Source organism: uncultured Bradyrhizobium sp. (assembly GCF_964252615.1).
Lineage (GTDB): Bacteria > Pseudomonadota > Alphaproteobacteria > Rhizobiales > Xanthobacteraceae > Bradyrhizobium.
Genome location: NZ_CAXUNQ010000002.1, coordinates 99,984 through 156,708 on the forward strand (window position 1 = coordinate 99,984; position 56,725 = coordinate 156,708).

Genomic DNA, 56,725 nt, shown 5'->3' on the forward strand with positions numbered 1-56,725 from the left:
ATCGACGATGAGTTGGTTCAGTCGATCCGCCTCGTCTTCACCCTCCTGGATCTTTTCATCTAAACTATTGATCCTTCGTATATTCTCTGACCTGATCTTCTGTGCATAATTACCCAGGCGCCTGACTTCCGTGTCGCGGTCAGCGATCGCGCGCTGTAGTCTATCTATTTCAAGATCACGGTCGCCGATGATGCGCTGAACCCTTTCAATTTCGCTTTGAGTCTTTATTGCGTATTCCTGAAGCCGCAGCACCTCAGTTCGGAACTGCTCGACATATTGCTCCAGTAATGCGATGCGCGCTTGATTGCGGATCTCATCCTGCGCCTGCAACTGGGTTTTCTCTTCAAGTTCCGTTTTATCGGCGCGCAGCAGATCTGTTGCGGCTGACTGGTGCGCCAGCGAAATCTCGACTCTCGACGCAAACGAAGCGGTGTCTCGATGTGAGGCACGTTCGCGTAATGTCGACCCAAAGTACTCGAACGCCGATCGCATCGCCGCCGCAGTGGCGCTACCGGCATCCTTGAAAGCAGGAGAAAGCTGCCGCGGGTATGCAGCCGCTGCGGCGGTCAGTTCGATATTCGGCTTGCCATTAAGGCTGAAGGAGGACCGTTTCCTGAAAACTTTCCGCCAAGAAGGCGCCAAATGCTCCGGATGCACGATAATGGCGAGGCCCCGCGGAGACAGCCTGGCAAGCCATTGCTGGGTCTCGATATCGGAAAGCTGCGATGTTTGTTGGCCGTCAATATGGAGTAAATCGATGGTTCGCGAGCCGAGAGCCTCGAGAATTTTTGCTGGCTCGTCGTGCAGATGCGAGATGCTCTCGAAATGTGCGGCATGATATGCGCCGGGTGAACTTACGTCGCTCTCTGAGTCGCGTTCGTCGAAAATGTCCACGACGCCCAAGCATTCAGCACCATAATTTAATTGTTCAACTGCCTGGCAAAAAGCCAGATAGTCGTCGGGCCTGCCGGAGGCCAGATCAACGATAAGGCGCGGACGAGTTGCATCTATAAGCCAAAAGTAAAATGGCAAATGCGCGGTCCGGGAGGCGAAATTCCACCGCGGTATCGAGAACGCCGACGGCAACAGCCAGCCGTATGGTTGCGGCGGGGATCCGGGACCGGCACTGGGAGAGCTTTGATCGTCAGACCAAATGGTAGCGCTCATGGCTTCCTTCACAGGAATACTCGACTTGAACTGACTTTTGGAGAACAGAAGACATTCCGCCCGGCCCCACAATGCGTCATCTCTTGCCTGATCTCAACCCGACCCAGCAACGTCATGACCTCGCCGGGGGGGCGCGGCTTTGGCAGGGCGTCGCAAACGGCGATCCGGGGCGTGCGTTAACAGAAATCTGCAAACCATCCCGATGCCCCGAGTACTCGCTGGTTGGCCCGGTGCCATCCGCGCGCTGCGGCGTGCCCAAGCATTCGACCTCAATTCCAGCCGGCAAATCAGGCCAGTGGCTTCGTGGCAGTTATGAGGTAGTCGAGATCCTGCCCTGATAGCTCGGAAGCCAGATTTCGGCCTACCCAAGCATGATAGCTGTTGACCCAGGCGACCTCCTGCTCCGTAAGCATCGCAAGGTCGATCAGCCGGCGCTCGTAAGGCGCGATCGTCAAGGTTTCGAATTCCAGCAAAGGCTGCTCGGCGAGGTCTGGCTGTTCGGCGGCTTCGCGCACTGCGACCAGGTTCTCGACGCGGATTCCGAACGCATCGCGCTTGTAATAACCGGGCTCGACCGACACCACCATGCCGGGCAACAGCGGGACGCCGGCTCCGCGCGCTGAAATCGACTGCGGTCCCTCATGGACCGACAGATAGAAGCCGACTCCGTGGCCGGTGCCGTGCTGGAAATCGACGCCATCCGCCCACAGAAATTGTCGTGCCAGCGGATCTAGCTGGGCGCCGGAGACGCCCTTTGGAAATCGGGCGCGGCTCAGTGCCACATGCCCCTTGAGCACTTGGGTATAGCGGCGGCGCATTTCCTCGGTCGGCGTGCCGATGACGGTGACCCGGGTTACATCGGTGGTACCGTCGAGAAACTGCGCACCGCTGTCCACCAGATAGATATCACCATCGGCAAACGGCCGGGCGTTGGTGTCGGTCAACTGGTAATGCGCCTCGGCCGCATTGCCCGCAGCAGCCGAGATGGTTGGAAAGCTCAAGCTACGAAAATTCGTGAGGCCGGCGCGCAGGTCGTAAAGTTTTTTCGCAGCCGTCCATTCGGTAAGTCCGCCCGGCGCTTCTCGCGCAAACCAGGCGAGGAACCGGGTCAGAGCAACGCCATCGCGGTGATGGGCGGCGCGTATCCCGGCGAGTTCCGTTGCCGATTTCTGAGCTTTCATCAGGACGATCGGGTCGATGCCGACATCAACCTTGGCGCCCGCCGCTCGCACCAGATCGGCGAGATAGACGCTGGCGGATGCATTATCGAGCCGCACAGTTCCGGGGGCAAACCCGGTGAGCACCTCGACCATCGCGCTCGGAGGCGCGATCGATACCGCGCCACCTTCGGTCAATGCTTCGGCAAGTTCACCGGTTATCTTGGCGGGATCCAGGAACAGGACCGCAGTGGCGTCCTGCCGCAGCAATGCGAAGCCGAATACGACAGGCGTCAGCATGAGGTCACTGCCGCGAATGTTGAACAGCCAGCTTAGACTGTCAGGCGCCGAAACGAGCAGCGCATCGACGCCCTCACGCGCGAGCTGTTCGGCCACGCGGTGCCGCTTCTCTGCAGCGGTTTCACCGGCAAAGCTTGCCGCGTGCAGGATTACCGCACCGGCCGGGGAGGCAGGACGGTCAAGCCAAATCGCGTCGATGGGATTATCGACGACCGGAGCGATCTTGATGCCGCGGGACTTGAAGGCCGCGCTGAGACGGTCGATCTCGTCGACGCGATGCAATCGCGGATCGTAACCGATGACGTCGCCTGCCGACAGGCGGGCCGATAGCCAGTCGATCGAGGGATTCTGCTCCGAGGGCAGCAGGCTCCAATGCGCGCCATCGATTTGTCGCTCCGCCTGCAACCGGTAGCGGCCGTCGGTGAACAGCGCCGCCTCACGCATGGTGATAGCGGCAAATCCAGCGGTGCCGGAAAAGCCGCTGATGAATCTCAGCCGCTCGTCGGAAGGGGCTACGTACTCATTCTGGTGAGCATCCGCGCGGGGAACGAGGAAAGCCTGGAAGCCGGCCTGCCTTAGTTTCGCGCGCAGTGCGGCCAGCCGGTCGGTGGGGGAGGGTGCTGTCATTGGCGGCTCGGAAAGTTGTGTCGGGATCAAGACTGAGGCGTCTCGAGGATGTACCGGATACCCTATCCGCGTTACCTGCGGCGTGCCAAGCATTTGACAAGGCCCAGCAGGGGATCCACCGGGCAAAGCGTATTCGTCGGCAGCCAAGCCGAACTAAGCGAACGGGCAATTGACGTTCCGCATGCTTCTACGCTCTATGCATCGAGCCGCTGCAGCATTCATTCACGCTCGGAATCGAAATCCGCCAGCGTCGGGGTCGGCATTTCGAAGCGGTCACGGATGGTCGCGCAGGTATTGCCCCCGAGCCGCGCGATGGTGTCCAGCCTGGCCGGATCGATGCGCATGCGCTCCACGTCGATGACGTCGTGGTGGTAATGCGCGAACACGATCTCGCCCAGTATGATCTGGCGCGATTTGCCTAATTCCAGGGTAAGGTGGCGGCGGCATTCGAACGATGCAGGTGCTTCCTTGATCCAGGGCGACGCCACCGCCGTGCCTGGCATTGCGGTTAGGCCGGCCGCCTGCAATTCGTCGCGCTCGGAAGAAAACGACACGGCGCAGATATGCATAGCCTCGGCGATGGCGTGTGAGACGATGTTGACGGTGAAGACCTCGGTCAGCCGGATGTTGAGCGCCGTATCCTTGAACGACATATCCGGGTGATTTTCGACGCCCAGCGCGAGAATTGGCGGATCCGCCGAGAGGCAGTTGAAGAAGCTGAAAGGCGCGGCGTTAATGCGGCCTTGCGGATCGACCGTGGTCACCAGCGCGATTGGCCGCGGCACCACGGTGCCGATCATCAGCCTGTAGCGGTCGCGTGCCGACAGGGTGCGGAAATCGAACGTCACATCCTCAGGTCCGTCCGGAATGGCGTCCATCATGTGGACGTGATCGAGGGTGCCTCGGCATGGGCCCGCAAGAATCGTCGATCGACCCGACGCGTGGGCCGCGCCAGCGATACCGGCGCCACGCCGCCGCCGAGGTCGATCAGCTCCGGCTGCAACCGCGAATTAAGAACCGCTTTGCTCATGCAAGGCCCATCTGCGTCATCCCGGCCAAATCCTGTATACAAGATCTGTGGCCCGATCACGACGTCCTCCGTCTTCCGCTTTATCGCAGCGCTCGACGACATGAGGGCCCACATAACGGCAATTATTCGCTGTTTTAAAGCCCGTTCGAAGCGCAAACTTTAGGCGTTGTGCTGCTCGTATTCGGGCGGACGGACCAAAATTGCCGCATCTTGTGTACGATATTCTGAATTATCGTATGCCGGAATTGGTCCGTTGAGAATAATTCCGGATGAACAAGAAATCCATCCGCGTCGATATTGCCTGCCGGGCGCTGCGTCAGGCGATCATCGAGCAGGCGTTGCCGCCCGGCACCAAGCTTCCGGAGGATGAGCTCGGCGCGCGCTTTTGTATGAGTCGCACGCTTGTTCGGGCAGCGCTGGCGCATCTGCAGGCGGAAGGCCTGGTCGATGCGCCCCCGCGGCGTACGGCAATCACCGCCAAGCCGACGCTGGACGAAGCGAAGGAAGTGTTCGAGGTCCGGCGCACGCTTGAGCGGCAGGTGGTTGGTCTGGTGGTCGAGCGCTGGCGGCCGGAATTCGGTGCCGAACTCGAAGGTCATGTTCGCGAGGAAGCAGCTGCCCGCCAAGCCGGCGACTCCCGGGTGTCAATCCGGCTCGCGGGCGAATTTCACACCCGACTCGGCGAAATGTCCGGCAATCGGTTGTTGCGGCGCTATCTCGGCGAAGTGGTGTCGCGCTGTTCGCTGATCCTCGCACTGTATGGACGGCCGCATTCGGCCGACTGCGCCATCAGCGAGCATCGCGAGATCGTCGCGGCATTGCGCGGGCGCAATGCCGATGCCGCCGTCGCGGTGATGGATCGCCATCTCGGCGCGGTCGAGCGCCGTGCACTGCTCGATCAAGGCCGCGACTCGCATTTCGATCTCGGCACCGTGTTGTCGCGCTACGCTACGGCTGCCGATAACGGTAACCCGTCGAAGATCGCACGGTTACCGAAGCGGAAACTGCGGGCGGCGAAATGATCGGGGCAATCCCATTGGTGTCTTGCTGCCGTGGTGCAGGCTCACTTGATGAAGCCGGTCGTGTTACACCGGCATGGCATGGCCCTTGCTTGAATTTCGTGAATCCATTCGTTTAACGGAGATCCGGTCATGGCTTTCGCGCATTTATCTTATAGAGTGATGCTCGCAGCGTCGCTCTTGCTCGCCGTCGCAGTGCCGGCGAAAGCTGAAGATACCGTCAAGCTCGGCCTTGTCGCTGCAATGTCAGGGCAGTCGGCGAAATCCGGCGAGGCTATTGTTCGAGGCCTGGCTTTGGCGATCGACGAAATCAATGCCAAAGGCGGATTGCTCGGCAAAAAGGTCGAACTGCTGGTGCGCGACGACGAGAGCAACCCCGCCAAGGGCGTAATCGCCGCGCGCGAACTGGTGCAGCGCGAGAAGGTCGCCGCCTTCTTCGGCGGGCTGGATACCCCTGTTTCTGTTGCGATCGTTCCATTCGCCAATCAGTCGAAAGTGCCATTCATCGGGGTGTGGGCGGCGGGCACCGCGATCACCCGCAACGGCGCGGCGGAAAACTACGTGTTCCGCGTCTCGGCGGTGGATGCCCTGGTCGACGTAGCGCTGGTCGATTACGCCGCGAGAAAATACGGTGCAAAAAAACCCGGAATGATCTTGATCAATAACCCTTGGGGTGAATCCAACGAAAAGGGCCTGAAGGCCGCGCTTGAAACCAGGAGCATGCCGTTTGCCGGTGTCGAGAAGTTCGAGACCGGCGACGTCGACGTGGTGCCGCAGTTGACGCGGCTCAAGGACGCGGGCGCCGATGCGCTGTTCATGGTCGCCAATGTGGCACCTTCGGCGCAGGTGGTGAAATCGCTCGACCGCATGGGTTGGAACGTCCCGGTCGTATCGCATTGGGGACCCTCGGGCGGACGCTTCACCGAACTAGCCGGCCCCAGCGCGGAAAAAGTTCATTTCATCCAGACCTTCAGCTTCTCGGGCAACAACAGCCCAAAGGCCGCCGGTGTGCTCGAAGCGCTGAAGAAGAAATATCCCGAAATCAAGTCGGCCGCCGACGTGACGCCGGCGGTAGGTATCGCCAATGCCTACGACGCCATGCACCTGACGGCGATGGCCATTGCAGGCGCCGGCTCGGCCGACGGTCCGGCAATCCGTGAAAGCTTTTACAAGATCGGCACGTACGATGGCCTGATCAAGGCGTATGACAAGCCGTTCTCGACCGAGAATCAGGACGCATTGTCGCCGTCGGATTATATCTTCACCTACTTCAAGGGTGACGAAATCCTGCCGCTGACGAACTAAGGAGCTACATTTGGTCGAAACCTCCCCGCCCGGACACAGCCGCTCCTCGCCCCGCGCTGCGCGGGGAGAGGGGGAGGACTCGTCGGTCCGGGAGTGTTGAAGATGAGTTGAGCGCAGTACCCCGTCCCTCACCCGACGCCTGCGCTGCGCGCATGCTTCGACCTGTCCCGCGCAAGACAGGGAGAGGTTTAATTTGCCTTTCCCTGAAGGTCATGCAGGAATCTCATGCTCGCTTCGGCCATCATCTCGGGCATCGGTCTTGGCAGCATGTACGGACTGATCGCGCTGGGCTTTCACATTACCTATGTCGTCTCCAACACCGTGAATTTTGCGCAGGGTTCGGCGATGATGCTGGGCGCGGTGCTTGGCTATACCTTCGGCGTAAAACTGGGCTGGCCGATGCCGCTTGCGGTCATTGCCGCGCTATCGGCCTGCGCGCTGTTCGGGCTTGCGGTCGAGCGCATTCTGGTGCGCCCGTTCGTGGCGCGAGGCTCGAATGCGTGGCTGATGGCGACCGTCGCCGCCGGCATCGTGCTCGACAATGCCGTGCTGTTCACCTTCGGCAAGGAGCCGCGCGGGTTTCCTTCCGCGCTGGCACGCGAGCCGATCCGGATGTTCGGCGCCGGCGTTTATCCGCTGCAGCTCGTGATTCCCGTTGTCGGGGTCGGCATCGCATTAGCGATGCATCTGGTGCTTCGTCGCACCCGCCGCGGCAAGACACTGCTCGCGGTCGTGCAGAACGCTGATGCGGCCCGGCTGATGGGCATCAACGTGCACCGCACCGTCGCGGTTTCCTTCATGGTCTCCACCGCGCTGGCCGGCCTTGCCGGACTGTTGATTGCGCCGCTGTTCAGCGTCAGCTCCGAGATGGGGACGCTGTTCGGCATCAAGGCGTTCGCCGTCGCCATTCTCGGCGGCATGGGCTCGGCGTGGGGAGTGGTGATCGCCGGTCTCGCCTACGGCCTCATCGAGGCGTTGGTTACGGCGTTTCTCGGATCGGTGTACACGCAAATCGTCGTCTTTTCCGTGGTGATCCTCGCGCTGACCCTGATGCCGAACGGACTGTTCGGGCGCGCCGCCATCAACAAGGTCTGATGGCGATGAATTCCAGATGGTGCGCGCTTGCGATGCCGACGGCGCTGCTTGTGTTGACCGGCGCCTCGGCGCTGTATGCTGCAAAAGCAGGGGGTTATGCGCCATTTGTGCTGGCGATGGTGGCGCTGACGGCCATTGTCGGTGTCGGGCTCAATATCCTGGTCGGATTGACCGGCCAGATTTCGCTCGGTCACGTCGGCTTCTACGCCATCGGTGCCTACAGCGTCGCGATTCTGACCCTGAAGGGCGTCAGCTTCTGGATCGCCTTGCCGCTGGCGGGTTTGATCGCGGGCGCTATCGGCCTGCTGTTGTCGCTCCCGGCGTTGCGTGTAAGCGGTCCCTATCTCGCAATGGTAACCATCGCGTTCGCGTTCATCGTTCAACATCTCAGCATCGAATGGCGGGATCTTACTGGGGGATCGAATGGTCTGATGAGCCTGCCGCCGCCGTCCATCGCCGGCGCGGTTTTCACCGAACGCGAGATCGCGCTGTTTGCAATCGCCGTAGCCGGGATATCGACGTTCTTGTTTTATCGGCTTGCCGGCTCGGCCTGGGGCAAGGCGATGGTTGCAGTGCGCGATGCGGAAGCAGCAGCCCGCTCGATCGGACTGAACCCCGTCAGCATCAAGGCCGCGGCGTTCATGCTGTCGGCGGTCTTTGCGGGAATAGCGGGCGGCATCTTTGCCGCATTGCTGGCGTTCGTCGCGCCGGACTCGTTTCCATTCTCGCAATCGATATTGTTTCTGCTCGCCTGCGTGGTGGGAGGCGCGGGGTGGGTGCTGGGGCCGGCGGTCGGCGCTGCCGTCACGGTGGTCCTGCCGGAGCTGTTGTCGAATCTGGCGGAATACCGCCTGCTGTTTTTCGGCATGCTGCTGCTGGTAGTGCTCTGGCTGGCGCCGGAAGGCATTCTCGGTGTCATCGCGCGGCTGTTCCGCCGCATCGATCGTCGCACCGCCAAACCCGAGGGATTCGACATCGCATCGTTTCTTGCTTCAGGCGCCGTCGGCGATGCCCTCGAGGTTCGCGAAATTGCCATCACCTTCGGTGGCATCAAGGCCGCGTCCAGCGTCAGCTTCACTGCATTGCCGGGCAAGGTCACCAGCGTGATCGGCCCGAACGGCGCCGGCAAGACCACGGTGCTCAACATGATCGGCGGCTTCTATCGGCCCGACGCCGGCAGCATCCGCTTGGGCAATGCGGAACTCGCCGGCGCGCCGGCCTGGAAGGTGGCACGAACCGGTATTGGACGCACTTACCAGACCACAAAACTGTTCGAGACCATGAGCGTGCTCGACAACATACTGATTGCAATACGCCGCGGATCGCTCGGTTCGATGCTGTCGTCCGCCGCTGACGGCGCCGATCATCGCGCCGCGGAAGGGCTGCTCGCCTTTGTCGGCTATCACGACACGGTAATGCGCATAGCCGGCGATCTGCCGCACGTCGATCGACGGCTGGTCGAGATCGCACGGGCATTGGCCATGCGACCACGCGTGCTTCTGCTCGATGAGCCGGCGGCCGGTCTGATGACGCCGGACAAGGATGCCCTGAGCGGGTTGCTGCGCCGGCTCGCCGATTCCGGAATTGCCGTAATCCTCGTTGAACACGATATGCGGCTGGTAATGGGAATTTCCGATCACGTCGTGGTGCTCGATGCCGGCAAGCCGATCGCTGCTGGCACGGCGAACGAGATCCGGCACGATGCAAAAGTTCTTGCGGCCTATCTTGGCGCCGCCGAAACCCGCGCCCGCGCTCGCCGCCGGCCCTGGAGCGGGCCGCAGGACGCGGTGCTGACGGCCATCAATCTTGCCGCGGGCTATGGTGGCGCGCCCGTTCTGCAGAAAGTGAACGTCGAAGTACGACCCGGAGAAATGGTGGCGCTGATCGGCGCCAATGGCGCCGGCAAATCGACGCTGATGCGCGCCATTGCTGGATTGTTGCGGCCGGTCGAAGGAGAAATCATTCTTAATGACCGGCGCATCGAACGCAGCGAAGCGCATCGCATCGCGGCGCGCGGTCTGGCCCTGGTGCCGGAAGGCCGCCAGGTATTTCCCGAACTGACGGTCCATGACAACCTTGAACTCGGCGCCAGCACCCGCGAGAATGTAAACTACCAGGCTGAGATCGGCGCCTTGCTGGCGCGCTTTCCCCGGCTGCGCGATCGCCTGAACAGCCGCGCCGGCCTGTTGTCCGGCGGCGAGCAACAGATGTTGGCGATTGCGCGCGGCATGATGGCGAAGCCCGGAATCTTGTTGCTCGACGAGCCGTCGCTGGGTCTGGCGCCTGCGATGGTCAACGAGCTGTTCGATGTGCTGGCCGATCTCCGCGACGAGGGCATCACGATTCTGCTGGTCGATCAGATGGCGGTGCTGGCGCTGGCGATAGCCGATCGCGGCTATGTGATCGATTCCGGCCGGATCGTACGCGAAGATACCGCGCTCGATCTGGCCGGCGATCCGGATGTCGAGGCCGCCTATCTCGGTCACGCCGGCGCGGCGCAATAGGTCAGGTATGCTGTTCGATACCGTGTTGCGTGATGGGCGCATCGCCGGGCGGGAGCACGAGCGGGTCGATATCGGCGTGCGCGACGGCCGCATCGCTGCGATCGGCCCGGCACTTGACGCGGGACCGTCGGGCGGCACCTGCGAGCTTGCGCTGGACGGACGCCTGTTGATTCCCGGCTTCGTCGAAACCCACATCCATCTCGACAAGTCGTGCATTTCCGATCGCTGCGTTTGCCGGACCGGCACGCTCAAGGAAGCAATTGAAAATGCCGCCGCAGCAAAGCTCGCCTTCACCGAGGACGATATCTATGCGCGCGGACGGCGCACGCTGGAGAAGGCGATCGTGCAGGGCACGACGCGGATGCGCACCCATGTCGAGGTGGACCCCCGCATCGGGTTGAAAGGCTTTCGCGCCGTCAGCGCCTTGAAGCGCGATTATGCCTGGGCCGTCGACATCGAGATTTGCGTATTTCCGCAGGAAGGTCTCAACAACGATCCCGGGACCTTTGAACTCCTGATAGAGGCTTGCGAAAACGGCGCCGATCTGGTGGGCGGCTGCCCTTATACCGACAGCGATCCGCAGCGCCAGATCACGCGCATCTTCGATCTGGCGCGGCGTTTCGATATCGACATCGATTTCCATCTCGATTTCGATCTCGATCCGTCCTGGATGCATCTTGACGAAGTCTGCCGCCAAACTGCAGAGCACGGCTGGGCCGGCCGCGTCGCCATCGGTCATGTCACCAAATTGTCGGCACTCGATCATGCTCAGCTTGAGGAAGCTGGACTGAAACTGGCCGGCGCCGGGGTTGCGGTGACGGTGTTGCCGGCGACGGATCTGTTCCTGATGGGGCGCGACGCCCCGCATTCGGCCCCGCGCGGCGTTGCGCCGGCACATCGTCTTCTCGGTCACGGCGTGACCTGTTCTTTGGCAACCAACAATGTGCTCAATCCGTTTACGCCGTTCGGCGATTGCTCGCTGCTGCGAATGGCCAATCTTTACGCCAATATCGCGCAACTAGGACGGCCCGAGGAAATGCAGGCGTGCCTGGAAATGGTCACGTCTCTGGCGGCGAAACTGATGAACCTCAAGGATTACGGGTTTGAAGTCGGTAACCCCGCAGATATCGTCGTACTGGATTGCACCGACCGCGCCGCCGCGGTGTCGGAACTGGCGCAGCCGCTGCTGGCGACGAAGCGAGGCCGCATAAGTTTTACGCGTCCCGGGACCACCATCAATCGGCCTGTTCTCTCGATTTAGCTACGCGCTTCTGTATGGGTCGACAGGCCGGACGCGAAGCGGACAAGCAGCCAAGCCATGCCCTTTGACATCCATGGCGTAATTGTATCTGGTCGCTTCAACGTAGGAGCAACGCATGCAGAACCCGCGCGACAAAGTCATCATCACCTGTGCCGTGACCGGCAATCAGACACTACCCAGCATGACGCCGCACCTTCCCATTACGCCTGAACAAATCGCTGAAGCCTGCCTTGGAGCAGCCGAGGCGGGTGCTGCGATTACCCACATTCACGTTCGCGATCCCGAGACCGGCATGCCGTCCATGGAGATCGAGTATTACCGGCAGGTCGTCGAACTCATTCGCGCCAGAAACAGCTCGCTGATTCTCAATATCACGACCGGTCCGGGTGGACGTTTCGCGCCCTCGGAGGAGGATCCGAAGATTGCCGGACCCGGCACGCTGTTCCTGACGCCGGCAAAGCGCACCGAGCATATCGCGATGCTGCGGCCGGATATTGCCACGCTTGACCTCAACACCATGACCTTCGGTGCGCAGGTCGTGATCAACACGCCGCCCAATATACGCAAAATGGCCCAGGTGATCTACGCCGCAGGCACCCGGCCCGAGATCGAACTGTTCGATTCCGGCGATATCCTGCTGATGCACGATCTCGTTCGCGACGGAACCCTGAAAGGACCGCATCTCGCGAGCCTGGTGCTCGGTGTCAAATACGGCTTTCGTCCGGCGCCCGAAACGGTTCTGTACGCCCGCGGGATGCTGCCTCCCGCCACGGAATTCACGGCCTTCGGCACCGGCCGCTCGGCATTTCCGATGGTGGCGCAAGCCTACCTTGCGGGGGGACACGTCCGGGTCGGACTGGAGGACGCGGTCTACCTGAAGCGCGGCGTGCTGGCGGAGACCAATGCGGCGATGGTCGAAAAGGCGCGGCATATCGTCGAGATGCTCGGCGGCGAGGCCATGTCGGCAGCCGAGGCGCGCGCGCATCTTGGACTTGCCGACAACGGACGAACGACGCGCAACGTCGCTTAAATTTCAGCAGACGAAGCGATCGTGTCCGACGACCGGCCCGCATCCAGCCAACGCTTTCTTACCGGCTTGATCGGGGCTCCGATCGCGCATTCGGCGTCGCCGGCGATGCACGAGCAGGCCGCCGATGCCTTGGGTGTACGATGCCACTATCACCTTATCGAAGTTGCAGGTGCCGGCCGCGACGAGTTGCGCGCGCTGCTCGACGGCGTAAGACGCCTTGGCTTCGCGGGCGTCAACGTGACGTTTCCGTATAAGGAAGCAGTGGTCAATCTGCTCGATCAATTGTCGCCCACCGCGGCGGCTACCGCTGCCGTCAATGCCGTGGTGATCCGCGATGGCAGGCTAGTGGGTTACAACACAGACACCACCGGTTTCGTGCGGGCTGCGGCCAATCTGGTCGCGGACTCCGGGCCGGGGACCATCGCGGTCGTTGGCGCAGGCGGCGTCGGCAAGGCCATCGCGTTTGCGCTGGCGTGCCTTGGGGTCGCCGAAATCAGAATATTCGATACGGACCGGAGCAAGGCCATTACGCTTGCGACACTTCTGCGCGCAACCGGTGCGATCGTCGTCGCTGACAGCGTGGAGGACGCGCTTCGGGGAGCGGTCGGTTTGGTTAATGCAACGCCGGTGGGAATGCTCCCCGGCAGCGGCACGCCGGTCCCGGACGTGCTGCTGCATGATGGGCTCTGGGTTGCCGACGCCGTCTATTCACCGCTCCGGACACCGCTGCTGATGGCTGCACAGGCCAAAGGCGCGCGCATCATGACCGGTCGCGAACTCGCAATCTATCAGGCGGCCGACGCGTTCGAACTGTTCACGGGACTTAAGCCGTCGACTAACGTCATGGCGGATGCGTTCGATGGCGTGATGGCCAAAGCGGCCGCGGCCTAACGCCGCCCGGAACAGATCGGACAAGGTTGCTTGCTCCGCCGTTTGAAGCGTGAAAAGCTCAGTCGGCAATGGGGATCTGACCATTGTAAATGGAGCAGGATGATGCAGCGGAAGACGTCGAAATGGTTCATGGCGGCCGCAGTCGCGACCGGCGCGCTTGGCTTGGTCAACGCGGCCCACGCGCAACAGACGATCCGGGTCGGCTGGACCATCCCCGCTGAAGAATCGAAGTACTGGATGATGCGGCGGCCGGCCGAATTCCCCGACCTGGGCAAGACCTATAAAATCGAGTGGACGCAATTCCAGGGCACCTCGCCGATGACCCAGGCGCTGGCGGCAGGCGCGCTGGATTGTGCGACGCAGGCACCGCTATCGCTGGCGAACGGCGTGGTCGGAGGAAATCTGAAGGCATATATCGTTGCACAGCACGTTTACGAGAAACCCGGCGGCTTTTCGGTCTATTGGGCGGTGATGGACGATTCGCCGATTCGGAACATCGCCGACCTCAAGGGCAAAACCGTCGGCATTTCCGTAATCGGCGGCGGCACCTTCGGTCCGTTTGCAATGCTGCTGAAGAAGAACGGTGTCGATCCCGACAAGGACATCAAGCTGGTCGAAACCGGATTTGCGATCTCTGAAGATGCGCTGCGTCAGGGACGTGTGGACGCGGTAAACATGAACCAGCCTTTTGCCGCACGCGCCGAAGCCAAAGGCGGCACTCGCAAACTGTTCTCGCTTTCCGAGGAAATGCCCAACATCGTCCACATCCTGGAAGCTTGCCGCGCCGACTTCGTCGACAGGAACCCGGATCTCGTGAAAGCCTATGTGCGCGACATCACGTCCGGCATGAAAAAAGCCCTCGCCAATCGCGACGAAACACTCAAGGTCGTGTCCGAAGTCCTGAAGGCTCCGGTGCCGGTGCTTGACACTTATCTTCTCAAGGACAACGACTTCGGCCGCGATCCGGGTGCGGCGCCGAACTTCGAAGCGATCCAGAAGATGCTCGATATCTACGCCGCGACGGGAATGTTGCCCAAAATGGACGTGGCGCAGTTCAAGCATCCGGCCATCGTCGCGCCGCTGCAGTAGTTCCGGCGTTCATCGGTACGACGATCATGAAAAAGTGGCGATCGCGCGTGACCACCGACGGCCTCGATCGCGCACCGCACCGGGCGTTCATGCGGGCGATGGGGCTCGACGACGCGGCCATCGCCAAGCCGATGGTCGGCGTGGTCAGCATGAAGGGCGAGCAGACCCCATGCAACATGACCCATGATTTTCAGGTCGAGGCCGCCAAGGCCGGAATCTCGGAGGCCGGGGGCACGCCGCGCGAATTCACAACCATTTCGGTGTCCGACGGCATCAGCATGAACCACGAGGGCATGAAATTTTCCCTGCTCTCGCGCGAGTTGATCGCCGACTCGATCGAAGCGGTCGTCCACGGCCTCGCCTACGACGCCCTGATCGGCTTTGGCGGTTGCGACAAGACGCTTCCCGGCGTGATAATGGGAATGGTCCGCTGCAACGTCCCGTCCATCTTCATCTATGGCGGAAGCGCGCTTCCTGGCCAGATCGAAGGGCGGACCCTTACCGTGCTGGATTCCTACGAGGCGGTCGGTGCGGTAATGACCGGCGAACTCGATAACGGGGCGTTCGAAGCCGTCGAGCGCGCCTGCCTGCCGACGATCGGCGCCTGCGCCGGACAGTTCACGGCCAACACCATGGCGATGGTTTCCGAGGCGATGGGACTGACCATTCCGAATGTGTCGATGGTTCCCGGCGTTTATGCCGAGCGCGCGCATGCTGCGCGTCAGGCCGGACATCTTGTGATGCAAATGCTGGAACGTCGCGGACCGCTGCCCCGCGAGTTGGTGACGCGGAGAGCGCTGGAGAACGGCGCGGCCATTGTTGCCGCCACCGGCGGCTCGACCAACGCCGCGCTGCATTTGCCCGCGATCGCCAACGAAGCCGGGATACCATTCACCCTCGACGACGTGGGCGCCGTGTTTGCCCGCACGCCCCTGATCGGCAATCTGCGCCCCGGGGGCAAGTACACCGCCAAGGACGTCTATGACATCGGCGGAACCGCTGTGGTGGTCCGCGCGCTGGTCGAAAGCGGCCATGTCGACGGCGGCTGCCTCACCATCACCGGCCGGACATTGCGGAGGAATACGGTCAGGCCAACCAGCCCGACGGCGAGGTTATTCATCATACCGGCACGCCGATCATGGCTGACGGAGGGGTGGCGGTGCTCAAGGGCAACCTTTGTCCGGATGGCGCCGTCATCAAGGTCGCAGGCCTGAAAAAGCTGGTGTTCGAAGGCATCGCCCGCGTATTCGAAAATGAAGAGGCGTGTGTCGATGCGGTGCGCAACCGCAATTACCATGAAGGCGAGGTTCTCATTATCCGCAACGAGGGGCCGGTGGGTGGTCCCGGCATGCGGGAGATGCTGGGTGTCACCGCTTTGATCTACGGTCAGGGAATGGGCGAGAAGGTCGCTCTCGTCACCGACGGCCGTTTTTCGGGCGCGACGCGCGGTATATGCATCGGCTATGTGTCGCCCGAGTCGTTTGTCGGCGGTCCGCTCGCGCTGGTGCGCGATGGAGATCGAATTCGCGTCGATGCGGCGGCACGGCGGATGGATATGCTGGTGAATGAGGCGGAACTGGTGGGACGTCGGATGGCGTGGACGCCGCCGCCGCCACGCCATCGGGCGGGCGCGCTTTCGAAATATGCAAGGCTGGTCGGCCAGGCTCCCGGCGGCGCCGTCACGCATCCAGGATCAGCCGATTGGCCGTGGTTCGATTAAAGGCGCGATTGATTGCTGCAGACGTTACCGCTCGTCGGCGACGCCGACCCTATGCCGATTTCCAGCCTTCCAGCGTGCAATCCACAGCGCGACGCCGCGCCGTTGATCGATGCGATCTGGACGCTCGACAGGAATCCGGATGTTTCAAATTGGCCGCTGAGACGGTGCTGCGGATGGACCGCCGGTAACCTTCGCATCGATTCATGCATTGGAGAATTGAGGCGCTCCGATATAAAGTATTTGCCGGAATCTTTCGTGAAGGAGCGGGAATGGTTGGCGTCAGCGAGGATGAACTTCGTCGTCGAATCGAAGCGCTTTCCGTTTCGGAGCAGGCGCTGAGGGATCGCGAGAATGAACTCGCCGGCATCCAGCAAATCGCCAGGGTGGCTGGAGTCAATGTTGATCTCCGTCATGGGTTTCGGAACGAGCGCCGGTCTCCGGAGTACCGGGCGATTCATGGATTGGCGGCGGACGCGAATGACACGCACGAGGATTGGATCCAGCGGCTGCATCCGGATGATCGCGCCCGTACCGTGCAGCACTTCCTCGACGCCGTAAACGGGACCAAAGAGCAGTTTTCGTCGGAATACCGCATTATCAGACCGAACGATGGACAGGTGCGATGGATCGCGACGGAAGCTCGCATCGAGCGGGGCCCGGACGGCGAGCCGCTACGGCTGGTGGGGGCCCACATCGACATCACCGACCGCGCCGTTGCAAAGGAGACGCTGCGCGAAAGTGAGGAGCGGTTCCGATTGATTGCCAACAGCGCCCCTGTTCCTATGTGGGTGAGCAGGCTGGACGGCAAGCGCGCGTTTGCCAATCAGGCGTACCTGGATTTTCTAGGCGTTGGTTACGACGAAGCGCTTGTGTTCGATTGGCGCACCATCCTGCATCCGGACGATCTGCCGCGAATTCTGCAGGAGCAGATCGCCGGAGAGTCGTCGCTCAAGCCGTTTGCGCTCGAAGCGCGCTATCGTCGTGCCGATGGCCCGTGGCGGTGGATGCGATCCGAATCCCAGCCGCGCTGGGATCCGGCCGGAAAGCACATCGGCTTTATCGGAGTAGCTCACGATGTAACCGTGGCCAAGGAGGCCGAAAGCGAACTCCGGCGTCTCAACGAAACACTGGAGCAGCGCATCAAAGAGCGCACCGCCCAGCTTCAATCGAACGAGGCGCAGATGCGCGCCATTTTCGAAACCAGCAACCAGTACCAGGGGCTTCTGGATCTCGGCGGCAACGTCTTGTACGCCAACACTACCGCGCTGGCCGGCATTCGCGCCAGCACATCGGATGTGGTCGGCAAACCGTTTTGGGATACCCCATGGTTCGCCGGCACCGATGGCATGCGTGACGTCGTTCTCAATGCTTTTGGTGCGGTCGCGAACGGCGAAAGCGTGCGGATGGAAATGCTTCTTCATCTGCCGGCCGGCGACCGGTTTTTTGATTTCGCGATGCGGCCGGTCTTCGATCAGCACGGCGCCGTTTCCGGCGTGCTGATCGAAGCGGTGGATATCAGCGAGCGGCGCCAGGCCGAAGACGCCCTCAGGCAGTCGCAAAAAATGGACGCGGTCGGCCAGCTCACCGGGGGCGTGGCTCACGATTTCAATAACCTGCTCACGATCATACGTTCAGCGACCGATTTCCTGCGTCGCCGCGAGCTGACCGAGGACCGGCGTCGCCGTTACATCGATGCAATTTCAGACACCGTTGACCGCGCGTCAAAATTGACCGGCCAGCTTCTGGCGTTCGCGCGGCGACAGCCGCTCACGCCGCAGGTGTTCGATGTCGGCTTGCAAGTGGAGAGCATTTCCCAGCTGATCCGCCCGCTCGTCGGCGGTAGAATCCAGATCAACCTCGATCTCCATCCGCGCTGTTTTGCGATGGCCGACATCGCACAATTCGAGACGGCGCTGGTCAACCTCGCGGTGAATGGCCGGGATGCGATGGCGGGCGAGGGTTGCCTGTCAATCAGGGTGAAAACCGTCGATGCCATTCCGGCCCTCCGTGCTCATGCCAGCCGCAGCGGCGAGTTCATCGCAGTCTCGGTCACGGATATCGGATCGGGTATTGCGGCCGACCAGCTCGAAGCCATCTTCGAACCGTTCTTCACCACGAAGGAAGTCGGCAAGGGTACCGGTCTCGGGCTCAGCCAGGCAGTTGGATTTGCCAAGCAGTCGGGCGGCGAAATTGAAGTAATCAGCACGCTGGGCGAAGGTTCGACATTCACCATCTACTTGCCTCAGGCCGAAAGTCCGGCTGGCGGCGCGGAAGTCGCTACGGTCAGCGCAGAGGCGGCGGCGAGCGGCCGCGGGCATCGTGTGCTGGTGGTGGAGGACAACGAAGATGTCGGGCGATTTTCCACCGAATTGCTGCAGGATCTGGGTTATACGATCAGATGGACGGCTAATGCGAGGGAGGCGCTTGCGGCTCTTGCCGAGGACGAGTTTGCCTTCGACCTGGTGTTTTCCGATGTCATCATGCCCGGAATGAACGGTGTCGAGCTTGCCGCCATCATCCGCGAACGCTATCCCGGCCTGCCGGTGGTATTGACCAGCGGCTACAGCAGCGTTCTGGCCGACAATGCCCATCGCGGTTTCGAACTGATCCAAAAGCCCTATTCGGTCGAAGCGCTGTCCCGGACGTTGCGAAAAGCGATCTCCGAAGGGCGGACGGTTTGGTGAAGGCCGGGAATTTCTCCCGCTGATGCAGGGATATTTTTCCATCGCCGCCTCCCGTGATACATTTTCGATCGGCTTGCGCCGTCTACCACGTTGACTTCCCCGTCCGAGGTGATCGCCTTGGGCGGGGCTTTTTGTTTGAACGATCGTTTGCCGGCTTCGGCGGGTCGGGAATTTTTCCCGAAATGGGCGACAAACATTCCCGCTTGGCGGATTGTTTTTTGTTTGCCAAACGTGTGCCGCTCCAGCAGTCTTCGAGCAATTGCCGAATTTCGTCGGGGACGACGACGAAATCGTCAGGAAGGGTGGGCGCTCATGGTTTGCAGTCGAAAGCCTGCTGAAAAAAACTGTTCTTCGCGTACCGGGCGTCCATCCGGGGTCGTATCCTTGTTGGCTACCCTCGGTATCGCAGCTCTTCCCGCCGCTGCTTTCGCGCAGGAACAGGCGCTTCCTGAAATTCAGGTCATAGCCAATACGCCGCTGCAGGGATCCGGCGTTGACCGCGAGAAGATTCCGTCCACGACCTATTCGGTCGACACAGCGGATTTCCAGCGCACCTATTCGCCTAATGTCACGGACACGCTATTTCAGCGTATTCCCGGCGTCACGCTCGCCGATCCCAACGGCAACAGCGCCCAGCAGGAGATCCGTTACCGCGGCTTCGCCGCTTCGCCAACGCAGGGGACGCCGCAAGGCCTTGCCGTCTATATGAACGGTGTTCGCATCAACGAGTCGTTCGGCGATACCGTCAACTGGGATTTGATCCCGACCAATGCGATTCAACGCGCCGATGTATTGACGGGCAATCCGGTCTTCGGCCTGAACGCGCTCGGCGGCGCGATCAGCCTGCAAATGAAGAACGGGTTTACCTGGCAGGGTTTTGAGCAGGAACTGCAGGGCGGAAGCTACGGGCGCGTTCAAGGCGCCATGCAATATGGCGTACAGTCGGGAAACTGGAGCACCTATATCGCGGCGCAGGCCATCCACGACGATGGCTGGCGGAAAGCGTCGCCGGCCAATCTGGGCCGCTTCTATGGCGACGTCGGCTGGCGCGACGACAAAACCGAATTCCATATCTTCAGTTCGGTGGCATCGACGACCTTCGGCGTCGCCGCGGCAACTCCGATCCAATTACTTAATCAAAGCTGGAGTTCGATCTATACGACGCCGCAGACAACCAGAAACGAGCTGGCGATGGTCGGCGTCAACGGCAAATACGCCCTGACCGACACCTGGTCGCTGCAGGGCAATCTGTACACGCGGCTGTTTCACCAGACCCATGTCGATGGTAACGACGCCGACATTGAGCGTTGCAGCGCCGCTTCCTCCTTCGCGAACAGCTTGTGTCTGGAAGACGACGGATTTACCCGTCCGGTGCCCTTTATCGGCGCGGCCGCACTGGCGTTTCGCAACCAATTTGCGATCCTCGACGCCAATAACAAACCGATTCCTTGCCCGTCCGGTACGGGAAACACCTGTGCGCCGGTGCCCTACGGCACCATCGACCGGACCGATACGCAATCGAAGACCTTCGGCGGATCGTTGCAGGCCACCAACGACGACAAGATATTCGGCCACGGCAATCATTTCGTCTTCGGCGGCAGCATCGACAACGGCAACTCGGCTTTCAACGCCAACAGCACGCTGGGTTTCATCTCGCCGGACCTGAATATAGGCATCAATCCGGCGATTCCCGGCAACGGCTCGATCATCCATACGGTCGGCAATGTCGGCTACACGCCGGTCGGCATCAATACCAAGAACACATATTATGGCATCTACACAACCGACACATTCGATATCACCGAGAAGCTCTCGGCCACCGCCGGTGGGCGCTACAATCTCGCCAAGATCTCGGTGCTGGACGTCATGGGCTCGAGCCCGGACCTCAACAGCGACTCGACCTTCTCGCGTTTCAATCCGGTGATCGGCGCGACCTATAAGATCGCGCCGTGGATCACGGCCTATGGCAGCTATTCGGAGTCCAACCGCGCGCCGACGCCGCTGGAGCTCGGCTGCTCCAACCCCACCAAGCCGTGTCTGCTCGAAAGCTTCCTGGTATCCGATCCGCCGCTGCAGCAGGTGGTTGGCCACACCTATGAAGCGGGTCTGCGCGGCACGGCGCCGTTGTGGAGCGGGTCGCTGCAGTGGAAAGCCGGGCTATACCGCACCGACAGCAATAATGACATCGTCAACCTGGCGAGCTTCATCCAGGGACGCGGGTTCTTTCAGAACGTTCCAGAGACGCGGCGGCAGGGCGTCGAGCTTTCCACCGAATACAAATCGGATCAATGGCTGGTGTACGCCGGCTACAGCTTCATCGACGCGACCTACCGCTTCACGGCAGATATCGCCTCGCCGAATAATCCGATGGCCGACGCCAATGGAAACATCCACGTGAATTTCGGTGACCGCATTCCCGGGATTCCGCAACATCAGTTTAAGGCGGGCGCGGAATATCTGGTCACGCCGGAGTGGAAAGTCGGCGCCGACCTGGTCGCCGTCGGGCCGCAATTCTTCGTCGGCGACGACGCCAATCAGAACCCGAAGCTGCCTGGTTATGTGGTGGTAAACCTTCACACCTCCTATCAGGCGACCGCGAATGTCACGCTGTTCGCCGTAGTGAACAATCTGTTCAACAACAAATACGCGTTGTTTGGGACCTATTTCGAGCCCCAGGGAACGGTGAAAGCGGGCTTGCCGATTGTGCTGACCGATCAACGCACGGAGGTTCCGGGCCAGCCCTTCTCGATCTATGCAGGCATCCGGGTGAAGCTGTAGCTATCCGGCCTGTACCGGCCTTCAAGACAACCCGGCTTATCCCATCGGAATGTGAGGGCAGTTGCTCGATCGCGGCCGCGACCCCTGTTTATCCAAAGGCACCTTGCAGTTGTCGATCCGCTGCTCATCCTTCCATTTTTCACCCAGCCGCTCCTTGCCGGTCAGGCTACCCGGCGCGCTCGAGGGAGCAGGTGCCGGGGCCGACGTTGCGGATGGACTTTCCGTCGCCGGCCGCTCTTGCGCGATGCTCGGCACCGCGCTGCAGATCGCGAATGCAAACAAGAAGGCGGGAAGCAAACGGTTCACGGCGGGCCTTTCTTTTCAATTGCGGGGCACGGCAATCGGGACTTCTGCATTCCTGTCCGACAATCGCGCCCGTCCTTGCGGAACACTTGACCGGCGGATTGTTTATCTAAGGTGAGGGTGCGCGGAAGACCACCCGAAAACTGCAAAACCAAGGAGCGGCAGATGAAGGCGAAACAGCTTATTATAACCGGTTGCGCCGTAATGGCTTTGAGTATTGGCGCCGCGCAGGCGGGTCCATGCAACGGTCCCGGCAAGTCTGCAAGCATGCCCGATGCGGGTGCCGGACCTACGCCGGGAAGTACCGGTCAAACCACGGGCACCGGTACCAAGACAGGTACCAACGAGCATGCTGCAACCAGCACAATGAACCGTGCAACCGGCGACGTCGCGGCGTCTTCGCAGGATGCGCAACGACAGATGCAGGCTCAACCGACCGCGGCACAGCAAGCCGAGGGCGCCAAGCCCGCAGCTCAGACGGCTGATTCAGGCTGCTGAACGCACACACCAAGTACCGGCGGCTCGGACGCGCAACCTGTTACGGCTTCGAATCGACGTGCCACCGTGCGGGCCACGTTTCGAAGTCTTCTGGTTTGCGCGGTTCCGGTCCTGGCACGTTGATCTGAATGCTATGCCCGTCTTGAAGGGCGCGGGCTCCGGTGGTCGCCGCGGCTTCCAGCGCAGCTTCGCTCGAGACATACCCGCCGATGCGTTCGCGGTCGCAGAACAGCGACCACCCAATCGGGGCCTTGACGACGTTGTAAACGTGACTTCCCACCGGTCACCCTAACTTCGTGATCGCACTCTAATCAGAGCCCAGGCCGATCCTTGCATTGACACGGTCACAGCCAACGATAACTATAACGTGATGCAGCGGCGATGGCGATAGCCAGCAGACCGTGCGCTTGCACGTGATCGTCGAACCGGAGGTCGCCAATGATATCGCGCCGTTCGATTGTGCTGACGCTGGGTGCCGCGGCATCGTCCGCGGTGAGCTTGCCGGTTCTTGCGGCGTCGCGCCGTAATCCGATCCGAATGTTCGATACGGATAATGACGGAACGCTTGATCTCGCGGAAGTCAAGCGGGCAGCTTCCGCCCTGTTCGACCGCCTGGACCCCGATCACGATGGCACGCTCGACAAGCGCGAACTGGCAGGACGGCTGACGACCAGGGAGTTGGCTGCTGCAGATCCCGACCGCGACGGCACGCTGAACAGAGACGAATACCTCGCTGTGGTGGAGCAGCGTTTCAACGCAGCCAATCCCGACAAGGACGGCACTTTGGACCCCCGGGAACTGAGCTCCAATGCCGGAAAGGCGCTGTTGCGGCTGTTGCGCTAAAGTCCCTGCTACGAAGTGAGTGTGCACCGCACTATGTAAGTTATGCTTGCGCAGCGGCCGTGGTCGTCCTAATTTCTCACCTGCGCGAGGTTCGCGCCACAATAAGCGAGGAGACCCCTGATGGCCTGGAAAACTCCGAAGATCGTTGAAGTGCCGGTCGGCATGGAAATCAACATGTACGCCTGCGCGGCGCGCAAATAGCAAATAGATTGCAATCTCGACGACGCGGCCCCCGGCGATCGGTGCTTTTCACCGCGCCGCGGGTCTGCGCCCGTTTGCCGGTCAAACTTCCTTAGTGTCGAAGAAATAGAGGTCCACCCCGCCATCGGCGAAGTTGCCGAGGTCGCGCGCGGTCGCCTGGCCTTCGGCCGAACCCAAGGCAGCCTTGATCGCATCGAGGGAGTCGAAATACAGCGTCGCGACCAGATGAATTCCGCTCGCCCCGGCGGGAGACACAACCCCGCCCGTGCTGACGTCATATTTTTTCAAACCGGGGAGCTTTTTTGCCAGCGGCACGTGGGTCGCGAAATAATACGCGTCGAAAACGTTGATGTCCTTGGGTTTCTTGTAAAGCACGAGCAGTTTAGCCATGGCATTCCTCTTCGTCGGCTGCGAGCACCACCATAAGCGCGCCGCGCTTTCAATCAACCCCGGCAATCCCGCGAATTCCTTATCGCACTGTTGCGCATAGGCCAGCGCCTTTGTGATAGGGTGTTTCGGGTCGGCAGAGTCGTCGCTTTTCGTTCATCGGAATGTGAATGTCGGTTCGCGCGAGAATCCTGGGCTTTGTCTGCATTGCGGCGCTGCTCCCGGCCGGGGCGCGCGCGGAAGGCATCGACACCGAGCATTTGTTCGCTTTCATGATCGGCAGCGACGTCGGCAACGTCGGCGAGAAGGAATTCCAGAGCCAGGCAACCGCTCGGTTTTCCAAGGCTGCCGGCAATTATCGCGCGATGGCCCAGGAATTCGAGCTTGAATTCGTGCCGGTCCGAAATGTCAGGATCGAAGTGGGAAGCACATTCGCGTCGCATGACATTGCCGGCGTACCCGGCTTTGCCGATCGGTTTCAATTCGGCTTTCAAGGAATCCTGCTCGACTTGCGCTATCGGTTCCTCGACCGAGAAACCGGTCCCTTCGGCCTGATTTTGGCGGCGGAAACGCATGCCGACCGCCTCGACGAAACTACCGCCGCGCCGGTGCGAAAGTACGGAACCGAGGTTACCCTGGCGGTCGACCGTGAGCTCATTCCAGACGTCAGCGTCGCGGCGGTCAATCTGATCTATCAGCCGGAATGGACCCGTTTTTCCGGCGCCGGACAAACCGAGCGGGAAGCCACCATCGGCGCCGCAATGGCGGTGATGGCGCAAATTCGTCCCGGCTTCTTTCTCGGCGGCGAGGCGCGCTATTTGAGGAAATACGATGGAATCGGTCTTGACGATTTCGAGGGTCATGCGCTGTTTATCGGCCCCACCGTCTTCGTCAAATTGTCCGACCGCTCCAGGCTGACCGCAAACTGGAGTTTTCAGGCGTGGGGACGTCCAGCCGGATCGACCGCCGCCCTCGATCTCCTTAATTTCGAGCGCCACCAGGCGCGGCTGGTGCTCGGCGTCAACTTCTAGGTCGGTGCAGTGGGCGAATCGGAGAATCCGGAGAGTGATTTCACGCCTAGTTGAAACCCCCGCTGCATGCGTTTCGTTTCTGTTGTGCTATTAACGCTGCGACGCAAGGATACACGGCATGAATCCCATAGACCTGATCGTGACGGTGTGCGCTGTGCTGTCGCCGACCACCTGCGAGGAGACGCATCTGGTATTTTCGTCAAGCGTTTCATTGCAACAATGCGTGATGGCCGCGCCGCCCTATATCGCGCAATGGGTGGGCGAGCATCCGAAATGGAATGCGGTACGTTGGCGCTGCGAATATCCGCACAGCAATGACAAGGCGTAATCGCGCCCAGTAAGGTCCGCGGGCTGAACGATATCCTGGGAGTCGCCCCCCAAGGGCGGGACCAGAACCCCGGGCGTCGCCTGTCTGACGCGACCGCTATACAAGGAAGATTGATATCTTCCAAAACATCGATGACACATCGTATGGTCCCGCCTTCCAGGGGACGACGTGAATGATCGCGCCGTCGTGCTATTTACTGCAGTCTTTCAAATCCTTGTCGGCGACGGAGAACACGGCGTCGGCCTTGATGTCGATGTCCCGCACAACGCATTGCCGCGAGTCCCGGTAGCCGACCTTGGCGTCATAACGTCCAGGCTCGATGCCGGTGATGCGCAGGCGCTCGTCGTGGTCCACCTCCTTGTCCCTGTCGTTCAGGGTCTGGTTCGGTCCCCAACTGTCCTTACCCGCCGGAGAAAGTTGAAAATTGGACATGGTTGCAGTGGTCAGGTTCCAGAGCCGGATGCCCTTGCCTTGGGCTTTCAACTGGGTGGACGTTGCCAGCAGAATGAGGGCAATGATGATCGGTGCGCGCGGCATAATAGTTTTCCATCCCTTGTTTGTGTACTAGCATAGTTTCGACCGCATGAGCAGGAGGACCGCAATGACACGTGCCGGATCGATGCGACCTCGTGTCTGCGCGCTCATCGTACTGGGAGCGGTCCTTGAGCCCGGAGCAACAGCTCTCGCCGCGCGCGCAGACGAGGTCAACGATTATCCCACGGCGGCGCGGTCCGAATATGTATTCGGCTGTCTGAAGGCCAATGGTGAAACGCGGCAGGCGATCGATCAATGCTCGTGCTCGATCGATGTTATCGCCTCGCTGCTGCCTTACGATCGTTACGTTACCGCGGAAACCGTACTGAGCATGGCTCAGGTTCGCGGCAACCTTGGCGGCCAATTCCGTTCCTCCGAGCAGGCCAACAGCGCGCTGAACGACTTGAGACGCGCCCAGGCCGAAGCCGAAGTGAGATGTTTTTGACGCGCTGCCGATCTAAATCCCCGAACCGTCGGTCTTCCACTCGTTCTGGAAAACGTGACCCTCGGTGTCCTTGGCTTCGACGCGAAAACGTCTTGCGCCATTCGGAACATAGGTGAACCGAATATTGGGATCTTCGGAAATCGAAATCCCGCCCTCCATCGCCAGCACCAGGCTGTCGTCCTGCCACAAGCGCAATTCATTGACGAAGAAGGCCGGAATATAGAGCTGGGTGACCTGATCCATCTGCAGGCCGGAATTGTTCGGATGGCCAATCATGACTTGGGCCTCGCGGGCGCCGCTGGCCGGACCATCGCCGGCCCGGGCGAATTGCCTGAAACGCATCTGGCCGAGCTTGGCTTGTGCGTCATCGGCATTCTTGGATGCCGGAGCGGAGCAGCCGCCGGAGGCCTTCACATAGGTTTTCGCGACGTAGAGTTTGCCGTCGCTCAGTTCGGCGACCGCGTGGACGTCGGTGTAATTGTTGACGCGTACCCGCGTGGAAATCTCCGACACCGCGGAGTCCTGTCCCAGTTCGAACCGTGCCGCCATCGGCGCCGGATTCTGGTCGATCACCAGCGTGACCGCCAGCACCCGCCTGCTGTCGCCGGGTGGGAGCATGGCACGCAGGGTGACGGGAACGATCGCCGCATCCTCGGCGCGGTATGGCATCTCGATGCCGATTACGCCGGCGCCGTCGTTCATCGCGCGATTGTTGAAGATGTCCTGTACCAGGCCGGGCCACGGATCATACGGCTCGGGCGTCGCAGCCGGTGCGAGGCCCGCGCCGCACAGCATTGCGGCCAGCAAACCAGCGACGCAGAGCCGGTGGGAATGGCGTCCCAGCATAGTCGCGTTCCTCTCGAGGATCTAAGCACCGGCGCGGAGCATACTCCATCAAGCGGCCTATTCCCATTCAATTTCCGAAAATGCGGCGGTCGCATTGCGCGCGTTGTAGTCGTCGAACAACTCCCATCGGGATCGCTCCGAGGCTGCCGCAGTATCGGCCGCCGCCGTGATCGGTTTGCCTTGCGCGATCAGCGCCCGAACATCCGACGCCAGCTTTTCCAGGTACCGGCGCTCGTCCGCAAGCGCCGCGGGCCAATCGTGCACCTGACCGTGGCCTGGCACCACACGTTGCGCGGACATGGCGCTGAGTTGATCGAGGACCGTTAGCCAGCCGCGAATACTGCCGTCAAGGACGGGTAGGTGGGCGCGGAACACCAGATCACCCGAGAACAGGGTGCCGGTCGGTTGGTCGAGGACGGTGAGGTCGCTGTCGCTGTGGGCCGTGGCCCATGTTCTCAAGGTGAGGTTCCGGTCCCCGAGATCGAGCTGGAGCGTGCCGTCCACCAGCAGCGTGGGCGGTAAGATGCTCACCTCGCCAATCAATTCGTCTCCCATGATCCGGCCAAACGCATCGATATAAAATCGTCCGCGCGCGGCCATTGCGCGCGGCAGGTTCTTATGACCGACGAAGCTTGTCCCCTCGCTCAGGAATGCTGCATTTCCAAAGACATGATCCGGATGGCCGTGGGTATTTATGACGTATCGTATCGGCTTTTCGGTACGGGCGCGAACAGCCGCGAGCAACCGCCCTCCCTCGCGCGCGCTGCCGCCGCTATCGATTACTGCAACCGCATCGCGGCCGACGATGAACCCGACATTGGCAATGGCCCCCTCATTGTCACGTGTCATCAATTCTGTCACGCCAACGTGAACGAAAACGCCAGGTGCGATTTCGCTGACTGCCAGCGCGCTGTGCTGCGCCTGCATGACCGTTGGTGAAGCCAGCAGCGCAAAGGCGGCGAAAATGCCGACGCGATAAATCACACGCCGTCCTGAAATCGTTTGCATTGCAGCACGCCTGAAAAGATTTTTCTGTTGCACGCTCCAATTGACGGGCATAGCATTTGATTTGTTTCCGGTTTCGACTGAACTTCGGTGCACTGGGTTTGCCGACGTTTTTTGGAAGCTGAGCGGGCGCAGAGATTGGAAGTGTAACCGCTTCCGGACATGCATTCGATAGCAAGGGTTGGCGCTGGGTGCATGCCCACCGCATAAACAAAATAAAACTTGAAACAACGTGGGAGGTTTCGTTATGCGCAAGGTGCTACTCGCAGCCTGTCTTGGCGCAATGCCGGCGTTCATCGCCGGCGCCGCCAATGCCAACGATGCGCTGAACAAGATGTCGCAGGACCCGAAGGGTTGGGTCATGCCGGCCGGCGACTATGCCAATACGCGCTACTCGAAGCTCAATCAGATCACGGCGGCCAATGTCGCCAAGCTGCAGGTGGCATGGACGTTTTCGACCGGCGTGCTGCGCGGCCACGAGGGCGGACCGCTCATCGTCGGCAACATGATGTACGTCCACACGCCATTTCCGAACAAGGTCTATGCCTTGGATCTCAACGACGAGAACAAGATCGTCTGGAAATACGAGCCCAAGCAGGATCCGAACGTCATTCCAGTGATGTGCTGCGACACGGTGAACCGCGGCGTGGCCTATGGCGACGGCATGATCTTCCTGCATCAGGCCGACACCACGCTGGTGGCACTCGATGCCAAGACCGGCAAGGTGGCTTGGACGGTGAAGAACGGAGATCCCAGCAAGGGTTCGACCGGGACTTCGGCGCCGCTGGTGATCAAGGACAAGGTCCTGATCGGCATTTCCGGCGGCGAATTCGGCGTGCAGTGCCACGTTACCGCCTACGACATGAAGAGCGGCAAACAGGTCTGGCGTGCTTTTTCCGAAGGGCCGGACGATCAGATCATGCTTGACGCCGAGAAAACCATGTCGCTCGGCAAGCCGGTCGGCAAGGATTCCAGCCTGAAAACATGGCAGGGCGATCAATGGAAGATCGGCGGCGGCTGCACATGGGGCTGGATGTCCTACGATCCGGCTTTGAACATGGTGTATTACGGTTCGGGAAATCCCTCGACCTGGAATCCGAAGCAGCGTCCGGGCGACAACAAATGGTCGATGACCATCTTCGCGCGCGACGCCGATACCGGGATGGCCAAGTGGGTCTACCAGATGACGCCCCACGACGAATGGGACTATGACGGCGTCAATGAAATGATCCTCAGCGATCAGCAGATCGGCGGCGCCGATCGTAAGCTGCTGACCCACTTTGATCGCAACGGGCTCGGCTACACGCTCGACCGCGTCAGCGGCGAATTGCTGGTGGCCGAGAAGTTCGATCCGAAGGTGAACTGGACCTCCGGCGTCGACATGAACAAGAGCTCGCCGACCTACGGCCGTCCGGCGGTTCTCGATCAATACTCGACCGACAAGCAGGGCGAAGACCATAACAACAAGGGAATCTGCCCCGCCGCGCTTGGCACCAAGGACGAACAACCTGCAGCCTATTCGCCGGATACGCAGTTGTTCTACGTTCCGACCAACCATGTCTGCATGGATTATGAGCCCTTCAAGGTGAGCTACACCGCGGGCCAGCCCTATGTAGGGGCGACGCTTTCGATGTATCCGCCTCCCGGCGAGACCCATATGGGCAACTTCATCGCCTGGGACGGCAAGACCGGCAAGATCGTCTGGTCCAACAAGGAACAGTTCTCGGTGTGGTCCGGGGCGCTCGCCACCGCCGGCGGCGTGGTGTTCTACGGAACGCTGGAAGGCTACCTCAAGGCGGTCGATGCCAAGACAGGTAAGGAGCTCTATAAGTTCAAGACCCCGTCTGGCATTATCGGCAACGTCACGACGTATGAGAACGGCGGGAGGCAGTACATCGCCATCCTGTCGGGCGTAGGCGGATGGGCGGGCATCGGCCTTGCGGCCGGCCTGACCGATCCGACCGCCGGTCTCGGCGCCGTGGGTGGCTACGCCGCGCTGAGCAACTACACCGCGCTCGGCGGGACACTTACGGTGTTCGCGCTGCCGCAGTAGGCTGACGAAAAATAGCGCCGGCGCGTGGAAACCTCCACGCGCCGGTTCGTCTGTCATCGAATGTCGAGGAAATGCTCTTGCGCAGAATTTGGGTGGTGATTGCCACGATGGCCCTCGTGGCATCCGGCGGAATCGCTTTTGCCGACGGTCCCGGCGATCCGGCGGCCGTCAAATCCGAAGACGGTAAATATCTGGATAAGGACGGCGACCCAACCTTCAAGGTGGCGGCCGACGGTACCGTCGACTGGTATACTTATTCAGGGTATCGCCGTTATCATTCCGATTGTCACGTTTGCCATGGCCCCGACGGCGAGGGCTCGACCTATGCGCCGGCGCTGAAGAATTCGGTCAAGACCATGAATTATGGCGACTTCCTTGGCGTCGTTGCCAGTGGCCGCAAGAATGTCGGCCCCGCGCAGGACAATGTGATGCCGGCGTTCGGCGACAACCCGAACGTGGCCTGCTACATGGACGACCTCTACATCTATCTTCGCGCCCGAAGCGCGGACGCGGTTGGACGCGTGCGGCCGGCCAAGCATGAAGACAAACCTCCGGCCGCGCAGCAGGCAGAGGATTCCTGCATGGGCAAGCGCTGACGAACAGGATCGCTCGGATGCCCGGCGGTATATCCCATAGCCCGCGGGCGGACCCGATCGACAAGGAGAAGACGGCGATGACGAATGCCGCATTGCGCCGCCCGATGCTGCTCCCGCTTCTCGCGATCGCGGCAATGCTGACGGGCCTGGATATCTCTCGCGCGCAGACTGCCACCGATGGTCCCGATCTATCGATCGAATTGGTCGATCCCAAAGTGTTGCGAGTCTGCGCCGACCCGCGGAACCTGCCGTTCTCCAACGAAAAAGGCGAAGGGTTCGAGAACAAGCTGGCCGAACTGTTTGCCGAGAAGCTTCAAAAGCGGCTCGATTACATGTACTTTCCGCAGGCGACCGGCTTCGTCAAGATGACGCTGGGCGCGCATCGTTGCGACGTTATCATGGGTTTCCCGCAGGGCGACGATCTGGTCCAGGGCACCAATCCGTATTACCGCACGGCTTACGCGCTGGTCACCAAATCGGGCAACGGCCTCGACGACGTCGCCACGCTTGAAGACGAGCGCCTCAAGAGCAAGCACATCGGCATCGTCGCCGGCACGCCGCCTGCCACCAACATGGCGGTTGCCGGCCTGATGATGAATGCCAGGCCCTATCCGCTGATGATCGATACCCGCTTCGATTCGTCGGCGGCGGCCATGATCAAGGATCTGATGTCGGGCGAGATCGACGCCGGCATATTGTGGGGGCCGATGGCGGGCTACTATGCCATGCAGGTCAGCCCGCCGCTCCATATCATGCCGCTGGTGAAGGAAACCACCGGGCCGAAACTTGCCTACCGCATCGGCATGGGGGTTCGGCCTGCCGACCAGAACTGGAAACGGCTGCTCAATCGCCTGATCCAGGAGAACCAGCCTGCCATCAACAAGATTCTGCTGGAGTTTGGCGTACCATTGCTCGACGAGAATGACATGCCGATCACTGCGGAGAACGCAGCGAAGCGGCCCTGATGTGGAGGCCTGCGTGCCTGCTCGTCGCCATGGTCGTTTTGACGGTTTCGGGGCATGCGCAAGAGAGCGCTCCTGAACCGGAGGGATACCGCACGGACAACTACCGCGCGCCCGTTCCGGCAACCCTTGCCGGCGCCCGCGTTGTTTCGACCGAACAGGCCGAAGCCATCTGGCGCGCCGGCACGGGCGTTTTTATCGACGTGCTGCCGCACCCGCCAAAACCGCAAAATCTTCCTGTAGGCACGATCTGGCGCGACAAGCCGCGCCTCAACATTCCCGGCAGCGTCTGGCTGCCCGACACCGGCTATGGGATGCTCGCGCCGGCGACCGAAGACTATCTGCGGCGCGGGCTTGCCAACGCGTCCGGCGGCGACACCACAAAGCTGCTGGTGGTCTATTGCCAGGCCGATTGCTGGATGTCGTGGAACGCGGCCAAGCGGGTGCTTTCCTACGGCTACGCCAATGTGGCTTGGTATCCCGAAGGAACAGATGGCTGGCAGCGCGTCGATTTGCCGGTCGCGGAAGCGCAGCCGCCGCCGCGGTAGCTGCTTCCGCGGCCGATGGAGACCTCGTGTCCCAGACGCGGTGCAGCGTCCTTCTGCCGCGCAGAACCGGGACCATCACGAGTACCGATATTCCTGACGGTCCCGGCTTAGCAGCGCATCACGCCGCGAGCGCGGGCGGCGCCATGGCGCGTGCAGACGCGTATGGGCGCTTATGGCACAGACATCCGAAAAACGCTTCGCACTACTCCATCCCCTGCTGGATTACCCGTCCGAGCGCGAACAGCCGCTGATCGATTGCGATCGGCACCTCGCACACGAATTTGATCACGCGGCGGCGGTCTTCAAAAATCCGCGTTTCCCAGACCAGCTGGTTGCCGAGTTCTTCGACTTTGGCCTGATCGGGCGCGGGCACATCCTGCAATGCTTGCAGTGCCAACGTATGGTCGCGAATCTTCTCCGCCGCCTCGCGCTGCTTGCGGGTGACGCGCTCCAGCCCGTTCATGACGGACGAGCGCTGGGCATTGAGGGTGTCGAACAGGCCCGCAAACAGCAGCTTCCCCGCCTCGGTTTTCTTCGCGCTCAGATCCGACATAAACTCGGTGATCATTTTTTCCGCCTCATCGAGCGGCGTACGCCGAGCCGCGAGCCGCGGGATCAATGCGCTGACCTTGGTGTCATTCTTCCACTGGTCGGCGACATCATCCAGCGCCGGACCGTCCCATACCGCCGCAAGCGAGACGTCCGGCACCTTGGCCTGGGCGCAGGGCCAGTCCGGGTAGCGGGGATCGGCTGCAAAGCAGGAATCCGCCAATCCGCCGATCGCCAATGCCGCGCAGAGCATGACCGGCCACCTCATGATTCGCCCCCCGCTGGTCCGCGGCGGTTCATGCCGCGCGAGGGATCATAGGCGATGATGGCGCCGACCATGAATGCTGCCATGCAGCCGCCGACCACGGCAAAAGCAATCCAGTTCATCCGGCCATACAGCGCGAAACGGAGAAGCTCGACCACATGAGTGAATGGATTGAAAAGGCAGACGTAGTAAAGCATCGGACTTCCCTCTTGGACCCGCCACAACGGATAGAGCGCGGAGGAAGCAAAAAACATCGGAAAAATCACGAAATTCATCACGCCCGCAAAATTCTCCAGTTGCCGGATGCCGGATGAGATCAGCATGCCGAGTGAGCCGAGCATCAGCCCGGACAGCATCAGCGCGGGCAGTACCGTAAGATAACCGATCGGCGGCGGCTCAATGTCCCAGAACCACGCGATCGCAAGGAAGGCATAGACCTGAAGCACCGAAACCGCGGTTCCCGCGAGAAGCTTGCAGAACAGCAGGTACCAGCGCGGCAGCGGGCTTACCAGCAGGGTGCGCATGTTGCCCATCTCGCGGTCATAAACCATCGAGAGCGATGACTGCATGCCGTTGAACAGCTGGATCATCGCCATCAATCCCGGCGTGATGTACACCTCATAGAGGATATAGGTTTCGTATGGCGGGATGATGGAAATTCCAAGCACCTGACGGAAGCCGGCGGCGAAAATAAACAGCCACACCAGCGGCCGCACCAGCGCCGAGATGAAGCGCTCACGCTGGTGTACGAAGCGCAGCCCTTCGCGCCAGACAATGCCGTGCAGGCAGGTGAGATATTGCGCGAACGAAAATCCTCCCCGCTGGTCCTTCGCGATTGCCAAACTCATGGTGCGGCACCGGCGGATCCCGCGGCCGTTTCGGTCAGCCGCGCGAAAGCGGAATGCAGGTCACGGGCCTCCGCGTCCGCCACAATGCGCGAGACCTGGCCGCATGCGAGAATCCGCCCCTGATGCAGAACCACGACATCGTCGCTGCAAACGATCTCATCGAATAAATGGGTGGCCCAGAGCGCGCCGATACCTTGTTCGGAGACCAGTTGCCGGACGTGACCGAGAATGTCAGCGCGGGCCTTGACATCGAGGCCGACGGTCGCTTCGTCAAGCAGCAGCAGGCGCGGCCGGTGCAACAGGGCGCGCGCGATCTCCAGCCGCCGCATCTGGCCGCCGGAAAGATCCCGGACCTTGCTACCCGAGCGATCGGCAAGTCCGATGCGCGACAGCACTTCGCCCGCGCGCAACCGGGCCTCGTGCCGGTCGATGCCCTGCAGCGCGGCGTGGTACAGAAGGTTTTGCGCAACCGAGAGATCAAGGTCCAGCGTGCGCGGCTGGAACACCACGCCCATGCGCCGCAGCGCCTCGCCCGGCGCGCGCCCGATGTCATGACCGAAGATGCCGATTCGCCCGGTCTGCACGCGGAACAGCCGCGTGATCAGGGAAAACAACGTGCTCTTGCCGGCGCCATTGAGACCAAGCAGGGCGGTGAAGCTCGCCGGTGCAACGGTAAAACTGACATTGTCGAGCGCCCTGCGCGCGCCATAGCAATGGCTGACGCCCCCGATCGACAGAGCAGTGCCGGCAGAGGCGGGTTTTTCCGCGGGATTTGGCAGGGTATTGTCCGCGATCGGCATTTCCAGTTTCGTCATTTCTTCGCAATCGTGATGCCCCAGGGCAATTCGCCGACCTGGATGGTTTTGATCACCTTGAGCGCGGCAACGTCGATAACCGAAACGTCGTTCGATACGCCGTTGGTCACCAGCAGGTATTTCTCGTCGGGCGTAAATGCCATATGCCAGACGCGCTGCCCGACCAGCAGGTATTTGGTGACCTGATGGCTCGCGGCGTCGACAACGGCGACACGGTTGGCAGGACCAAGCGCGATGAACGCGGTCTTGGCGTCGGCGGTAATGCTGATCCCGACCGGCTGGATTGCTTCCTTGCGCATCCCTGGAATGGCAAATTCAATTTTCGCCGTGACCACATGTTTGGTCGGGTCGATCACGGAAACCGTTCCGCCGATTTCCGAAGACACCCACAGTTCGGAACTGTCACGCTTGAATTCGGCAAAGCGCGGACGCGCATCGACCAGAACATTGGCAACGATCTGACGCGCCGCGGTGTCGATGAAGTGCGCCATGTTGGTGGTTTCCGATGTATTGATCAGAATCCTTCCGTCCGGGCTGATCGCCATGCCTTCGGGCTCGACGCCGACCTGGACGTCTCCGACGCGAGCGCGCCGCTCGATATCGATGATGGTCACGGTGTTGTCGTTCTCATTGGCGACGTAGAGGATCCTGCCGGCCGCGTCCTGCACGAACAGTTCGGGATCCGGCCCCGAGGGCAGGGTATCCACCACTTCGAGGGTTGAGGTATCGATCATCTGAATGGTGTCGTCGTCGCCGACCGCGACCAGAACGAACTTGCCGTTTCTGGTGAACTCGATGCCGCGCGGCCGCTGGCCGACCTTGATGGTTTTTGTTACCACCCATTTCTCGGTATCGATCACCGAAACCGTGTTGCTCTTTTCGTTCGACACATAGGCAATGAAAGCGCCGGCAGGCGCCGTAGCGGCAAGCCAGACGATCACCGCCGCACCTAGACAACGACGCATGTGCCAGGTTTCCTTCTTGCTCACGGCAGTTTGCACTTGGTTTCGGGCCGGTCCATGCCGAGCGTATCGAGTTCCGAGACTTGATGCAGGAAACCTTCCTGCGGCGACACCGAAACCACCATACGGCCGTCCGCCAGCAGGATCGGCTGGCGAAGCTGCAGGTTCCAGTCCCGCAATGTAAGCCGCTGGCCCTTGAATGCCGCGATGGAAAAATCCCCGCTTTTGAGGAAATCGAGCACCAGTTTGCGGTCGCCGGAATTCACCCGCGAGGTTGCTTCGCCGATCATACGCGCCGCAGTCCATGCCTGCATGTCCAGCGCCGTCATGCGCCGAGAATTCAGCTTCAGAAAGCGGTTTTGCATCTGAATCGCACCCCATTGATCGTGAGCGGCGTCCCAGCTTTTGGGAACCAGTCCCGCGGATCCCGCAACCGGCCGTGGGTCCCACGTTCGATAGGGCAGATAGGGCGCAAACACCTCGCTCTCATCCGCGGCGATGAGAACGTCGTAGGCGGGTGCCGCCTGGGTAAACACCGGCATCTGTCGCTGGATCAGGGTCACGCCGCTGTCGGTGCGGCGTGCGCCGCCGGTATCCTGAAACACACGTTCCTGAACGATTTTTGCACCGAAGCGCGCGGCGGCGCGCCGCAACGCCTCGGCAAACAACCTGTCGTCGTCATGCGATCCGACCACCAGCACCCAGCGCTTCCACTGCTTCCACACCAGGTACTGGGCGAGGCCGTCCGCGAGCATCGAACGCGTCGGCGCGCTGTGGATCAAATTGGCCCGGCAATCCTGCTCGCGCAGGCGGTCGTCGATCGAGCCCGCGTTGAACAACACGGTTCCGCGATCACGAACCGCATCCGCTGCCATCAGCAGCGCGTCCGCGGGAAGATCGGCAATGATGAAGCCAATATTGCGGTCGGCAAGCGCAGCCGCCGCCTTCGCCGCGTCATCGCCTTCCTTCAGGCGAACTTCCTCCAGAATAAAATGCTGATTCAGGAACCTGCCGGTAGTGTTGTTGTCCTCGACCGCAAGGCGGGCGCCCGCGACGCCGTCATTCTCGGCGGGCTGCTCAACCAGCGACAGCGTCGGTTTCGTACCGGCACGGCTGAGATAGCCTACTCCGATCTCTACCTGATCGGCTGCAAGCACGCTGGTGATTGCCAGCGTACTCAAGCCGATCGCGCAGGCGAGCAAGCGGATCATGACTTTTCCTGTATCCTTTTCGACGAACGGCGATAGGGCGACTTCAAGCTTGAAACATGGCCGAATTGTCTTACGTTGCAACCGACATCTTGTCGCCGCGCCGTCGTGGATTCACGGGTCACGATCATGAGACCTCTCCCCTTCCTTGTTGCGTTGATACTGACGGCTTCAGCGCCGGCATGGGCAGGCCCGCCCAAAATCGCCGTGTTCGACTTCGAACTGGTCGATACCAGCCTGCAGGGTGATGTGGACGGACCGCGGACGGACGAGCAGGGCCGGCTCATGCGCACGGGCGATCAGTTTCGCAAGGCGCTGAGCGAATCCGGCCAGTTCGCCGTGCTTGATATCGCGCCGGTCAGCGCTGCGGCGCATGGCAGCAATCTGCAGGCCTGCGGCGGCTGCGACGTGCAGCTTGCGCAGCAGCTCGGCGCCGATCTCGCCGTCACCGGCGTGGTTCAGAAGGTTTCCAACCTCATTCTCAATATGAATATCTACTTGCGCGACACCCATACCGGGCAGCTCGTAAAGTCGATGAGCGCCGACTTTCGCGGCAACACCGATGAATCATGGTCGCGCGCGGCGAGCTATCTGTTGCGAAATCGGCTGCTCGCGCCCAATTACGGCGACCAACGATAAGTCTTGCGCCGTCTCACGCCTTCAACCGCGCCGCGTGCCAGCGCAGGTGATCTTCCATAAAGGTGGAAACGAAGTAATAACTGTGGTCGTAGCCGGATTGCAGGCGAAGCGTGAGCGGGATGCCGGCTTTCGTACACGCAGCTACCAGCAATTGCGGACGAAGCTGTTCTTTCAGGAATGAATCTGCATCGCCGACATCGACCAGAAAATCCGAAAATCGCGCGCCGTCTTCGATCAGTGCGACCGTATCGTGCTTGCGCCACGCCGCCTTGTCTTCACCAAGATAACCGCCGAGCGCCTTGATGCCCCAAGGCACCAGTGAGGGCGCGGCGATCGGCGAAAAGGCGCTGGCGGCGCGATAGCGACGCGGGTACGACAGCGCGATGGTCATGGCGCCATGACCACCCATCGAATGACCGAGGATCGAACGCCGGTCCGGATCGGCGGGAAAATGCCGGACGATGAGTTCCGGCAATTCTTCCGTTACATAACTCCACATCCGGTAGTTGCCTGCGAACGGCGCCTGCGTGGCGTCGACATAAAAGCCTGCGCCAAGTCCGAAATCGTAGGAACCCGCGGGATCGCCGGGTACGCCTTCGCCGCGCGGACTGGTGTCCGGCGCGACAAAGATCAGCCCCAGTTCGGCGCAGATCCTGCGAAATTCGCCCTTTTCGGTGACGTTGGCCTGGGTGCAGGTCAGACCTGACAGATACCAGACCACCGGCAGCCTGGCGCCATCTTGGTGGGGCGGGACATAGACCGAAAAGGTCATGGCCGTTTTGGTTTCACGGCTGGCGTGCTTGTAAACACCCTGCACCCCGCCATGCGATCGGTTTCGTGAAACGGTTTCGATCGTCATGAATTTACCGCTCCGGCGCCGCGGGCGACGCGAAAATTGCGACAGGTCGGAGGTGATGGCGATGCCGCTGGCGGCCATGCCACCAGCGGAAAGTTGCGCGGAGCCAGGTCAAGCGGCTTTGGATTTCGCCACGTGGGTGGCGATGGCATCCATCAGCGGCGGTGACAGGCAATCATAGGGCTCAAGCCCGAGTTCCTTGAGACGTGACCTGATGCCGCCCATCTCCTCGGGCTTGACGCCGGACTCTATCACCGAGGACACGAATGCGGCGAATCCCGGTGCCGCCCAACCGCCGCCCTCCTGGAACAGTTCGGGATGGATGAAGTCGAGACCGTGGAATGGATGCGCCTTGTTTTCGATGCGGCCATACATATGCGTCCCGCAGACCTTGCAGGCGTAGCGCTGGATCGCCGCGGACGAGTCGACGACCTGCAGCTTGTCGCCGTTTTCCAGCACCTTCACGTTATCGCGCGGCACCACCGCCACCACTGAAAAGGCCGCGCCTTCCGGCTTCCAGCACTTGGTGCAGCCGCAGGCGTGATTATGAGCAACATCGCCGGTGATGGCGACTTTGACCGGTTTGTCCGTGCATTTGCAGACCAGCGTTCCGCCGGCGAAGCTGCCCGAACCCTTCTTCACGCCGCTGTCAACCGATGGGTGGATATGAACAGTCATGGGCCATCCTCCTTGTGTTTGACGTTTGATTAGAACACGACGACCGAACGGATCGACTTGCCCTCATGCATCAGATCGAAGCCCTTGTTGATCTCCTCGAGCTTGAGGACGTGGGTGATCATCGGGTCGATCTCGATCTTTCCATTCATGTACCAGTCGACGATTTTCGGCACGTCGGTACGGCCGCGGGCGCCGCCGAACGCAGTGCCCTTCCAGACCCTCCCGGTCACGAGCTGGAACGGCCGGGTGGCGATTTCCTTGCCGGCTTCCGCAACGCCGATGACCACCGACACGCCCCAGCCGCGATGGCACGCCTCCAGCGCCTGGCGCATCACGGTGGTGTTGCCGGTACAGTCGAAGGTGAAGTCGGCGCCGCCGTCGGTCAATGCGACCAGGTGCTGGACGATATCGCCCTCGACTTTCTTCGGATTGACGAAATGCGTCATGCCGAAGCGGCGGCCCCATTCGTCCTTGGAATCGTTGACGTCGACCCCGATGATCTTGTCGGCGCCCACCATCCGCGCGCCCTGAATCACGTTGAGCCCGATGCCGCCGAGTCCGAATACCACCACATTCGAGCCCGGTGTAACTTTGGCGGTGTTGACCACCGCGCCGACGCCGGTCGTCACGCCGCAGCCAATGTAGCAGCTTTTGTCGAACGGCGCGTCCTCGCGGATCTTTGCCACCGCGATCTCGGGCAGCACGGTAAAATTCGAAAATGTCGAGCAGCCCATGTAGTGGAAGATCGTCTTGCCCTTGTGGCTGAAACGCGAGGTGCCGTCCGGCATCAGACCCTTGCCCTGGGTGGCGCGGATCGCGGTGCAAAGATTGGTTTTCTGGCTCAGGCAGCTTTTGCACTGGCGGCATTCGGGGGTGTAGAGCGGGATCACATGGTCGCCGGGCTTCACCGATGTCACGCCGGGACCTACTTCCCGAACGATGCCGGCGCCCTCATGGCCGAGAATCGCGGGAAATATACCCTCGCTGTCGAAACCGTCGAGCGTGTAGGCGTCGGTGTGGCAGATGCCGGTCGCCTTTATTTCGACCAGCACCTCGCCCGCCTTCGGGCCTTCGAGGTCGAGTTCGACGATTTCCAGTGGTTTTTTTGCTTCGAACGCGACAGCGGCGCGTGTCTTCATGTGTTTGTCTCCCCAAACATCTTGTTGAGCCGGCGTCGCAAAGGACACGTTCCCATGAAACCGGGAACATCTGCCGTTGCGGAAGCATTGCATGCTTACGCTGCACGTCAAGCCCCGCCGATTCCGCCTCGTTGAATTTTTGTCGAGGGACTGAAAGTAAATGATGCGCAGTGCAAGAAGATGTGTGCTGCGTTGCAGCGTAACTGCTTTCGATCAGGCTAGGCTGCTGGCGATCGCCAGCCGCACCAGTTCGGCGGATGTGCGCACGCCGAGCTTTTGACGCATAATGGACGATGTGTTGGCGATGGTCTTGTAGGAAACGTGGATCTGCCATGCTATCTCGGATAGACTTTTGCCCGCGCTGAGCAAACGCAATATCTCTATCTCACGCGATGTCAGTTTCGCCAGGGGGTTCTGCGCCATAGAAGGGCCGGCGAATGCGATACTTCGTGCCACTCCAGTAGACAGATATGTGCCGCCTTGGCTCACTTCGCGGATGGCTTCGACGAGATCCTGGGGGTCGCCGGACTTGGAAACATAACCCTTCGCGCCCGCTTCGATGGCGCGCGCGGCGAAAATCGGATCGTCGTTCATGCTGAACATGATGATGCGTGCCGACCCATCGCGCGCGAGAATCCGCCGCGCCAGCTCAAATCCGGATACGCTGGGCAGGTTGATGTCGAGAACGCAGACGTCGGGACGCTCGGCGACGAATGCATGCTCGCCGCTTTCCGCATCGCACGCTTCCAGGATGACGATCCCGCTATCGCCGGTCAGCAGCGCCCGGCAGCCGGAAGCTACGATCGGATGATCATCGACGATCAGCACGCGCATCGGCCTTGATCCTTAACTCCGCCGTCGTTTTCGCACCGCGTGGGAAGTTATGCGCATGGGTCCAAATATGCGGTAGGCTTCAATTAGATAATTGCGATCCCGTCTGTCAACGCTGCTCTGGCCGGGTGGGAGGCGACGGGCCAGGGGAACCGGCGATGTGGCAGAAACTATCCTTGCGCACGCGGCTCAACACGCTCCTGGCGCTTGTTCTCTTGCTCGGTCTGGTCGTCAATGTCGCGCGGCTGCTGCTGGAGGCGGCACCTCGCGTGCAGGCCGAAGACCAGAGCGTCGTGCGATTGGCGCGGGAATTCATCGAAACATTGGTGATTGGCCTCAACGACAGCCCGGATCCCGACGCCCGGCTGAACCGGATCGTGGAGGACCTCAATCGACTGCGCCATGTCAGCATAACGCGGGAGAACCACGCCGCCGAAAACAACGTCGCGCCGGCCGACCGCTCTGACGCCGATGACAAGCTGCGCGCGCCGCCGCCGTGGTTCATAGCGCTGGTGCATCCGGAACGATTGGCCGTCAGCGTCCCGGTGACCGTCGACGGAAAACAGGAATGGCTGGTGATCACCTCGCATCCAAATGACGAGATGAATGAAATCTGGGACGGGATTGTCACCCAGGTTCAGGTCGGCTCCGCAATCGCTGCCGCTCTTCTTCTCATCACGATGACGGTGGTCAGCCGTGCGCTGGCGCCGATCGGGACGCTGACCGATGCCATGGCCAAAATCGAATCCGGCAGCTACGACACGCGCGTCAAACCGTATGGCCCGCCCGAACTGGCTGCGATCTGCGAAAAGTTGAACCACCTCGCGGCTGTGTTAGGAGACGCAATCGAGGACAAGAGGCGCTTGGCCGAACGCGTCGTCTCCTTGCAGGATGTCGAACGCAAGGAGATCGCGCGGGAACTGCACGATGAGTTCGGACCGTATCTTTTCGCATTACGCGCACATATCAGTTCGCTGATGAGAATTGCAGAAAGCCGCGAACCGAACACGGATGCCTTGCGGAAACATCGTAGCGCCATCTGGGAGCAGATAAATGCCCTGCAGCATTTCAACCGGCGCGTGCTGGAAAAGCTGCGCCCGGTCGGTTTGGCGGAACTCGGACTGCGCGAGGCGCTTGGTGCGCTGATGCGCCTCTGGCGGGAGGCGCATCCCGAGATCGTCATCGAGATGGCGATCTCACCGTCTCTGGGCGAGGCCGGAGAAACCGCGGACCTGACGGTTTACCGTATTGTCCAGGAAGCCCTGACTAACGTTTTCCGCCACGCCGACGCGACCCGCATCGATGTGACCATCGAGCCGGCACGACAGCTTGCAGGAATGGCGCGCGGCTTTCGCCGCTCGGTCCTGGTGCGCGTCTGCGACAATGGCAGCGGCCTGCTGCGCGATCACAAGCTTGGCCTTGGCCTCGTCGGAATGCGCGAGCGGGTCATGGCATTGGGCGGTGCGGTGACCGTGGCGTCGGCGGACAATGGCGTCACCGTGGAGGCCGTCGTGCCCTGCGACGAGCGTGCTTCGTCAGATCCAGCGGATCAACGCGATCCAGCTCAACGCAGCAGCGCCTGAGATCCACAGCGCGACGATGGCGATCGCCGCGGCCTTGCCGCCCGGCCGGTGCACCGCTGCGCTGGCGATGGCGCGACACTCGTTCATGACATCGCCCGGAATCAGCGCAATCACCAGCCAGATGCCGAACGGCACGATGACCAGATCGTCGAGATAGCCCAGTACCGGGATGAAGTCCGGTATGAGGTCGATCGGCGAAAACGCGTAAGCAGCGACGGCCAATGCGAGAAGCTTGACGGCCCACGGCACCCTCGGATCGCGGGACGCCAAAAAGATCGCATGCGCGTCGCGCCGGAGTGTCCGCGCCCAAGTTTTTATCCGTGAAATCAGTTGCTTGGCTCGACCTACCGTCGGCCGGCCTGGCCCGCCGCGGTGACCTGGAGTGGTTTCATTCATGCGCGTTGCCGCGCTGCAGCATTTTCGGCACGAAGATTGCTCTGCTGTGCCTGCCGGACTAAACGCGGGAGCGCATGAATGAAACACATCCTCCTTTGTCTCGCCATTTCCGGTTGCTTCATTGGTAGCATAAAGGCGCATGATCTCGGACAATGGGAAGCCGTCGATCCGGCAATCCGGCAATGGTACCAGGCCTTGATGCAGCCGGACGTTCCAAATGCGTCCTGCTGCGGCGAAGCCGACGCCTACTGGGCGGACGAAATTCATGTCAGGAACGGCAAAACCTACGCCATTGTAACCGACGATCGCCCCGACGAACCACGCGGCCGGCCGCACGTCGAGATCGGCACCGAAGTTGAAATTCCGAACAATAAACTCAAGTGGGACAACGCCAATCCAACCGGGCACGGCATCGTATTCTTAAGTCGCGGCGGATTCGTGTTCTGCTTCGTTCAGCCCGGAGGCGTTTGAGGGCTCAGACATGCACCGCGCTGCGGACGCGGCCCGCGTTGCCGAACACGCGCAGATAGCGCTCAACTTCGGACGGACTGCCCGTCGCCTTTTCCGGATTGTCGGAAAGTTTGACCGCGGGGCGGCCGTTGACGGCGGTCACCTTGCATACGAGTGAGATCGGATCGAGATCGGCGGATCCGTCCGGCGCGCATGCCATGAAGTCATTGGTGAGGTTGGTGCCCCAGCCGAAACTGATCCGCACCCGGCCGGCGAAATGACGATAGGTTTCCTCGATCGATCCCACGTCCATGCCGTCGGAAAAAACCAGCAGCTTCTCCCTGGGATCGCGGCCCCTTTGCTTCCACCATTTGATGATCTCTTCGCCTGCCGCGATCGGCGGGGCGCTGTCGGGACGAAAGCCGGTCCAGTCCGCCACCCATTCCGGCGCGTCGCGTAAAAATGCCTTGGTGCCGAACGCGTCCGGGAGGGCGACCAGCAGATTTCCGCCATAGGTATGGCGCCATTGGTCGAGAATACGATAGGGAGCCCAACGTAATTCGGTGTCGTCGCTGGCCAGTGCGGCTGCGACCATTGGCAGTTCATGCGCGTTGGTACCGATGGCTTCGAGGTCTGAATCCATCGCCAGCAGCACATTGGATGTTCCAGTGAAAGCGGGGCCCAGTCCTTCCTTTACGGCCTCGACGCACCACCGCTGCCACAGGAAACCGTGCCGACGGCGCGTCCCGAAATCGGAAAGGCGGAGGCCTTCAAGCTTACGCAGACGTTCGACCTTGCTCCACAGCTTGGCTTTGGCGCGGGCATAGAGAACATCGAGCGCAAAGCGACCCTTGCCTTTGGTGACCTGGCGCGAGCGCAACTCATTGAGAATGGCGAGCGCCGGAATCTCCCACATGGTGGTGTGGGTCCACGGACCATGGAAATGCAATTCGTACTGGCCATCTACCTTGCGCAATTCATATTCGGGAAGGCGGAAGGTTGCGAGCCAGTTGATGAAGTCCGGCGAAAACATCTGGGTCTTGCCGTAGAACGTATTACCGGCAAGCCAGATCAGTTCCTTCTTGGCGAAGCGGATCGAGCGGGCATGATCGAGCTGGGCACGAAGCTCACCCTCGTCGATGACTTCGGCGAGACGGACGTGCCGGCTGCGGTTGATGACGGAGAAAGTCACGTGCTCGTCCGGATAAAATTCCCGGATCATCTGCAGCATCAGCAGCTTGTAAAAGTCGGTATCCAACAGGCTGCGCACGATCGGATCGAGCCGCCAGCCGTGATTGTAGGTCCGCGTTGCGATGTCTGTGATTGCCATGGCTGGAACCTTATCGCGTTGCCAAGCCGGCAACCAGTGCCCGGTGCGGCAGTTCTGGGCTGCAATTCAGCGCCCGCTCGCCCGTCTGGCCCGCATGATCGCTGCGTCCACGTCGGTCCAGGGCCGCTTGCCTGGAGCGAATTGCTGCCTGAGGTAGGACACCAGCTCTGCGATCTGCCGATCGTTAAAACTGTCCTTGAAGCCTGGCATGTAGCCGAGATCGCTGGACACCGGCGCGGCGATGCCGTGCAGGATGACCTGAATGAGGTTGTCCGGCATGGCGCTGTGCAGATTGCTGTTCAGCGCCAATGACGGCCTTGAGCCGAACAGCGGCGCGCCGCCGACCCGATGGCACACCGCGCAGGCGCCTTCATAGAGGCGGGCGCCCGCTGCCGATGCGAACGTCGCTCGCGTGCCGGTCGATGCCTCCAGCGTGGCGGCGGAAGTCTCCTGCGCCGTTTTACTGATTGCGGTCCGGTTGAATGAGCCGAGATAGACTGCCATGGCACGGATGTCGCCGTCGGACAGAGCAGCGAGTTCTTTCACCACCGGTGCCATCGGGCCCGCGGCAACCCCGTGAAAGCGGGATTGCCCGGTGCGCAGATAGGCGAACAGCTCGTCCTCGCTCCAGGGAATCGGCGCATGCGAGAGCGACGTCAGCGCCGGCGCTTCCCAACCCTCCGCAAAACCGCCGGCCAGATAGGCATTGGCCTTCTCGGCCCCGAGCGCGTTGCGCGGCGAATGGCAGGCGCCGCAATGGCCGAGGCCCTCGACCAGATAGGCGCCCCGATTCCATGCCGCCGATCGCGCAGCTTCGGGCGCAAAGGCCGCGCTGCTGTGAAACAGCGCATTCCATCCCGCCATCAACGGCCGCAGGTTGAATGGAAAGGCCAGCGCGGTTTCAGGATTGACGGCGCGTACCGCCGGCTGCGCCATCAGATAGGCGTAGAGCGCCTGCAGGTCGGCATCGGTGGTCTTTGCAAAGTGATTATACGGAAACGCCGGGTAAAGATGCTTTCCGTCACGGTGGATACCCTCGCGCATGGCTCGTTCGAAGGCGGGATAGGACCAGGCGCCGATGCCGGTTTCGACGTCAGGCGTGATGTTGGTCGAATAGACGATGCCGAACGGCGTCTCGATGGCGCGGCCGCCCGCGTTGACGAGGCCATTCGGCTGGGTGTGGCACACCGCACAGTCACCGAGCGCGGCAAGCTGCTGTCCGCGCGCGATAGTCGCCGCCGAATAGGCCGAGAAATCCGGCCGCGCGATCGGCGCAATCGACCGCCACGGCAACGTAATCGCGGCGAGGCCAATCATCGCGGCTACCATGGCGGCGGCACTGGCAAATACGCCGTGCCGTCCGGCAAACGGATTCCGATGGTTGTACGCCACCGACTCCGGCGCCTTCGGCGCGCCGCTTGGCAATGCGTTTTGCGCCGCAGGCTGCGCGCCGCGCAGTCCCGCCAGGATCCGCTCCGGCGTGAACGGCGGTTCGCGGAACCGCACGCCGGTGGCGTCGAAGATGGCGTTGGCAATGGCCGCGGCGCTCGGTACGGATGCCGATTCACCGACGCCGAGCGGCGGCTGGTCGGACCTTGGCAGCATCAGCACGTCGATCTTCGGAATGTCCGGAAATTTGATGATCGGGTAGGCGCCCCATTCGCGGCTCACCACCGCGGCGCTGTCAAACGATACTTCTTCCATCAGCGCGCGGCTGGTCGACTGGATGACGTTGCCGTGGATCTGGTGGCGCACTCCGTCCGGATTGATCATCAGCCCGGAATCCTGCCCCGCCACAACACGCGTCACGCTGACATCGCCGGTGGATTTATTGACTGCGACGTCGGCAATCCACGCCGACCACGCCGCCCCATAACCGGGAAATTTGCTATGGACATAAAGCGCGTAGGCAAAGCCGCGTCCGTGTACGATGTCGCCTTCAGCCTCCGGCTGCTTCCAGACCGCGCGAGGCGTCCAGTTCGCACGCTTGGCCACCGCCTTGACCAGATCCACCGCGCGCCGATCTTTCAGGTAACGCAGGCGGTATTCGATCGGATCGACTTCGGCTTCCGTGGCGAGTTCATCGATGTAGGACTCATGCGCAAAGGTATTCGGCAGCGCCGAGACGCCGCGCAGCCACGACGCCCGCACGATCGGCGGCATGTCGTGGGCGACCACGCGCATGTTGTCGTAATCGTAGGGTGGAATCGCGGTGCGGTCGCCCATCTCGAATACCGCGGGCGTTGGCGCAATCGTCCCGGTCAGCAGCAGCGCCAGCGTCGGCGCGCCATTGGACGGATATCGCGTCGCGAAATCATAGCCTGCGACGCCGCCGTCGGCGTCAAGACCGCCGTTGACGTCCATCAATTGCGCCGCGCCCTTCGGCTCCCAGGCGTGCTCCTGTTCGCGCGTGAGCTGCACGCGAACCGGACGGCCGACCGCCCGAGACAGCAGCACCGCGTCGGCCGAAACGTCGTCGGCGCAGTTGCGGCCGTAGCAGCCGGCGGCCTCCATCCGCACCACGTCGATTTCGGCGTCGGGCCGCGCCAGCAGCAGCGCGAGATCGGCGCGCAGCATGTGGGGATTTTGCGTGCCGGACCAGACCCGAACAGAGTGGTCCTGAACCTCGGCGACCGCGCAGGACGGGCCGATCGAGCCGTGCATCTGGTACGGCCAGACATAAGTCCGTTGTACCGGCTTGGCGGCGGCGGCAAGTGCTGCATCGACGTCGCCCTTGTCGATCAGCACACGCGGCGCTGACGGATTGGCGCGCAACGCCGTTGCGGCGTCATGCAGGTCCGGCAGTGTCGGCGTCGGTTTCCAAGCGACTTTGAGCTGGGCGGCGGCCTTGACCGCGTTTTCCTCGCGTTCGGCGACCACGCCGACAAAATCGCCGATCCGCACCACCGCTACTAATCCGGCGATGTCGCGGACCGAGGCTTCGTCGACCGCGATCAGGCTGGTTCCGATGAAACCGCCGGCATCGACGCCGGCATAGGGCGGGCGCACCACGCGGCCGTGCAGCATGCCGGGGATGCGCACGTCATGGACATAAACCAGTTCGCCGGTGGCCTTGGCCGGAATGTCGACCCGCGGCACGGACTGTCCGACGATGCGGTAGGCGTCGACCGCTTTGACCGGAACGTCGTCGGCGAGTTCCAAGAGGAAGGTTTCGCCGGCGATCAACTCGCCATAGCTGACGCTGCGGTTGTCGCGGCCGCGGATCAGGCCATCGTCGATCGATAACTCGCTCCCCTGAAGCTCGAACCTCTTCGCGGCGCGCGCCAACAGAAAATGCCGCGCCTGTGCGGCAGCGCAGCGCAGCGGCACCGCGGTGATCTGGATGGTTTCACTGGCGATCGTGGCGCCCTGGTTGGGAACGCGCGAGGTGTCGCCGAGCACCACGACCACGCGCGCAAAAGACACGTCGAGTTCTTCGGCGACGATCTGCCCGAGCGCGGTACGGATGCCGGTGCCGAGATCGACATGGCCATTGAAGGCAGTCACCATGCCGTCGGCGGTGATTTTGATGAAGGTTTCGAGTGTGCCCTCGCCCGATGCCGCTGGGCGGACGACGGACAATGATCCAGGCAAAAGTTCGGCCATCAGTCGTAAGCCCCGGCAACACGGCCCGCGGCCCGCATCGCCGCGCGCATGATTTCAACATGCGCGCCGCATCGGCATAGATTGTATCGCAGCGCTTCGAGAACCTCGGTTTCCGAAGGATGAGGGGCACGCATCAGCAGCGCCTTGATGCTCATGATCATGCCGTTAAGGCAGTAGCCGCATTGCGCCGCCTGCTCCGCGATAAAGGCCTGCTGCACCGGATCGGGCCGCTCGCGCGAGCCGAGACCTTCAAGTGTCACGATGTCGCGGCCGACGCAGCCGTCGAGCGGAATCACGCAGGAACGCGCCGCGGTGCCGTCGATCAGCACCGTGCAGGTCCCACATTCGCCGAGGCCGCAGCCGTATTTCGGGCCGTTCAATGCAAGATCGTTGCGCAACACGTAAAGCAGCGCGGTGTCCGGCGCGGCATCGATGTCGTGCGCCCTGCCGTTGACGTGAAGGCGGATCATGATTGAAAGATACCGTCTGCGCACAAACGTGCAAGCGCGGCATTGCTTTACGCCTCATCCGGGGCGCGCGTCTTTGCGCGAACCCGGAATCCGGAAACCCCGCCGAGCGTCTGGATTTCCGGCCGGACCGGATAAGCTTTGAACACGCGCGGTGCAACCTGCGTTTTTTATCGGCAACGGCGTTTTTCGGACGCAACGCCGCTTGACAGCTTTCGGGTCCGCGCGCAGGATCGTTCGTATACGAACAAGATGCCCGGGATTGCCGATCGCTTGCGAGCTTGTTCATGCCGACTGACGCGACCGCTGCTGCCGCCGACAAGATCCGCTGCGATGCCTGTCCGGTGATGTGCTATATCAAGCCGGGGGCCGCCGGCGCGTGCGACCGCTATGCCAATCACGACGGTGAACTCGTGCGGGTCGATCCGCATGTGGTGCTGGAGCGGACGGTATCCCATGGCGGCCGGCTGGTGCCGTTTCAGGCCGGCGGCGACTGGGACGGCAAGATTGTGCATGAATCCGGCGTGTTTGTCACCGCCATCGGTGCCGGCACCACCTATCCCGACTACAAGCCCGCGCCGTTCATCGTCGCCTCCGAAATCGACGGGGTCGACATGGTCACCGTAGTGACCGAAGGCATTTTCAGCTATTGCGGCGTCAAGGTGAAGATCGACACCGACCGTTATCTCGGTCCAGAGGCCGCAACGGTGCGCGTGCAGGGCGAGGCAGTTGGCCACGTCACCACAGGTGAATACGGATCGCAGATGCTGTCGCTCGGCGGCGTGCATCATCTGACCGGCGGCTCCAAGAAGGAAGGCCGCATCACCTGCGACGCGCTGATGGACTTGTCCAATTGCAAGCCGGTCGAACTCGCCATCGATGGCGGTGCGACCGTGGTGGTGCAGGCCGGACATCCGCCCATTGTCAACGGCGTGCCCGAGGAGCGCATGCGGGTCGGTTGCGGCTCGGCAACGATCGGGATGTTCGCCAAGCAGTGGCACGGCAAGGTCGACGAGGTCGTGGTGGTGGACGATCACATCACTGGCGTGCTCTCCGAGCACCAGGCCGGAAAGCTGCTCGATATTCCCGACACCGGGATCAAGATGAAAGGCCGCCGCTCGACGCCCGGAAGGTATTTCCAGGTCGCCGAGCCGGGTACCGGCTGGGGCGGCACCATGATCTCCGATCCGCTGTCGGTGCTGGGTCCGTTCGATCCAAAGGAAGCGCGGCCGGGGATGACCTTGCTGATGGTCAGCACCACCGGCGAGCATGCCGCCTATTTCGAACTCGATGCGGCGCTGAAGCCGATCGAGAAGGATATGCCTGCCGACCTGAAATTCTCGGTCGAGCGCATCAAGGAGAATTGCGAACCGGCGCTGTGCACCGTGCTGTTTATGGGCGGCGCCGGCGGCTCGCTGCGATCCGGCGTTACGGAAAATCCGGTGCGGCTGACGCGCTCGGTGAAGGACGCGTTGACGCGCGTGACCTCCGGCGGGGCGCCGGTCTATGTCTGGCCCGGCGGCGGCATCACCTTCATGGTAGACGTCACGCGGTTGCCGGCGGGCGCCTTCGGCTACGTGCCGACGCCGGCTTTGGTGGCTCCGATCGAGTTTACGCTGAAATTGTCCGACTATGCGGCGTTGGGCGGCCATATGGATCACGTGCGACCGTTGGCGTCATTGAAGGACAAGGCGGAAATCCGTCAAATGCCGCCGCAGCCGATACCGGAATCGCATCCATGACAAGACGCCCGCAGATCGGGTTCCTGGCGGACGGCAAACGGCTGCATCTGCAGGACGGCCCGATTGACCTGATCGTTGAAGCGTGCGGCAGCGAGGCAAACCTGCGCGCGGCCTACGATGCGGCGGCGCGGCGCTTCACCGGACTGCTCGATGAACTCTGCGGCGAGTTGCCGGAGTTGCGTAAAGCGGCCGAACCTGCGGGATGCGGGCTGCAGGGCAAGGTCGCGCGCCGCATGCACGCCGCGGTCGCGCCATATGCAGCGGAGCATTTCATCACGCCGATGGCGGCGGTGGCGGGCGCCGTGGCCGAGGAAGTCCTGGGTGCAATGGTGGAGGGGGCGGACCTCGGGCGCGCCTATGTCAACAACGGCGGCGATATCGCGCTGCATCTGAGCCGAGGCAGGCACTTTACGATAGGGCTGGTGGATCGGCCGGACCGGCCGGGCCTGATGCGAACGACCGTCGTCGATGCAGACGATTCGGCGCGCGGCATCGCCACCAGCGGGCGGCACGGACGCAGCTTTTCGCTCGGCATTGCCGACGCCGTGACGGTGCTGGCGCGAACCGCGGCGCAGGCCGATGCTGCCGCCACCATTATCGCCAATGCGGTCGATCTGCCCGGGCATACCGCAATCGTCCGCTGCCCGGCGCATGATCTGCAGCCCGACAGCGATCTCGCCGCGCGTCCTGTCACGCGCGAAGTCGGCGCGTTGCGGGCGTTCGAGATCGCATCGGCGCTGGACGCCGGCGCTGACAAGGCGCGCACGTTGCTCGCGCGGGGATTGATCGAAAGCGCGGCATTGCGATTGCATGGCGAAACACGGATCGTCGCGCCTGATGTCGTCGGTGCACGGGCACCTTCGGCGCGGGTACACCGCCCGGTGAAAGAAAGTTTGATGCAATGAGCGTAATTATTCGCAAGCTGGTCACCGTGGTCGAAGAAACGTTGCTGGAAATGGGACAGACCGTTACGCCTCCCACCCGCCGCGCCGCGGCCATCGCGGTAATCGAAAATCCGTTTGCCGGAAAATATGTCGAGGACCTCGCACCGCTGATTGCGATCGGCGAGGAACTCGGCGAATTGCTCTCAAAAAAAGCAGTGGCCGCGCTTGGCATCGACGGCGCAAAGGCGCAAAGTTACGGCAAGGCGGCGGCGGTCGGCGAAAACGGCGAATTGGAGCATGCCGCCGCGATTCTCCATCCCAAGATGGGAGCGCCGGTGCGCAAGGTGTTGGGCAAGGGTGCCGCGCTGATTCCATCGTCGAAGAAGCGCAGCGGGCCGGGCACGACGCTCGATATTCCGCTCGGCCACAAGGACGCGGCGTTCGTGCGCAGCCATTTTGACGGCATGGAAGTGCAGATCAGCGACGCGCCGCGCGCCAACGAAATCATGGTCGCGGTTGCGGTTACCGACAGCGGCAGGCCGCTGCCGCGGGTCGGCGGCCTGACCGTCGCAGAAATCAAAGGCGAGGACGGCTTGAAATAATCTATCTTCAACAGTGGAGGTTAGGATGCAACGAAGCAAACGTTTCCTGGGTGCGGGTCTGGCGATCGTGCTCGGCGGTCTGGCACAGTCCGCGTTCGCCCAGAGCGAGATAAAAATCGGGGAAATCAACAGCTACTCGGTACTGCCCGCGTTCACCGAGCCTTATCGCAAGGGCTGGCAGCTCGCGGTGGAGGAGGTCAATGCCGCTGGCGGCGTCAACGGCAAGAAGCTCGTCGTCATCTCCAAGGACGACGGCGGCAAGCCAGCGGACGCCCAGACCGCCGCCAACGAACTGGTATCGAGCGAAAACGTGGCGATGCTGACCGGCACGTATCTGTCCAATATCGGCCTTGCGGTGAGTGATTTTGCCAATCAGAAGAAAGTATTCTTCCTCGCCTCCGAGCCGTTGACCGACTCCATCACCTGGTCCAAGGGCAACCGCTATACCTTCCGCTTGCGTCCTTCCAACTACATGCAGGCGGCGATGCTGGTGGAAGAGGCGGCGAAGCTGCCGGCCAAGCGCTGGGCGACCATCGCGCCGAATTATGAGTACGGCCAGTCCGCGGTCGGGGTTTTCAAGAAACTGATGTCGGAAAAGCGCCCCGACATCCAGTGGGTCGACGAACAGTGGCCGCCGCAGGGCAAGATCGACGCCGGTCCGGTGGTGCAGGCGGTGGCCGCGGCCAATCCCGACGCCATCTTCAATGTCACCTTCGGCGCCGACCTCGTGAAGCTGGTTCGCGAAGGCAATACTCGCGGCCTGTTCAAGGACCGCACGGTGGTAAGCTTGCTGACCGGCGAGCCCGAATATCTCGATCCGCTGAAGGACGAGACGCCCAATGGCTGGATCGTCACCGGTTATAACTGGAACAGCATCAAGACCCCGGAGCACGACGCGTTCCTGAAAGCCTTCCAGGCCAAATACAACGACTATCCGCGCCTCGGTTCGGTCGTGGGCTACCAGACCATCAAGGCCGCCGCCTTGATCCTTGCAAAGGCCAACTCGACCGATCCGGAAAAGCTGATCGCCGTCACCGAGGGCCTGTCGATGCCGTCGCCTTTCGGCGAGATGAGCTTCCGCAAGATCGATCATCAGTCGACAATGGGCGCCTTCGTCGGCAAGACCGCGCTGAAGGACGGCAAGGGCGTCATGGTGGACCAGGCCTATCGCAAAGGCGCCGATTATCTTCCAAGCGATACCGAAGTCGAGAAGCTGCGGCCCAGGGATTGAGAGTCGATGGACGCGCGACATCCTGACGTCGTCATTCGGGGGCGCGACGAAGTCGCGACCCCGGAACCCATGACCATCATCGTGGGTATGGGTAGCGGGCCTGCGCCAAGTGGCGCATCCCGGAATGACGGCGTTTTTCGGCGTGCGGACCGCTGATGGCCTTCTACTTCGTTCAATTCCTGACCGGCCTTGCCAGCGCGGCGTCGCTGTTCCTGGTCGCATCGGGCCTGTCGATCATCTTCGGCGTGACGCGTATCGTGAATTTCGCCCACGGCGCGTTCTACATGCTCGGCGCCTATGTCGCGTTCACGCTGACGGAAAGATTTTCCGGCGCGCTTGGGTTTTGGGGCGGCATCGTCGCCGCAGCCTTGATCGTCGCGGCGGTGGGTGTGCTGGTCGAGATGATCCTGCTGCGGCGGATTTATCATTCGCCGGAATTGTTTCAATTGCTGGCGACCTTCGGGCTCACCCTGATGGTCGAGGATCTCGTGGTGCTGATCTGGGGACCGAGCGATCTGGTCGGCCGCCGTGCGCCGGGGTTTAAAGGCGCGGTCGATTTCTTCGGCCAGAATATTCCGACCTACGACCTGTTTTTGATTGCCTTTAGCCCGATCGTGCTCGCAATCCTGTGGCTGCTGTTCCAGCGCACGCGCTGGGGCGTGCTGGTCCGCGCCGCGACCCAGGACCGCGACATGGTGGCCGCACTCGGGGTCAATCAGAAATGGCTGTTCACCAGCGTATTCGCGGTCGGCGTATTCCTCGCGGCGCTTGGCGGCGCGCTGCAGATTCCGCGTGATGCCGTGCATCACGCCATGGATTTGCGCATCATCGTCGACGTGTTCGTGGTGGTGGTGATCGGAGGCCTTGGCAGCATCGTCGGCGCCTTTGTCGCCGCCGTGCTGGTGTCGGAACTGAACGCCTTCGGCATCCTGATCTTTCCAAAAATTTCCATCATCCTGGTATTTCTGGTGATGGCTGCGGTGCTGATCGTGCGGCCATGGGGCCTGTTCGGGAAACCGGAGGCTCCCGCACGCCGCACTCCGGGGCTGACCGTCAATCCATGGCGGCCGCTGACGTCGAACGAGCGCCTTGCCGCGCTGGCCGCGCTGGTGCTGGCGGCGGCACTACCGCTGATCGGCGGCAACTACGCGCTCACCGTGAGTTCCGAGATCGCGATCTTCGTGATCTTTGCCGCCAGCCTGCATTTTTTGATGGCGGTCGGCGGGCTGGCCTCGTTCGGCCATGCCGCCTATTTCGGGCTCGGGGCCTACGGGGTCGCGTTCCTTGCCAAGGCCGCCGGGCTGCCGATGATTCTGTGTCTGCTGCTTGGCCCATTGCTTGGACTTTTCGGCGCGGCGGTATTCGGCTTCTTCGCGGTGCAGCTTTCCGGGGTTTACTTCGCGATGCTGACACTGGCGTTCGCGCAGATCGTCTGGTCGATTGCGTTCCAATGGGTCGGGGTAACCGGCGGCGACAACGGTATTTTGGGCCTATGGCCGGAGCGCTGGGCGGCAAGCCCATCGCACTTCTACTGGCTTTCGCTTGGCCTTGCCGCGCTTGCGGTCGCAGCTCTTCGCCGCATCGTGTTCTCCCCATTCGGCTATGCGCTGCGGGCGACGCGCGATTCGGGGCTGCGCAGCGAGGCGATCGGCATCGACGGCAAACGGATGCAGTGGACGGCCTTCGTGATCGCCGGCACTGCCGCGGGGTTTGCCGGTGCGCTGTTCGCCTATGTCAAGGGCGGCGTATTTCCCGACAGCCTCGGTATCTCGCTCTCGGTCGATGCGCTGGTGATGGTGTTACTCGGCGGCGTCGAGACGGTGTCGGGCGCGGTGGTCGGCGCCATCGTTTACAAAGCGCTCAACATCTGGCTGGTGAGCAAGACCGACCTGTCCAAGCTGGTGCTCGGCGGCGTCATCGTGCTGATCGTGGTGGCGTTTCCGAAGGGGATCGTCGGCATGCTGGAAACGATGCGAAACCGCCGCCGGCCGCGATCGCCCGAACTCCTGTCATCCCGCGTCGAGACCGCCGAATGAGCATGGCGCCCGCATTGTTGTCGGTTGAGGCCCTGACCAAATCCTATGGCGGCGTCCATGCTGTGCGCGGCGTATCGTTTTCGCTGCGTGCCGGCGAAATCCTGGCGCTGATCGGCCCCAATGGCGCCGGCAAGAGCACCTGCTTTGACATGCTCAACGGCCAAAACGTGCCGGACAGCGGTCGCGTCCGCCTGCTCGGCGACATCGTCACCGGCCAAAAGCCGCGCGTGATCTGGCGCCTGGGGGTCGGGCGCACCTTCCAGATCACCGCGACCTTCCCCACCATGACGGTGCGCGAAAACATCCAGGTCGCGCTGGTGTCGCATCGCCGCGCGCTGTTCGACATGTGGCATTCGACGCCGAAATTCGCGCGCGACGAAGCTGGCCGGCTGCTCGAACTGGTCGGCATGAGCGGCTATGCGGAGCGGCCGTGCGGTGAACTCGCCTATGGCGATCTCAAGCGGCTTGAACTCGCGGTCGCGCTCGCCAATCAGCCGAAACTGCTGCTGATGGACGAGCCGACCGCCGGCATGGCGCCACGCGAACGCATCGAGCTGATGCGGCTCACGGCAACCATCGCCCGCGAGCAATCGATCGGCGTGCTGTTCACCGAGCACGACATGGACGTGGTGTTCGAACATGCCGACCGCATCCTGGTGCTCAACCGCGGCAGCCTGATCGCGGAAGGCTCGCCCGACGAAGTCCGGCGCAACCGCGAGGTGCGCGCCATCTATCTCGGCGAGGGGCTGGTCTATGACGCGCGCCACCGCGAGGGGTTGCCGGCATGAAGCTCGAGGTGACCGATCTCAACAGCCATTACGGCCCGGCGCATATCTTGTTCGACGTTACGCTTGAGGTCGGCGACGGCGAGGTGGTCGCCCTGCTCGGACGCAACGGCGCCGGCAAGTCCACCACCTTCCGCTCCATCGTCGGCCTGGTCGCGCAACGCACCGGCCGCATCATGTTCGAGGGCAGGGATGTGTCGGACCAGCCGACCCACGCGATCGTGCGCGGCGGGCTCGGCTATGTTCCGGAAGAGCGCCGCATCTTCACGGATCTCACCGTCGAGGAGAATCTCGAGGTCGGCCGCCAGCCGGCGCGCGCGAATGCGCCGCAGTGGACAAAGGACAAATTATTCGGGCTGTTTCCGAACCTCGCCGAAATGCGCGGCCGTCCGGGCGGCCGCATGAGCGGCGGCGAGCAGCAGATGCTGACCATTGCACGGACCCTGATGGGTAATCCGTCGCTGGTGCTGCTGGATGAGCCGTCGGAGGGACTGTCGCCGAAAATCGTGGAGCAGATGGTCGGAGCCATCCTCACCATGAAAAAGGAAGGCGTCAGCATCGTCGTCTCCGAGCAGAATTTCCATTT

Annotated in this window: 52 protein-coding genes and 2 pseudogenes (1 of these 54 running past the window's edge); 33 read left to right on the forward strand and 21 right to left on the reverse strand. The window is 61.8% G+C overall.

Translation table 11 applies throughout. The features are described 5' to 3' along the window. The 4 genes and pseudogenes from ACFE72_RS01745 to ACFE72_RS01760 all read right to left on the reverse strand — a co-directional run. A pseudogene (locus ACFE72_RS01745) lies at positions 1–1,167 on the reverse strand (hypothetical protein); the annotation flags it as partial. A gap of 287 nt (positions 1,168–1,454) precedes the next feature. Continuing rightward, positions 1,455–3,251, reverse strand: coding sequence for an aminopeptidase P family protein (locus ACFE72_RS01750; RefSeq protein ID WP_375411320.1), 1,797 nt, complete (start codon positions 3,249–3,251; stop codon positions 1,455–1,457). Between the two features lie 218 nt (positions 3,252–3,469). Next, positions 3,470–4,129: a flavin reductase family protein gene (locus tag ACFE72_RS01755; RefSeq protein ID WP_375411477.1), complete on the reverse strand. Its 660-nt coding sequence runs from the start codon at positions 4,127–4,129 to the stop codon at positions 3,470–3,472. Continuing rightward, on the reverse strand, positions 4,129–4,281 hold the full coding sequence (locus tag ACFE72_RS01760) for a hypothetical protein (protein ID WP_375411321.1): 153 nt from the start codon (positions 4,279–4,281) through the stop codon (positions 4,129–4,131). The genes ACFE72_RS01755 and ACFE72_RS01760 overlap by 1 nt, the downstream gene beginning before the upstream one ends. Positions 4,282–4,550: 269 nt before the next feature. Here ACFE72_RS01760 and ACFE72_RS01765 point away from each other — a divergent pair, with 269 nt between their 5' ends. The 15 genes and pseudogenes from ACFE72_RS01765 (at position 4,551) to pqqA (ending at position 23,502) form a co-directional block, all read left to right on the forward strand. After that, a complete protein-coding gene (locus ACFE72_RS01765; protein ID WP_375411322.1) occupies positions 4,551–5,303 on the forward strand; it encodes a GntR family transcriptional regulator in 753 nt (250 codons plus the stop codon). Positions 5,304–5,432: 129 nt separating this feature from the next. Next, on the forward strand, positions 5,433–6,605 hold the full coding sequence (locus ACFE72_RS01770; protein ID WP_375411323.1) for an ABC transporter substrate-binding protein: 1,173 nt from the start codon (positions 5,433–5,435) through the stop codon (positions 6,603–6,605). Positions 6,606–6,830: 225 nt separating this feature from the next. After that, positions 6,831–7,700: a branched-chain amino acid ABC transporter permease gene (locus ACFE72_RS01775; protein WP_375411324.1), complete on the forward strand. Its 870-nt coding sequence runs from the start codon at positions 6,831–6,833 to the stop codon at positions 7,698–7,700. Between the two features lie 5 nt (positions 7,701–7,705). Then, entirely contained in the window at positions 7,706–10,204 is a 2,499-nt protein-coding gene (locus tag ACFE72_RS01780) for an ATP-binding cassette domain-containing protein (RefSeq protein ID WP_375411325.1), read from the forward strand. 7 nt (positions 10,205–10,211) lie between these two features. Further along, positions 10,212–11,465 (forward strand): amidohydrolase family protein, encoded by a 1,254-nt coding sequence (locus ACFE72_RS01785; RefSeq protein WP_375411326.1) that lies wholly within the window; start codon positions 10,212–10,214, stop codon positions 11,463–11,465. Between the two features lie 115 nt (positions 11,466–11,580). Continuing rightward, complete coding sequence (locus tag ACFE72_RS01790; RefSeq protein ID WP_375411327.1) at positions 11,581–12,495, forward strand: 3-keto-5-aminohexanoate cleavage protein; 915 nt, start codon at positions 11,581–11,583, stop codon at positions 12,493–12,495. A 21-nt stretch (positions 12,496–12,516) separates the two neighbouring features. Next, on the forward strand, positions 12,517–13,386 hold the full coding sequence (locus ACFE72_RS01795; protein ID WP_375411328.1) for a shikimate dehydrogenase: 870 nt from the start codon (positions 12,517–12,519) through the stop codon (positions 13,384–13,386). Between the two features lie 102 nt (positions 13,387–13,488). Continuing rightward, on the forward strand, positions 13,489–14,475 hold the full coding sequence (locus ACFE72_RS01800; RefSeq protein ID WP_375411329.1) for an ABC transporter substrate-binding protein: 987 nt from the start codon (positions 13,489–13,491) through the stop codon (positions 14,473–14,475). Between the two features lie 26 nt (positions 14,476–14,501). Next, positions 14,502–16,195: pseudogene (gene ilvD, locus ACFE72_RS01805) on the forward strand (dihydroxy-acid dehydratase). A gap of 269 nt (positions 16,196–16,464) precedes the next feature. Continuing rightward, on the forward strand, positions 16,465–18,879 hold the full coding sequence (locus tag ACFE72_RS01810; RefSeq protein WP_375411330.1) for a PAS domain S-box protein: 2,415 nt from the start codon (positions 16,465–16,467) through the stop codon (positions 18,877–18,879). Between the two features lie 384 nt (positions 18,880–19,263). Continuing rightward, the gene (locus ACFE72_RS01815) at positions 19,264–21,657 is read left to right on the forward strand and encodes a TonB-dependent receptor (protein ID WP_375411331.1); all 2,394 of its coding nucleotides are present in this window, start codon (positions 19,264–19,266) and stop codon (positions 21,655–21,657) included. 61 nt (positions 21,658–21,718) lie between these two features. Then, positions 21,719–22,078, forward strand: a complete 360-nt coding sequence (locus ACFE72_RS01820) for a hypothetical protein (RefSeq protein WP_375411332.1) — start codon at positions 21,719–21,721, stop codon at positions 22,076–22,078. 47 nt (positions 22,079–22,125) lie between these two features. Next, a complete protein-coding gene (locus ACFE72_RS01825; RefSeq protein WP_375411333.1) occupies positions 22,126–22,458 on the forward strand; it encodes a hypothetical protein in 333 nt (110 codons plus the stop codon). Positions 22,459–22,896: 438 nt separating this feature from the next. Then, on the forward strand, positions 22,897–23,301 hold the full coding sequence (locus ACFE72_RS01830) for an EF-hand domain-containing protein (protein ID WP_375411334.1): 405 nt from the start codon (positions 22,897–22,899) through the stop codon (positions 23,299–23,301). A gap of 120 nt (positions 23,302–23,421) precedes the next feature. Continuing rightward, positions 23,422–23,502, forward strand: coding sequence for a pyrroloquinoline quinone precursor peptide PqqA (pqqA, locus tag ACFE72_RS01835; protein WP_009031067.1), 81 nt, complete (start codon positions 23,422–23,424; stop codon positions 23,500–23,502). An 81-nt stretch (positions 23,503–23,583) separates the two neighbouring features. On the opposite strand, the gene ACFE72_RS01840 is transcribed toward pqqA, so the two are convergent. Then, positions 23,584–23,892 (reverse strand): EthD family reductase, encoded by a 309-nt coding sequence (locus ACFE72_RS01840; RefSeq protein ID WP_375411478.1) that lies wholly within the window; start codon positions 23,890–23,892, stop codon positions 23,584–23,586. 167 nt (positions 23,893–24,059) lie between these two features. On the opposite strand from ACFE72_RS01840, the gene ACFE72_RS01845 reads away from it, so the two are divergent. Together ACFE72_RS01845 and ACFE72_RS01850 are read left to right on the forward strand one after the other, a co-directional pair. Next, the gene (locus ACFE72_RS01845; protein ID WP_375411335.1) at positions 24,060–24,920 is read left to right on the forward strand and encodes a hypothetical protein; all 861 of its coding nucleotides are present in this window, start codon (positions 24,060–24,062) and stop codon (positions 24,918–24,920) included. 118 nt (positions 24,921–25,038) lie between these two features. Further along, positions 25,039–25,248, forward strand: coding sequence for a hypothetical protein (locus tag ACFE72_RS01850; protein WP_375411336.1), 210 nt, complete (start codon positions 25,039–25,041; stop codon positions 25,246–25,248). Between the two features lie 189 nt (positions 25,249–25,437). Here ACFE72_RS01850 and ACFE72_RS01855 read toward each other — a convergent pair whose 3' ends face one another. Continuing rightward, entirely contained in the window at positions 25,438–25,785 is a 348-nt protein-coding gene (locus ACFE72_RS01855; RefSeq protein ID WP_375411337.1) for a hypothetical protein, read from the reverse strand. A gap of 64 nt (positions 25,786–25,849) precedes the next feature. On the opposite strand from ACFE72_RS01855, the gene ACFE72_RS01860 reads away from it, so the two are divergent. Continuing rightward, positions 25,850–26,227 carry a hypothetical protein gene (locus ACFE72_RS01860; protein WP_375411338.1) on the forward strand — a complete coding sequence of 126 codons (378 nt, stop codon included), beginning with the start codon at positions 25,850–25,852 and terminating at the stop codon, positions 26,225–26,227. 12 nt (positions 26,228–26,239) lie between these two features. On the opposite strand, the gene ACFE72_RS01865 is transcribed toward ACFE72_RS01860, so the two are convergent. Then, positions 26,240–27,022: a quinoprotein dehydrogenase-associated SoxYZ-like carrier gene (locus tag ACFE72_RS01865; RefSeq protein WP_375411479.1), complete on the reverse strand. Its 783-nt coding sequence runs from the start codon at positions 27,020–27,022 to the stop codon at positions 26,240–26,242. Positions 27,023–27,130: 108 nt separating this feature from the next. Beyond that, positions 27,131–28,081, reverse strand: a complete 951-nt coding sequence (locus tag ACFE72_RS01870; RefSeq protein ID WP_375411339.1) for a quinoprotein relay system zinc metallohydrolase 2 — start codon at positions 28,079–28,081, stop codon at positions 27,131–27,133. A gap of 244 nt (positions 28,082–28,325) precedes the next feature. On the opposite strand from ACFE72_RS01870, the gene xoxF5 reads away from it, so the two are divergent. From xoxF5 to ACFE72_RS01890, 4 genes are all read left to right on the forward strand, one after another. Continuing rightward, positions 28,326–30,131 (forward strand): lanthanide-dependent methanol dehydrogenase XoxF5, encoded by a 1,806-nt coding sequence (gene xoxF5, locus ACFE72_RS01875; RefSeq protein ID WP_375411340.1) that lies wholly within the window; start codon positions 28,326–28,328, stop codon positions 30,129–30,131. A gap of 107 nt (positions 30,132–30,238) precedes the next feature. After that, on the forward strand, positions 30,239–30,727 hold the full coding sequence (locus tag ACFE72_RS01880; protein ID WP_375411480.1) for a c-type cytochrome, methanol metabolism-related: 489 nt from the start codon (positions 30,239–30,241) through the stop codon (positions 30,725–30,727). A gap of 77 nt (positions 30,728–30,804) precedes the next feature. Next, complete coding sequence (locus tag ACFE72_RS01885) at positions 30,805–31,692, forward strand: substrate-binding domain-containing protein (RefSeq protein WP_375411341.1); 888 nt, start codon at positions 30,805–30,807, stop codon at positions 31,690–31,692. 29 nt (positions 31,693–31,721) lie between these two features. Next, positions 31,722–32,237 (forward strand): PQQ-dependent catabolism-associated CXXCW motif protein, encoded by a 516-nt coding sequence (locus tag ACFE72_RS01890; protein ID WP_375411481.1) that lies wholly within the window; start codon positions 31,722–31,724, stop codon positions 32,235–32,237. Between the two features lie 202 nt (positions 32,238–32,439). On the opposite strand, the gene ACFE72_RS01895 is transcribed toward ACFE72_RS01890, so the two are convergent. From ACFE72_RS01895 to ACFE72_RS01915, 5 genes are read right to left on the reverse strand one after another with little or no spacing between them, the layout of a single operon-like run. After that, complete coding sequence (locus ACFE72_RS01895; RefSeq protein ID WP_375411342.1) at positions 32,440–33,054, reverse strand: hypothetical protein; 615 nt, start codon at positions 33,052–33,054, stop codon at positions 32,440–32,442. Then, positions 33,051–33,899 (reverse strand): ABC transporter permease, encoded by an 849-nt coding sequence (locus ACFE72_RS01900; RefSeq protein ID WP_375411343.1) that lies wholly within the window; start codon positions 33,897–33,899, stop codon positions 33,051–33,053. The genes ACFE72_RS01895 and ACFE72_RS01900 overlap by 4 nt, the downstream gene beginning before the upstream one ends. Then, positions 33,896–34,714, reverse strand: a complete 819-nt coding sequence (locus ACFE72_RS01905) for an ABC transporter ATP-binding protein (protein WP_375411344.1) — start codon at positions 34,712–34,714, stop codon at positions 33,896–33,898. The genes ACFE72_RS01900 and ACFE72_RS01905 overlap by 4 nt, the downstream gene beginning before the upstream one ends. Beyond that, positions 34,711–35,679, reverse strand: coding sequence for a YVTN family beta-propeller repeat protein (locus ACFE72_RS01910; RefSeq protein WP_375411345.1), 969 nt, complete (start codon positions 35,677–35,679; stop codon positions 34,711–34,713). The genes ACFE72_RS01905 and ACFE72_RS01910 overlap by 4 nt, the downstream gene beginning before the upstream one ends. Before the next feature lie 20 nt (positions 35,680–35,699). Then, positions 35,700–36,887 carry an ABC transporter substrate-binding protein gene (locus ACFE72_RS01915; protein ID WP_375411346.1) on the reverse strand — a complete coding sequence of 396 codons (1,188 nt, stop codon included), beginning with the start codon at positions 36,885–36,887 and terminating at the stop codon, positions 35,700–35,702. 126 nt (positions 36,888–37,013) lie between these two features. On the opposite strand from ACFE72_RS01915, the gene ACFE72_RS01920 reads away from it, so the two are divergent. Next, a complete protein-coding gene (locus ACFE72_RS01920) occupies positions 37,014–37,523 on the forward strand; it encodes a DUF3280 domain-containing protein (RefSeq protein WP_375411347.1) in 510 nt (169 codons plus the stop codon). Positions 37,524–37,536: 13 nt separating this feature from the next. Here ACFE72_RS01920 and fghA read toward each other — a convergent pair whose 3' ends face one another. The 4 genes from fghA to ACFE72_RS01940 form a co-directional block, all read right to left on the reverse strand. Continuing rightward, positions 37,537–38,382 (reverse strand): S-formylglutathione hydrolase, encoded by an 846-nt coding sequence (gene fghA, locus ACFE72_RS01925; protein WP_375411348.1) that lies wholly within the window; start codon positions 38,380–38,382, stop codon positions 37,537–37,539. Positions 38,383–38,490: 108 nt separating this feature from the next. Next, positions 38,491–39,057 (reverse strand): S-(hydroxymethyl)glutathione synthase, encoded by a 567-nt coding sequence (gene gfa, locus ACFE72_RS01930; protein ID WP_375411349.1) that lies wholly within the window; start codon positions 39,055–39,057, stop codon positions 38,491–38,493. A 29-nt stretch (positions 39,058–39,086) separates the two neighbouring features. Then, positions 39,087–40,196, reverse strand: a complete 1,110-nt coding sequence (locus ACFE72_RS01935) for an S-(hydroxymethyl)glutathione dehydrogenase/class III alcohol dehydrogenase (RefSeq protein WP_375411350.1) — start codon at positions 40,194–40,196, stop codon at positions 39,087–39,089. 213 nt (positions 40,197–40,409) lie between these two features. Further along, the gene (locus tag ACFE72_RS01940) at positions 40,410–41,030 is read right to left on the reverse strand and encodes a response regulator (RefSeq protein WP_375411351.1); all 621 of its coding nucleotides are present in this window, start codon (positions 41,028–41,030) and stop codon (positions 40,410–40,412) included. A gap of 155 nt (positions 41,031–41,185) precedes the next feature. Here ACFE72_RS01940 and ACFE72_RS01945 point away from each other — a divergent pair, with 155 nt between their 5' ends. Beyond that, the gene (locus tag ACFE72_RS01945) at positions 41,186–42,610 is read left to right on the forward strand and encodes a histidine kinase (protein WP_375411352.1); all 1,425 of its coding nucleotides are present in this window, start codon (positions 41,186–41,188) and stop codon (positions 42,608–42,610) included. On the opposite strand, the gene ACFE72_RS01950 is transcribed toward ACFE72_RS01945, so the two are convergent. Then, entirely contained in the window at positions 42,563–42,940 is a 378-nt protein-coding gene (locus ACFE72_RS01950) for a YkvA family protein (protein WP_375411482.1), read from the reverse strand. The genes ACFE72_RS01945 and ACFE72_RS01950 overlap by 48 nt on opposite strands. Before the next feature lie 144 nt (positions 42,941–43,084). On the opposite strand from ACFE72_RS01950, the gene ACFE72_RS01955 reads away from it, so the two are divergent. After that, positions 43,085–43,477: a hypothetical protein gene (locus ACFE72_RS01955; RefSeq protein WP_375411353.1), complete on the forward strand. Its 393-nt coding sequence runs from the start codon at positions 43,085–43,087 to the stop codon at positions 43,475–43,477. Positions 43,478–43,481: 4 nt separating this feature from the next. Here ACFE72_RS01955 and pncB read toward each other — a convergent pair whose 3' ends face one another. The 3 genes from pncB to ACFE72_RS01970 form a co-directional block, all read right to left on the reverse strand. Beyond that, positions 43,482–44,786, reverse strand: a complete 1,305-nt coding sequence (gene pncB / locus ACFE72_RS01960; protein WP_375411354.1) for a nicotinate phosphoribosyltransferase — start codon at positions 44,784–44,786, stop codon at positions 43,482–43,484. 66 nt (positions 44,787–44,852) lie between these two features. Next, complete coding sequence (locus ACFE72_RS01965; RefSeq protein WP_375411355.1) at positions 44,853–48,392, reverse strand: molybdopterin cofactor-binding domain-containing protein; 3,540 nt, start codon at positions 48,390–48,392, stop codon at positions 44,853–44,855. Continuing rightward, a complete protein-coding gene (locus ACFE72_RS01970) occupies positions 48,392–48,862 on the reverse strand; it encodes a (2Fe-2S)-binding protein (protein ID WP_375411356.1) in 471 nt (156 codons plus the stop codon). The genes ACFE72_RS01965 and ACFE72_RS01970 overlap by 1 nt, the downstream gene beginning before the upstream one ends. Before the next feature lie 2 nt (positions 48,863–48,864). Here ACFE72_RS01970 and ACFE72_RS01975 point away from each other — a divergent pair, with 2 nt between their 5' ends. The 8 genes from ACFE72_RS01975 to ACFE72_RS02010 form a co-directional block, all read left to right on the forward strand. Next, the gene (locus ACFE72_RS01975; protein ID WP_375411357.1) at positions 48,865–49,068 is read left to right on the forward strand and encodes a hypothetical protein; all 204 of its coding nucleotides are present in this window, start codon (positions 48,865–48,867) and stop codon (positions 49,066–49,068) included. A 78-nt stretch (positions 49,069–49,146) separates the two neighbouring features. Next, positions 49,147–50,601 carry a 6-hydroxynicotinate reductase gene (locus ACFE72_RS01980; RefSeq protein WP_375411358.1) on the forward strand — a complete coding sequence of 485 codons (1,455 nt, stop codon included), beginning with the start codon at positions 49,147–49,149 and terminating at the stop codon, positions 50,599–50,601. Then, positions 50,598–51,506 carry a UPF0280 family protein gene (locus tag ACFE72_RS01985; protein WP_375411359.1) on the forward strand — a complete coding sequence of 303 codons (909 nt, stop codon included), beginning with the start codon at positions 50,598–50,600 and terminating at the stop codon, positions 51,504–51,506. Before ACFE72_RS01980 ends, ACFE72_RS01985 begins: the two co-directional genes overlap by 4 nt. Beyond that, entirely contained in the window at positions 51,503–52,087 is a 585-nt protein-coding gene (locus ACFE72_RS01990) for an amino acid synthesis family protein (RefSeq protein ID WP_375411360.1), read from the forward strand. Before ACFE72_RS01985 ends, ACFE72_RS01990 begins: the two co-directional genes overlap by 4 nt. Positions 52,088–52,112: 25 nt before the next feature. Beyond that, positions 52,113–53,318 carry an ABC transporter substrate-binding protein gene (locus tag ACFE72_RS01995; RefSeq protein ID WP_375411361.1) on the forward strand — a complete coding sequence of 402 codons (1,206 nt, stop codon included), beginning with the start codon at positions 52,113–52,115 and terminating at the stop codon, positions 53,316–53,318. A gap of 155 nt (positions 53,319–53,473) precedes the next feature. Further along, entirely contained in the window at positions 53,474–55,354 is a 1,881-nt protein-coding gene (locus ACFE72_RS02000) for an ABC transporter permease (protein ID WP_375411362.1), read from the forward strand. Beyond that, a complete protein-coding gene (locus ACFE72_RS02005) occupies positions 55,351–56,142 on the forward strand; it encodes an ABC transporter ATP-binding protein (RefSeq protein WP_375411363.1) in 792 nt (263 codons plus the stop codon). The genes ACFE72_RS02000 and ACFE72_RS02005 overlap by 4 nt, the downstream gene beginning before the upstream one ends. Beyond that, on the forward strand, positions 56,139–56,725 hold the 5' portion of the coding sequence (locus ACFE72_RS02010) for an ABC transporter ATP-binding protein (protein ID WP_375411364.1). The gene runs 118 nt beyond the window's last position; 587 of the gene's 705 nt are visible here — the first part of the coding sequence; its start codon is at positions 56,139–56,141; its stop codon lies beyond the right edge, outside the window. Before ACFE72_RS02005 ends, ACFE72_RS02010 begins: the two co-directional genes overlap by 4 nt.

Coding starts and splice junctions, on each gene's coding strand:
- ACFE72_RS01750 (WP_375411320.1), bottom strand. CDS start 3,251: ATGACAGCACCCTCCCCCACCGACCGGCTGGCCGCACTGCGCGCGAAA.
- ACFE72_RS01755 (WP_375411477.1), bottom strand. CDS start 4,129: ATGGACGCCATTCCGGACGGACCTGAGGATGTGACGTTCGATTTCCGC.
- ACFE72_RS01760 (WP_375411321.1), bottom strand. CDS start 4,281: ATGAGCAAAGCGGTTCTTAATTCGCGGTTGCAGCCGGAGCTGATCGAC.
- ACFE72_RS01765 (WP_375411322.1), top strand. CDS start 4,551: ATGAACAAGAAATCCATCCGCGTCGATATTGCCTGCCGGGCGCTGCGT.
- ACFE72_RS01770 (WP_375411323.1), top strand. CDS start 5,433: ATGGCTTTCGCGCATTTATCTTATAGAGTGATGCTCGCAGCGTCGCTC.
- ACFE72_RS01775 (WP_375411324.1), top strand. CDS start 6,831: ATGCTCGCTTCGGCCATCATCTCGGGCATCGGTCTTGGCAGCATGTAC.
- ACFE72_RS01780 (WP_375411325.1), top strand. CDS start 7,706: ATGAATTCCAGATGGTGCGCGCTTGCGATGCCGACGGCGCTGCTTGTG.
- ACFE72_RS01785 (WP_375411326.1), top strand. CDS start 10,212: ATGCTGTTCGATACCGTGTTGCGTGATGGGCGCATCGCCGGGCGGGAG.
- ACFE72_RS01790 (WP_375411327.1), top strand. CDS start 11,581: ATGCAGAACCCGCGCGACAAAGTCATCATCACCTGTGCCGTGACCGGC.
- ACFE72_RS01800 (WP_375411329.1), top strand. CDS start 13,489: ATGCAGCGGAAGACGTCGAAATGGTTCATGGCGGCCGCAGTCGCGACC.
- ACFE72_RS01810 (WP_375411330.1), top strand. CDS start 16,465: ATGGTTGGCGTCAGCGAGGATGAACTTCGTCGTCGAATCGAAGCGCTT.
- ACFE72_RS01825 (WP_375411333.1), top strand. CDS start 22,126: ATGAAGGCGAAACAGCTTATTATAACCGGTTGCGCCGTAATGGCTTTG.
- ACFE72_RS01830 (WP_375411334.1), top strand. CDS start 22,897: ATGATATCGCGCCGTTCGATTGTGCTGACGCTGGGTGCCGCGGCATCG.
- pqqA (WP_009031067.1), top strand. CDS start 23,422: ATGGCCTGGAAAACTCCGAAGATCGTTGAAGTGCCGGTCGGCATGGAA.
- ACFE72_RS01840 (WP_375411478.1), bottom strand. CDS start 23,892: ATGGCTAAACTGCTCGTGCTTTACAAGAAACCCAAGGACATCAACGTT.
- ACFE72_RS01845 (WP_375411335.1), top strand. CDS start 24,060: ATGTCGGTTCGCGCGAGAATCCTGGGCTTTGTCTGCATTGCGGCGCTG.
- ACFE72_RS01850 (WP_375411336.1), top strand. CDS start 25,039: ATGAATCCCATAGACCTGATCGTGACGGTGTGCGCTGTGCTGTCGCCG.
- ACFE72_RS01855 (WP_375411337.1), bottom strand. CDS start 25,785: ATGCCGCGCGCACCGATCATCATTGCCCTCATTCTGCTGGCAACGTCC.
- ACFE72_RS01860 (WP_375411338.1), top strand. CDS start 25,850: ATGACACGTGCCGGATCGATGCGACCTCGTGTCTGCGCGCTCATCGTA.
- ACFE72_RS01865 (WP_375411479.1), bottom strand. CDS start 27,022: ATGCTGTGCGGCGCGGGCCTCGCACCGGCTGCGACGCCCGAGCCGTAT.
- ACFE72_RS01870 (WP_375411339.1), bottom strand. CDS start 28,081: ATGCAAACGATTTCAGGACGGCGTGTGATTTATCGCGTCGGCATTTTC.
- xoxF5 (WP_375411340.1), top strand. CDS start 28,326: ATGCGCAAGGTGCTACTCGCAGCCTGTCTTGGCGCAATGCCGGCGTTC.
- ACFE72_RS01880 (WP_375411480.1), top strand. CDS start 30,239: ATGGCCCTCGTGGCATCCGGCGGAATCGCTTTTGCCGACGGTCCCGGC.
- ACFE72_RS01885 (WP_375411341.1), top strand. CDS start 30,805: ATGACGAATGCCGCATTGCGCCGCCCGATGCTGCTCCCGCTTCTCGCG.
- ACFE72_RS01890 (WP_375411481.1), top strand. CDS start 31,722: ATGGTCGTTTTGACGGTTTCGGGGCATGCGCAAGAGAGCGCTCCTGAA.
- ACFE72_RS01895 (WP_375411342.1), bottom strand. CDS start 33,054: ATGAGGTGGCCGGTCATGCTCTGCGCGGCATTGGCGATCGGCGGATTG.
- ACFE72_RS01900 (WP_375411343.1), bottom strand. CDS start 33,899: ATGAGTTTGGCAATCGCGAAGGACCAGCGGGGAGGATTTTCGTTCGCG.
- ACFE72_RS01905 (WP_375411344.1), bottom strand. CDS start 34,714: ATGACGAAACTGGAAATGCCGATCGCGGACAATACCCTGCCAAATCCC.
- ACFE72_RS01910 (WP_375411345.1), bottom strand. CDS start 35,679: ATGCGTCGTTGTCTAGGTGCGGCGGTGATCGTCTGGCTTGCCGCTACG.
- ACFE72_RS01915 (WP_375411346.1), bottom strand. CDS start 36,887: ATGATCCGCTTGCTCGCCTGCGCGATCGGCTTGAGTACGCTGGCAATC.
- ACFE72_RS01920 (WP_375411347.1), top strand. CDS start 37,014: ATGAGACCTCTCCCCTTCCTTGTTGCGTTGATACTGACGGCTTCAGCG.
- fghA (WP_375411348.1), bottom strand. CDS start 38,382: ATGACGATCGAAACCGTTTCACGAAACCGATCGCATGGCGGGGTGCAG.
- gfa (WP_375411349.1), bottom strand. CDS start 39,057: ATGACTGTTCATATCCACCCATCGGTTGACAGCGGCGTGAAGAAGGGT.
- ACFE72_RS01935 (WP_375411350.1), bottom strand. CDS start 40,196: ATGAAGACACGCGCCGCTGTCGCGTTCGAAGCAAAAAAACCACTGGAA.
- ACFE72_RS01940 (WP_375411351.1), bottom strand. CDS start 41,030: ATGCGCGTGCTGATCGTCGATGATCATCCGATCGTAGCTTCCGGCTGC.
- ACFE72_RS01945 (WP_375411352.1), top strand. CDS start 41,186: ATGTGGCAGAAACTATCCTTGCGCACGCGGCTCAACACGCTCCTGGCG.
- ACFE72_RS01955 (WP_375411353.1), top strand. CDS start 43,085: ATGAAACACATCCTCCTTTGTCTCGCCATTTCCGGTTGCTTCATTGGT.
- pncB (WP_375411354.1), bottom strand. CDS start 44,786: ATGGCAATCACAGACATCGCAACGCGGACCTACAATCACGGCTGGCGG.
- ACFE72_RS01965 (WP_375411355.1), bottom strand. CDS start 48,392: ATGGCCGAACTTTTGCCTGGATCATTGTCCGTCGTCCGCCCAGCGGCA.
- ACFE72_RS01970 (WP_375411356.1), bottom strand. CDS start 48,862: ATGATCCGCCTTCACGTCAACGGCAGGGCGCACGACATCGATGCCGCG.
- ACFE72_RS01980 (WP_375411358.1), top strand. CDS start 49,147: ATGCCGACTGACGCGACCGCTGCTGCCGCCGACAAGATCCGCTGCGAT.
- ACFE72_RS01985 (WP_375411359.1), top strand. CDS start 50,598: ATGACAAGACGCCCGCAGATCGGGTTCCTGGCGGACGGCAAACGGCTG.
- ACFE72_RS01990 (WP_375411360.1), top strand. CDS start 51,503: ATGAGCGTAATTATTCGCAAGCTGGTCACCGTGGTCGAAGAAACGTTG.
- ACFE72_RS01995 (WP_375411361.1), top strand. CDS start 52,113: ATGCAACGAAGCAAACGTTTCCTGGGTGCGGGTCTGGCGATCGTGCTC.
- ACFE72_RS02000 (WP_375411362.1), top strand. CDS start 53,474: ATGGCCTTCTACTTCGTTCAATTCCTGACCGGCCTTGCCAGCGCGGCG.
- ACFE72_RS02005 (WP_375411363.1), top strand. CDS start 55,351: ATGAGCATGGCGCCCGCATTGTTGTCGGTTGAGGCCCTGACCAAATCC.